This is a genomic window from Lentzea sp. NPDC060358 (assembly GCF_042725365.1).
Taxonomy (GTDB): Bacteria; Actinomycetota; Actinomycetes; order Mycobacteriales; family Pseudonocardiaceae; genus Lentzea.
Window position 1 is genome coordinate 1 of record NZ_JBHXCW010000021.1, and the last position, 56,148, is coordinate 56,148.

General features: G+C 71.5%; 52 protein-coding genes and 1 pseudogene (1 of these 53 only partly in view). 17 read left to right on the forward strand and 36 right to left on the reverse strand.

Going from position 1 to position 56,148, the window contains the following annotated elements; translation table 11 throughout:
* The first annotated feature begins 165 nt into the window (after window positions 1–165).
* Window positions 166–1,149 (forward strand): LacI family DNA-binding transcriptional regulator, encoded by a 984-nt coding sequence (locus ACFWGZ_RS06970; RefSeq protein WP_382450537.1) that lies wholly within the window; start codon window positions 166–168, stop codon window positions 1,147–1,149.
* A 177-nt stretch (window positions 1,150–1,326) separates the two neighbouring features.
* Here the strand turns inward: ACFWGZ_RS06970 and ACFWGZ_RS06975 are convergent, their stop codons facing one another.
* On the reverse strand, window positions 1,327–3,108 hold the full coding sequence (locus ACFWGZ_RS06975) for an AMP-dependent synthetase/ligase (RefSeq protein WP_382450538.1): 1,782 nt from the start codon (window positions 3,106–3,108) through the stop codon (window positions 1,327–1,329).
* Between the two features lie 27 nt (window positions 3,109–3,135).
* Window positions 3,136–5,274, reverse strand: coding sequence for a molybdopterin-dependent oxidoreductase (locus ACFWGZ_RS06980; protein ID WP_382450539.1), 2,139 nt, complete (start codon window positions 5,272–5,274; stop codon window positions 3,136–3,138).
* Window positions 5,275–5,443: 169 nt separating this feature from the next.
* Between ACFWGZ_RS06980 and ACFWGZ_RS06985 the strand changes: the two genes are divergently transcribed.
* Window positions 5,444–6,403: an MASE1 domain-containing protein gene (locus ACFWGZ_RS06985; protein ID WP_382450540.1), complete on the forward strand. Its 960-nt coding sequence runs from the start codon at window positions 5,444–5,446 to the stop codon at window positions 6,401–6,403.
* Window positions 6,404–6,432: 29 nt separating this feature from the next.
* Here ACFWGZ_RS06985 and ACFWGZ_RS06990 read toward each other — a convergent pair whose 3' ends face one another.
* Complete coding sequence (locus ACFWGZ_RS06990) at window positions 6,433–8,007, reverse strand: alpha/beta fold hydrolase (RefSeq protein ID WP_382450541.1); 1,575 nt, start codon at window positions 8,005–8,007, stop codon at window positions 6,433–6,435.
* Window positions 8,008–8,152: 145 nt separating this feature from the next.
* Between ACFWGZ_RS06990 and ACFWGZ_RS06995 the strand changes: the two genes are divergently transcribed.
* Entirely contained in the window at window positions 8,153–9,139 is a 987-nt protein-coding gene (locus ACFWGZ_RS06995; protein WP_382450542.1) for a PHP domain-containing protein, read from the forward strand.
* On the opposite strand, the gene ACFWGZ_RS07000 is transcribed toward ACFWGZ_RS06995, so the two are convergent.
* On the reverse strand, window positions 9,102–9,680 hold the full coding sequence (locus ACFWGZ_RS07000; protein ID WP_382450543.1) for a hypothetical protein: 579 nt from the start codon (window positions 9,678–9,680) through the stop codon (window positions 9,102–9,104). The two genes, ACFWGZ_RS06995 and ACFWGZ_RS07000, sit on opposite strands and share 38 nt — an antisense overlap.
* A 226-nt stretch (window positions 9,681–9,906) precedes the next feature.
* On the opposite strand from ACFWGZ_RS07000, the gene ACFWGZ_RS07005 reads away from it, so the two are divergent.
* The 3 genes from ACFWGZ_RS07005 to ACFWGZ_RS07015 all read left to right on the forward strand — a co-directional run bounded on the left by ACFWGZ_RS07005 (window position 9,907) and on the right by ACFWGZ_RS07015 (window position 11,897).
* Entirely contained in the window at window positions 9,907–10,548 is a 642-nt protein-coding gene (locus ACFWGZ_RS07005) for a sensor histidine kinase (protein WP_382450544.1), read from the forward strand.
* A complete protein-coding gene (locus tag ACFWGZ_RS07010; RefSeq protein ID WP_382450545.1) occupies window positions 10,545–11,177 on the forward strand; it encodes a response regulator in 633 nt (210 codons plus the stop codon). Before ACFWGZ_RS07005 ends, ACFWGZ_RS07010 begins: the two co-directional genes overlap by 4 nt.
* 93 nt (window positions 11,178–11,270) lie before the next feature.
* On the forward strand, window positions 11,271–11,897 hold the full coding sequence (locus ACFWGZ_RS07015; RefSeq protein ID WP_382450546.1) for a response regulator transcription factor: 627 nt from the start codon (window positions 11,271–11,273) through the stop codon (window positions 11,895–11,897).
* Window positions 11,898–11,962: 65 nt separating this feature from the next.
* Here the strand turns inward: ACFWGZ_RS07015 and ACFWGZ_RS07020 are convergent, their stop codons facing one another.
* The 15 genes and pseudogenes from ACFWGZ_RS07020 to ACFWGZ_RS07090 form a co-directional block, all read right to left on the reverse strand.
* A complete protein-coding gene (locus ACFWGZ_RS07020) occupies window positions 11,963–13,261 on the reverse strand; it encodes a hypothetical protein (RefSeq protein WP_382450547.1) in 1,299 nt (432 codons plus the stop codon).
* Window positions 13,262–13,349: 88 nt separating this feature from the next.
* Window positions 13,350–16,295, reverse strand: a complete 2,946-nt coding sequence (locus tag ACFWGZ_RS07025; protein ID WP_382450548.1) for a VWA domain-containing protein — start codon at window positions 16,293–16,295, stop codon at window positions 13,350–13,352.
* A gap of 2 nt (window positions 16,296–16,297) precedes the next feature.
* Entirely contained in the window at window positions 16,298–17,236 is a 939-nt protein-coding gene (locus tag ACFWGZ_RS07030; RefSeq protein ID WP_382450549.1) for an NADase-type glycan-binding domain-containing protein, read from the reverse strand.
* Window positions 17,233–17,769, reverse strand: a complete 537-nt coding sequence (locus ACFWGZ_RS07035; RefSeq protein WP_382450550.1) for a phage tail protein — start codon at window positions 17,767–17,769, stop codon at window positions 17,233–17,235. Before ACFWGZ_RS07035 ends, ACFWGZ_RS07030 begins: the two co-directional genes overlap by 4 nt.
* 1 nt (window position 17,770) lies before the next feature.
* Entirely contained in the window at window positions 17,771–19,696 is a 1,926-nt protein-coding gene (locus ACFWGZ_RS07040; protein ID WP_382450551.1) for a putative baseplate assembly protein, read from the reverse strand.
* Window positions 19,696–20,097: a GPW/gp25 family protein gene (locus tag ACFWGZ_RS07045; RefSeq protein WP_382450552.1), complete on the reverse strand. Its 402-nt coding sequence runs from the start codon at window positions 20,095–20,097 to the stop codon at window positions 19,696–19,698. The genes ACFWGZ_RS07040 and ACFWGZ_RS07045 overlap by 1 nt, the downstream gene beginning before the upstream one ends.
* Before the next feature lie 3 nt (window positions 20,098–20,100).
* Window positions 20,101–20,385: a PAAR domain-containing protein gene (locus tag ACFWGZ_RS07050; protein ID WP_382450553.1), complete on the reverse strand. Its 285-nt coding sequence runs from the start codon at window positions 20,383–20,385 to the stop codon at window positions 20,101–20,103.
* A gap of 15 nt (window positions 20,386–20,400) precedes the next feature.
* Window positions 20,401–22,170 (reverse strand): VgrG-related protein, encoded by a 1,770-nt coding sequence (locus ACFWGZ_RS07055; protein WP_382450554.1) that lies wholly within the window; start codon window positions 22,168–22,170, stop codon window positions 20,401–20,403.
* Complete coding sequence (locus ACFWGZ_RS07060) at window positions 22,163–22,897, reverse strand: peptidase M23 (RefSeq protein ID WP_382450555.1); 735 nt, start codon at window positions 22,895–22,897, stop codon at window positions 22,163–22,165. The genes ACFWGZ_RS07055 and ACFWGZ_RS07060 overlap by 8 nt, the downstream gene beginning before the upstream one ends.
* Window positions 22,894–23,322 (reverse strand): phage tail protein, encoded by a 429-nt coding sequence (locus ACFWGZ_RS07065; RefSeq protein ID WP_382450556.1) that lies wholly within the window; start codon window positions 23,320–23,322, stop codon window positions 22,894–22,896. The genes ACFWGZ_RS07060 and ACFWGZ_RS07065 overlap by 4 nt, the downstream gene beginning before the upstream one ends.
* Before the next feature lie 9 nt (window positions 23,323–23,331).
* The gene (locus tag ACFWGZ_RS07070) at window positions 23,332–25,071 is read right to left on the reverse strand and encodes a hypothetical protein (RefSeq protein ID WP_382450557.1); all 1,740 of its coding nucleotides are present in this window, start codon (window positions 25,069–25,071) and stop codon (window positions 23,332–23,334) included.
* Between the two features lie 909 nt (window positions 25,072–25,980).
* Window positions 25,981–26,127, reverse strand: a pseudogene (locus ACFWGZ_RS07075) (DUF6760 family protein); the annotation flags it as partial.
* A complete protein-coding gene (locus ACFWGZ_RS07080; RefSeq protein WP_382450589.1) occupies window positions 26,124–26,492 on the reverse strand; it encodes a hypothetical protein in 369 nt (122 codons plus the stop codon). The pseudogene ACFWGZ_RS07075 and the gene ACFWGZ_RS07080, both read right to left, overlap by 4 nt.
* 38 nt (window positions 26,493–26,530) lie before the next feature.
* A complete protein-coding gene (locus ACFWGZ_RS07085) occupies window positions 26,531–26,974 on the reverse strand; it encodes a phage tail protein (protein WP_330852354.1) in 444 nt (147 codons plus the stop codon).
* A gap of 15 nt (window positions 26,975–26,989) precedes the next feature.
* Window positions 26,990–28,504: a phage tail sheath family protein gene (locus tag ACFWGZ_RS07090; RefSeq protein WP_382450558.1), complete on the reverse strand. Its 1,515-nt coding sequence runs from the start codon at window positions 28,502–28,504 to the stop codon at window positions 26,990–26,992.
* A 239-nt stretch (window positions 28,505–28,743) separates the two neighbouring features.
* On the opposite strand from ACFWGZ_RS07090, the gene ACFWGZ_RS07095 reads away from it, so the two are divergent.
* From ACFWGZ_RS07095 to ACFWGZ_RS07105, 3 genes are read left to right on the forward strand one after another with little or no spacing between them, the layout of a single operon-like run.
* The gene (locus ACFWGZ_RS07095; protein WP_382450559.1) at window positions 28,744–30,102 is read left to right on the forward strand and encodes a DNRLRE domain-containing protein; all 1,359 of its coding nucleotides are present in this window, start codon (window positions 28,744–28,746) and stop codon (window positions 30,100–30,102) included.
* 37 nt (window positions 30,103–30,139) lie between these two features.
* The gene (locus ACFWGZ_RS07100) at window positions 30,140–31,342 is read left to right on the forward strand and encodes an MFS transporter (protein ID WP_382450590.1); all 1,203 of its coding nucleotides are present in this window, start codon (window positions 30,140–30,142) and stop codon (window positions 31,340–31,342) included.
* Window positions 31,339–32,286 (forward strand): TolB family protein, encoded by a 948-nt coding sequence (locus tag ACFWGZ_RS07105; protein ID WP_382450560.1) that lies wholly within the window; start codon window positions 31,339–31,341, stop codon window positions 32,284–32,286. Before ACFWGZ_RS07100 ends, ACFWGZ_RS07105 begins: the two co-directional genes overlap by 4 nt.
* A 3-nt stretch (window positions 32,287–32,289) precedes the next feature.
* On the opposite strand, the gene ACFWGZ_RS07110 is transcribed toward ACFWGZ_RS07105, so the two are convergent.
* The 10 genes from ACFWGZ_RS07110 to ACFWGZ_RS07155 form a co-directional block, all read right to left on the reverse strand.
* Window positions 32,290–32,967: a DUF4157 domain-containing protein gene (locus tag ACFWGZ_RS07110; protein WP_382450561.1), complete on the reverse strand. Its 678-nt coding sequence runs from the start codon at window positions 32,965–32,967 to the stop codon at window positions 32,290–32,292.
* Window positions 32,948–34,930: an ATP-binding protein gene (locus ACFWGZ_RS07115; RefSeq protein WP_382450562.1), complete on the reverse strand. Its 1,983-nt coding sequence runs from the start codon at window positions 34,928–34,930 to the stop codon at window positions 32,948–32,950. Before ACFWGZ_RS07115 ends, ACFWGZ_RS07110 begins: the two co-directional genes overlap by 20 nt.
* Window positions 34,927–35,553: a DUF4255 domain-containing protein gene (locus tag ACFWGZ_RS07120; RefSeq protein ID WP_382450563.1), complete on the reverse strand. Its 627-nt coding sequence runs from the start codon at window positions 35,551–35,553 to the stop codon at window positions 34,927–34,929. Before ACFWGZ_RS07120 ends, ACFWGZ_RS07115 begins: the two co-directional genes overlap by 4 nt.
* A gap of 410 nt (window positions 35,554–35,963) precedes the next feature.
* A complete protein-coding gene (locus ACFWGZ_RS07125) occupies window positions 35,964–36,227 on the reverse strand; it encodes a hypothetical protein (protein WP_382450564.1) in 264 nt (87 codons plus the stop codon).
* Between the two features lie 126 nt (window positions 36,228–36,353).
* Complete coding sequence (locus ACFWGZ_RS07130) at window positions 36,354–37,643, reverse strand: ABC transporter substrate-binding protein (protein WP_382450565.1); 1,290 nt, start codon at window positions 37,641–37,643, stop codon at window positions 36,354–36,356.
* A gap of 13 nt (window positions 37,644–37,656) precedes the next feature.
* Complete coding sequence (locus ACFWGZ_RS07135) at window positions 37,657–38,775, reverse strand: branched-chain amino acid ABC transporter permease (protein ID WP_382450566.1); 1,119 nt, start codon at window positions 38,773–38,775, stop codon at window positions 37,657–37,659.
* On the reverse strand, window positions 38,772–39,659 hold the full coding sequence (locus ACFWGZ_RS07140) for a branched-chain amino acid ABC transporter permease (RefSeq protein WP_382450567.1): 888 nt from the start codon (window positions 39,657–39,659) through the stop codon (window positions 38,772–38,774). Before ACFWGZ_RS07140 ends, ACFWGZ_RS07135 begins: the two co-directional genes overlap by 4 nt.
* Window positions 39,652–41,502 (reverse strand): AMP-dependent synthetase/ligase, encoded by a 1,851-nt coding sequence (locus ACFWGZ_RS07145; RefSeq protein ID WP_382450568.1) that lies wholly within the window; start codon window positions 41,500–41,502, stop codon window positions 39,652–39,654. Before ACFWGZ_RS07145 ends, ACFWGZ_RS07140 begins: the two co-directional genes overlap by 8 nt.
* Complete coding sequence (locus ACFWGZ_RS07150) at window positions 41,499–42,287, reverse strand: ABC transporter ATP-binding protein (protein WP_382450569.1); 789 nt, start codon at window positions 42,285–42,287, stop codon at window positions 41,499–41,501. Before ACFWGZ_RS07150 ends, ACFWGZ_RS07145 begins: the two co-directional genes overlap by 4 nt.
* Window positions 42,275–43,051 (reverse strand): ABC transporter ATP-binding protein, encoded by a 777-nt coding sequence (locus tag ACFWGZ_RS07155; RefSeq protein ID WP_382450591.1) that lies wholly within the window; start codon window positions 43,049–43,051, stop codon window positions 42,275–42,277. Before ACFWGZ_RS07155 ends, ACFWGZ_RS07150 begins: the two co-directional genes overlap by 13 nt.
* Before the next feature lie 209 nt (window positions 43,052–43,260).
* Between ACFWGZ_RS07155 and ACFWGZ_RS07160 the strand changes: the two genes are divergently transcribed.
* From ACFWGZ_RS07160 to ACFWGZ_RS07170, 3 genes are read left to right on the forward strand one after another with little or no spacing between them, the layout of a single operon-like run.
* Entirely contained in the window at window positions 43,261–43,725 is a 465-nt protein-coding gene (locus tag ACFWGZ_RS07160; RefSeq protein ID WP_382450570.1) for an SRPBCC family protein, read from the forward strand.
* A 12-nt stretch (window positions 43,726–43,737) separates the two neighbouring features.
* A complete protein-coding gene (locus tag ACFWGZ_RS07165; RefSeq protein WP_382450571.1) occupies window positions 43,738–44,457 on the forward strand; it encodes a SigB/SigF/SigG family RNA polymerase sigma factor in 720 nt (239 codons plus the stop codon).
* A gap of 42 nt (window positions 44,458–44,499) precedes the next feature.
* Window positions 44,500–44,925, forward strand: coding sequence for a DUF4383 domain-containing protein (locus tag ACFWGZ_RS07170; protein WP_382450572.1), 426 nt, complete (start codon window positions 44,500–44,502; stop codon window positions 44,923–44,925).
* Here ACFWGZ_RS07170 and ACFWGZ_RS07175 read toward each other — a convergent pair.
* The gene (locus tag ACFWGZ_RS07175) at window positions 44,912–45,835 is read right to left on the reverse strand and encodes a DNA topoisomerase IB (RefSeq protein WP_382450573.1); all 924 of its coding nucleotides are present in this window, start codon (window positions 45,833–45,835) and stop codon (window positions 44,912–44,914) included. The genes ACFWGZ_RS07170 and ACFWGZ_RS07175 overlap by 14 nt on opposite strands.
* 49 nt (window positions 45,836–45,884) lie before the next feature.
* On the opposite strand from ACFWGZ_RS07175, the gene ACFWGZ_RS07180 reads away from it, so the two are divergent.
* From ACFWGZ_RS07180 to ACFWGZ_RS07190, 3 genes are read left to right on the forward strand one after another with little or no spacing between them, the layout of a single operon-like run.
* On the forward strand, window positions 45,885–46,427 hold the full coding sequence (locus ACFWGZ_RS07180) for a hypothetical protein (RefSeq protein ID WP_382450574.1): 543 nt from the start codon (window positions 45,885–45,887) through the stop codon (window positions 46,425–46,427).
* On the forward strand, window positions 46,427–47,197 hold the full coding sequence (locus ACFWGZ_RS07185) for an iron-containing redox enzyme family protein (protein WP_382450575.1): 771 nt from the start codon (window positions 46,427–46,429) through the stop codon (window positions 47,195–47,197). Before ACFWGZ_RS07180 ends, ACFWGZ_RS07185 begins: the two co-directional genes overlap by 1 nt.
* A gap of 19 nt (window positions 47,198–47,216) precedes the next feature.
* Complete coding sequence (locus ACFWGZ_RS07190) at window positions 47,217–47,579, forward strand: STAS domain-containing protein (protein WP_382450576.1); 363 nt, start codon at window positions 47,217–47,219, stop codon at window positions 47,577–47,579.
* Between the two features lie 60 nt (window positions 47,580–47,639).
* Here the strand turns inward: ACFWGZ_RS07190 and ACFWGZ_RS07195 are convergent, their stop codons facing one another.
* The 3 genes from ACFWGZ_RS07195 to ACFWGZ_RS07205 all read right to left on the reverse strand — a co-directional run bounded on the left by ACFWGZ_RS07195 (window position 47,640) and on the right by ACFWGZ_RS07205 (window position 50,927).
* Window positions 47,640–48,086 carry a nucleoside deaminase gene (locus tag ACFWGZ_RS07195; protein WP_382450577.1) on the reverse strand — a complete coding sequence of 149 codons (447 nt, stop codon included), beginning with the start codon at window positions 48,084–48,086 and terminating at the stop codon, window positions 47,640–47,642.
* Between the two features lie 9 nt (window positions 48,087–48,095).
* The gene (locus ACFWGZ_RS07200; RefSeq protein ID WP_382450578.1) at window positions 48,096–50,420 is read right to left on the reverse strand and encodes an immune inhibitor A domain-containing protein; all 2,325 of its coding nucleotides are present in this window, start codon (window positions 50,418–50,420) and stop codon (window positions 48,096–48,098) included.
* Window positions 50,421–50,597: 177 nt separating this feature from the next.
* Entirely contained in the window at window positions 50,598–50,927 is a 330-nt protein-coding gene (locus tag ACFWGZ_RS07205; RefSeq protein ID WP_382450579.1) for a TfoX/Sxy family protein, read from the reverse strand.
* An 84-nt stretch (window positions 50,928–51,011) separates the two neighbouring features.
* On the opposite strand from ACFWGZ_RS07205, the gene ACFWGZ_RS07210 reads away from it, so the two are divergent.
* Complete coding sequence (locus tag ACFWGZ_RS07210; RefSeq protein ID WP_382450580.1) at window positions 51,012–51,284, forward strand: YggT family protein; 273 nt, start codon at window positions 51,012–51,014, stop codon at window positions 51,282–51,284.
* Here the strand turns inward: ACFWGZ_RS07210 and ACFWGZ_RS07215 are convergent.
* Genes ACFWGZ_RS07215 through ACFWGZ_RS07225 form a run of 3 tightly spaced genes read right to left on the reverse strand, consistent with a single transcriptional unit; the run spans window position 51,247 to window position 55,808 of the window.
* Window positions 51,247–52,764 (reverse strand): FAD-binding oxidoreductase, encoded by a 1,518-nt coding sequence (locus ACFWGZ_RS07215; protein ID WP_382450581.1) that lies wholly within the window; start codon window positions 52,762–52,764, stop codon window positions 51,247–51,249. The genes ACFWGZ_RS07210 and ACFWGZ_RS07215 overlap by 38 nt on opposite strands.
* Window positions 52,765–52,803: 39 nt before the next feature.
* Window positions 52,804–55,389, reverse strand: coding sequence for a CHAT domain-containing protein (locus tag ACFWGZ_RS07220; protein ID WP_382450582.1), 2,586 nt, complete (start codon window positions 55,387–55,389; stop codon window positions 52,804–52,806).
* Complete coding sequence (locus tag ACFWGZ_RS07225) at window positions 55,386–55,808, reverse strand: hypothetical protein (protein WP_382450583.1); 423 nt, start codon at window positions 55,806–55,808, stop codon at window positions 55,386–55,388. The genes ACFWGZ_RS07220 and ACFWGZ_RS07225 overlap by 4 nt, the downstream gene beginning before the upstream one ends.
* Between ACFWGZ_RS07225 and ACFWGZ_RS07230 the strand changes: the two genes are divergently transcribed.
* Window positions 55,779–56,148: the start of a S8 family serine peptidase gene (locus ACFWGZ_RS07230; protein WP_382450584.1), read on the forward strand. 515 nt of this gene lie beyond the right edge of the window; the window shows 370 of its 885 coding nt (coding positions 1–370); the start codon lies at window positions 55,779–55,781; its stop codon lies off the right edge, out of view. The genes ACFWGZ_RS07225 and ACFWGZ_RS07230 overlap by 30 nt on opposite strands.

A 56,148-nucleotide genomic window follows, 5' to 3' on the forward strand; every position in this document is an offset into this window, starting at 1 on the left:
AGATGTCGCAATCCACACCGAACCCGGAGGCCCTCCCTCAATCCAAGATCATCCGATCACGTGTCGGACCGTTCCTAACCTCTCAGGTCAGTACAACTAGTCCGCGACCCGGCACCCGACGCGTCATGATTGTTTTCGACCGGAGGACCGAAGGATGAGGTACCAGTGGCAGTCACCATCCGCGACGTGGCTCGCAGGGCGCACGTGTCGGTGGCCACCGTTTCGCGCGCGCTGACATCGCCGGAGCTCGTGCGGCCGGAGACGAGGACGCGGGTGCTGGCCGCGGCGAGCGAGCTCGGCTACCAGCCCAACCGGGCGGCGCGCGGGCTGATCACCGGCAGGACCGGCAACATCGGCATCGTCGTGCCGGACCTCGACAACCCGTTCTTCACCGGTGTGCTCAAGGCCGTGCAGGCGCGGGCGGTGCAGGCCGACTACGCGGTGTTCGTGGCGGACAGCGACGAGGACCCCGTCGCCGAGGCCAAGCTCGTCCACGCGATGGCGAAACAGGTCGACGGCGTCGTGCTCTGCGCGCCGGGACTGGAGGACTCGCAGGTCCACGAGGTGGCCGCGGCGACGTCGCTCGTGCTGCTCAACCGCAAGCTGCCCGGCGTGCCCGCGGCGTTGATGGACTCGGCGGGCGGGATGCAGGCCGTCGTCGACCACCTGGTCGCATTGGGACACCGGCGGATCGCTTACCTCAACGGGCCTCGCACGTCGTGGTCCAACCAGGAGCGTCGCCGCGGGCTGATGACCGCGGTCGCCCGGCACGGCGCCGACCTGGTCGACCTCGGCCCGTTCGCGCCGCGCTACGAGGGCGGCCTGCAGGCGGCCGACCTGGCGGTGGCGGCGGACGTCACGGCCGTCATGGCCTACAACGACATCATGGCGCTCGGCGTGCTGGCGCGGTTGCGGGACCGCGGGATCTCCGTTCCCGGCGACCTGTCGGTGACCGGGTTCGACGACCTCACCTACGCGTCGTTGTGCTCGCCCGCCCTGACGACGGTGGCGATGCCGGTGGCGCAGGCGGGCCGCACGGCCGTGAACCTGTTGCTGGACCGGCTCGACTCCGACCACGACGAGGTGCCGCAGGTGGTGGCGGACACGCAGCTCGTCGTGCGCGGGACGACGGCGCCGCCGCGCGGGTGAGCGAACAAGGCGGCCCCGGCTGGGCGTCTGGGGGGAGTACGCCGTGAGCCGGGGCCGCGAAGCGGCTGGGCCCGAGGGGGGAGGGGGCCTGGCGCCGCTTGGTGTCCCACTCTGCCCTGAGCGAGCCGAATCCGCCAGGGTGGATGTACCTGTTTTTCGATTTCTCCTCCGTGCGGGTTACTCGTAGAGACCTTCGTACAACCGGGAGTGAAGGCGGTGCACCACGTTCCGCTTGACCTTCAACGTCGGCGTGAGCTCACCTTCCTCCTGGGACAGATCCCTGGTGAGCAGCACGAACTTCTTCACCTGGGAAACACTGGCGAAGTGCGAGTTCGCTTCGTCAACAACTCCCTGCACCAGTGCGATCACGTCCGGGTGACCCGCGAGTGATTCGAGGTCGGACGGCACATCCCGTTCCGCGGCCCACGACCCGATCTCGTCAGCGTCCAGTGTGATCAGTGCCACGCAGTACGGCCTGCGATCGCCGAACATCACCGCGTGCGAGATCCAGCGCGACTGGCGCAGCACGTTCTCGACGTTGGCCGGCGCGATGTTCTTGCCCCCCGCGGTGATGATGATGTCCTTCTTGCGGCCGGTGATCGTGACGAACCCGTCCGCGTCGATCTCGCCGAGGTCGCCGGTGTGCAGCCAGCCGTCCCGGATCGCGGCGGCGGTCGCCCCGGGGTTGTTCCAGTAGCCCGCGAAGACGTGCGGGCCGCGCATCAGCAGTTCACCGTCCTGCGCGGTCTTCATCTCCAGACCCGCGATGCCGGACGCGCCGACGGAGCCGAGCTTGAAGCTCTGCAAGGTGTTCAGGGTGCCGACGGCGGTGGACTCGGTCATGCCGTAGCCCTCCAGCACGGGCACGCCCGCGGCGTGGAAGAACCGCAGCACCTCGCGGGAGATCGGTGCCGCGCCGGACAGCGCCTGCTCGAGCCGGCCGCCGAACACCCCGCGCACCTTGGCGAACAACGCGTCGACCTGCTCGAACGCCGCCGCCATCTCGGCGGGGACGGGTTCGCCCACGGCACGGCGGCGCCGCACCTCGAGGCCCAGCGCGACGGCCTGGCCGAGCTGCTCCGGCGGCACGGCGGCGGTGACGAACGTGTAGATCTTCTCGAAGATCCGCGGCACCGACGGCAGGAACGTCGGCCGCACCTCGGCGAGCTCCGGCACGATCGCCGCCATGTCGCCGCCGAAGTACGCGAGCTCGCCACCGCGGTACATCGTGCTGAACATGACGATCTGCGCGAAGACGTGGGCCATCGGCAGGAACAGGTAGACGGTGCCGGTCATCGCGTCGATCCGCGCCTGTTCCGCGAGGCGGCACAACGCGATCCAGTTCGCGTTGGTCAGCACGCAACCCTTGGGCGGGCCGGTCGTGCCGGAGGTGTAGATGATCAGGCTCGGGTCGTCCGGCCGGATCGCGGCACGGCGGGCGTCGAGCTCGTCCGCGAGCGGCGACGTGCGGCCGGTGTCCTGCACCGACGCCACGGTGGGGCGGATGCCGGCGGGCTCGATCGTGACCACGGTGCGCAGGCCGGGGAGCTGCTCGGCGACGGCCTCGACCTTGGCGCACTGCGCCTCGTCCTCGGCCACCACGACCACCGCGCCGGAGTCGCCGACCACCCAGGCGATCTCCTCCGGCGTGCTCGACGGGTAGATCGGCACGACGATCCCGCCCGCCGCGAGCACGGCCAGCTCGACGGCCGTCCACTCCGGACGGGTCCGCGCGAGCACGCAGACCCGCTCGCCCGGCTGGAGTCCGGCGTGGACGAAGCCCGACGCGAGGTCGAGCACCTGCTCCGACACCTCGGCGAAGGTCTGCCGGTGCCACTCACCGTCCCGGGTGAACCGCCACGCCACCGCGTCGCCCCAGGACTGCTCCGCGAGGAACGGCAGGTCGGCGATGCGGCGGACGGTCTGCACCGCGGCCGAGCTGGTGACTCCGGCGGTCATGGCTGCTCCTCGGTGCGTCGGGGGTTCTCAGGCGGGGACGACCTGCACGCGGGTGCCGTTCAGCACGGCGGTGCCCGAGAGCGGGTCGATGCGCAGGTCGTCGGTGAGGAGGTTGACGTTCACGCCGGCGTGCTCCCCGGCGACGCCCAGCCGCGTGCCGGGCTGGTCGTGGCCCCAGCCGTGCGGCATCGAGACGACACCCGGCGCGATGTCGGCGGTGACCTCGACCAGCACCTCGACCTCGCCGACGCGCGAGGTGACCTGGGCGGTGGCACCATCGGCGAGACCGATCCGGGCAGCGTCGTCGGGGTGCACGAGCAGCGTGCACAACGGCTTGCCCTTCACCAGCGCGGGCACGTTGTGCATCCAGGAGTTGTTGGTGCGCAGGTGCCGGCGGCCGACCAGCACCAGCCCGGTCTCGGGCGTCCCGAGCGCGGCGAGCACGCGCGGCAGGTCGTCGACGATCGGCTGCGGGGTCAGCTCGACCTTGCCGGACGGCGTGCGCAGGACCTCCGGCAGCCGCGGGGTGAGCGGGCCGAGGTCGACGCCGTGCGGGTGGTCGAGCAGGTGCCGCAACGAGATCCCGTAGGCGCCGGTGCGCAGCTTCAGGTCCAGCAGGCGTTCCTCGCGCGTCTCGCCCTCGGGCTCGAAGTCGACGCCGAGCTCACCGCACAGGTCCGCGAGCTGGGCCGCGGCGATGGCGTCGAGGTCGGCGGACGGGCCGAGGCCGCCGAAGATCGTGGCGAGCCGCAGGAAGATGTCCGCCTCGTCGACCCTGCCCTCCTCCAACGGGATCGCGGCGCGCGAGTACTTCGCGACGTTGCGCACCGAGTTGTTCAGGAACGCGATGTCGTAGTGGGCACGGCGCGATGGTGGTGGCGGCGGCAGGATGACGTCGGCGTGCCGGGTGGTCTCGTTCAGGTACGGGTCGACGCTGACCATGAAGTCCAGGCAGGACAGTGCCGCGGTGACGCGGGCCGAGTTCGGCAGCGACAGCGCGGGGTTGCCGCCGATCGTGACCAGCGCCCGCACCTGCCCCTCGCCGGGCGTCTCGATCTCGTCGACCATCGTGACGGCCGGGAACTCCCCCATCACCTCGGGGTGGCCCTGCACGCGGCTGTGCCAGCGGCCGGTCGTGAACCCCCGGCCCCGTCCCGTTCCGCGCCTGCTGTGCGCGGGCAGCGGCCACATCGCGCCGCCCGGCCGGTCCAGGTTGCCGGTCAGCACGTTCAGCACGTCCACCGCCCACGACGCGACGGTGCCGAACTCGACGGTCGTCGTGCCGATCCGCCCGTAGACGGCCGCGCGGTCGGCCTCGGCCAGCTGCCGCGCGATCGAGCGGATCGTCGCCGCATCGACGCCGGTCCGCTCGGCGACGGCGTCCGGGCCGAACGGCTCGACGTGCGCGCGGATCGCCGTGTGGTCGGTGACGTGCCCGGCGAGGTCCCCGAGGTCGACCAGGTCCTGCGCGAACAGCTCGTGGACCAGCGCCAGCAGCAGGAACACGTCCGTGCCCGGCCGGATCGCGACGTGCTGGTCGGCCGCCTGCGCGGTCCGGCTGCGGCGCGGGTCGACGACGACGAACCTCCCGCCGCGCTTCTGCAGCTCCTTGAACCGGCCGGGCGCGTCCGGGACCGTCCACAGGCTCCCGTTGGACGAGAACGGGTCGGCGCCGAGCACCAGCATGAAGTCGGTGCGGTCGATGTCGGGCACGGGGATCGAGAAGATGCCGCCGAACACGTACCCGACCTGCACGTGCTTGGGCATCTGGTCGACGGTGCTCGCGGTGAAGACGTTGCGGCTGCCCAGCGCCTTGCGCAGCGGCCCGGCGTAGAGGCCGCCGGCGAGCGAGTGCACGACCGGGTTGCCGAGGTACATCCCGATCGAGTCGCGGTCGGGGAAGTCCTTCAGGCGTTCGTCGACGTGGCGGAACGCCTCGTCCCAGGTGACCTCGCGGAACTCGCCGTCGCGCCGGACGAGCGGCGCGGTGAGCCGGTCCGGGTCGGCGTCGAGCGCGCCGAGGGAGGCGCCCTTGGGGCACAGGAAGCCCCTGCTGAACTCGTCCTCGCGGTCGCCGCGCACCTTCGTGATGCGGTCGCCCTCGACCGTCAGCTCCAGCCCGCACGTCGCCTCGCAGAGCGGGCAGGTCGTGAACACGGTCCTCATGCGTCTCCGATCACCGGCTTGTTGCCAACGGGTACCCCTCCACGGCCACCGGGCGCAAGCACCCGGCCGAAGTCGGGCCGGGCTCGCCGTCACCCACGGGGTGAGTCCAGCCGGGTACGGCCGGTCGCGAGCTCTGGCGGTCGTGTGTGCACAGGTGCAGCATGTTCCGGTGAACGCCGCACCCCGCACCGCCGTCACGATCGCCGCGGTCGCGCTCGCCTACTACGCGACCGCTCAGGTCGGCCTGGTCCTGGCCCTGGTGGAGGGCCAGGTCACCCCGCTGTGGCTGCCGACCGGAATCTCCGTGGCCGCGCTGCTGCTGCGGGGCCGCGGGATCTGGCCCGGCATCGCCCTGGGCGCGTTCGCCACGAACATGACGCTGGGCGCCGGGGTCTGGCCGGCCCTGGTGATCACGGCCGGCAACACCGCCGCGCCGCTGGTGGCCTGGTACCTGCTGAACCGGTTCGGCTTCCGCCCCGCGATCGACCGGCTCAAGGACGCTCTGCTTCTGGTCTTCCTCGGCGCGCTGGGGGCGATGCTGGTCAGCGCCGCGGTCGGGGCGGTGGCGCTGCGGCTCGGCGGCGTGATCGGGTGGCACGACTTCCCCGCGGTGGTGTCGGTGTGGTGGACCGGGGACGCGATGGGCGTGCTGGTGTTCACGCCGCTGCTGCTCACGCTGCCCCGCCGGTGGACGGCGGCGCCGCGCCGGCTCGTCGAGGGCGGGGTGCTGCTGCTCGTCACGGCGGGGCTCGCGTCGGTCGTGACGGTGTCCGGGTCGCGGTTGCTGTTCCTGGTGTTCCCGATGCTGATCTGGGCGGCGCTGCGGTTCCAGCACGCGCTCGCCGCGCCGTGCGCCGTGATCATCTCCGTGGCCGCGGTGATGGCGGCGGCCGGCGGTCACTTCTCCACGGAGGCCCTGCCCGCCACGATGATCGTGCTGCAGGCGTTCAACGGCACGGTGGCGCTGACCGGGCTGATCCTGAGCGCGATCACCAGCGAGCGCAACCAGGCGCGGCAGGCGATCGAGCGCGCGTGCGAGCAGCTGGCCGAGACCGTGGCGCGCTACCAGGAGGAAGGCGTGCGCACGCGGCTCGGCAGGGTGGTTCCGCCCGGTTCGCCCGCTTCCTAGAGCCGCGGGCGGAACCCCCTGCCGTGGCGTCAGAACGGCTTGGGCTGCGCCGCGATGTGCGCGAGGACCTCGCTCAGCGGCCGCGTCTGCCGCATCGCCTCCAGCGACGTCATGGCGCCCGGCGGCACCGCCTCCGCGACGTCCGTGCCGGCGCAGGTGACCCGGGACGCCGGCAGGACACCGGACACCAGGTACTTGGTGACCAGCGCGTCGACGCAGGCGTTGCCGCGCAACGCGTAGTGGCCGTGCTGGCCGTCGTTCGCGACGCTGATCAGCGGCACGCCGAGGTGCTCGGCCATGACCCTGCCGTTGGCGAGCGGGGTCTGGGTGTCGCCGTCGGAGTTGACCACGACGCCGGCCGGGTAGGTGCGCGTGATGGCGGGGATCGTCTCCGGTCGTTCGAACGCGCGGAACGTGCAGTTGGTCGGCGCCATGTAGTCGACGGTGCCGCCGTAGGGGTTGGTGTCCCGCCAGCGCTTCATGTCGTTGTAGTAGGTGTTGACGTCGGTGAACCAGTTCCACTCGCACGTGACGGCCTGGTAGGTGCCGGGCGAGGTCGGTTCGACGTCCCCCTTCTTCAGCGCCGCGATGATCGCGGACACCTCGGCGGGGTCGGCGGCGCCTGCCTTGATCGAGGCGATGTGCCGGGAGAAGGCCGCCCAGGAGCTGCGGTAGCGGGTGGCGCCGACGGTGTAGTCGAACGACGACAGGTCCTCGTAGCCGCCGTACGGGCCGCGCCGGAGGAGTTCGGCGATCTTGTCGAGCTCACCGCGCACGGCCGCCGGCGTGGTGCCGAGGCCGTAGGTGCCGTTGCGGGCGGCCGTCCACTCCGTCCACTTCCTCAGGTTGTCGGTGATGGCGTCCACCACGTCGACGTCCTGCTCGTGCCACGTCTTCAGCGGGTCGAGCGCCGAGTCGAGCACGCTGCGGTCGAGCGACTTCGGGAACATCGAGCCGAAGACGGCGCCGAGCTGCGTGCCGTAGGAGTAGCCGACGTAGGAGATCTTCTTCTCCCCCATCGCCCCGCGGACGACGTCCATGTCGCGGGCGGTGTTCATCGTCGAGACGAAGCGGCGCATCTCGCCGCCGCCGCGCTGGCAGTTGGCCTCGACCGAGCGGTAGTACTCGGTCCAGTTCGACAGCTGCGCGTCCGTGGGGCGCGACGGGAACTCGTCGTCGGTCTGCGTCGTGATGCACCGCAGCTGCGTGGACCGGCCGACGCCGCGCGGGTCCATGCCGATGACGTCGTAGGTCTTCAGCACCTCGGTCTGGCCGTCGAACCAGTGCACGGCGCCCAGCCCGGACCCGCCGGGGCCGCCGGGGTTGGTGAGCAGCACGCCCCTGCGGCGCGCGGGGTCCGCGGCCTTCCTGCGCGAGAGGGCGATCTCGAGGTTGCCGTTGTCCGGGTTGCGGTAGTCCATCGGCACGATCACCGTGGCGCACTCGACCCCCGCCGAGGGCGTGACCCACCCGGCGGGGCACTCGGCCCAGGCCACCGTCTGGTGGTAGTACTCGTACAGCGGTCCCGGCACCGCCTGGGCGGTTCCCGCCAGCGACATCAGCAGCGGGGCTGCCAGAGCCACCGCCCCCCAACGCTTCTTCACGCGCTCCCCCTCCGGTTCGTCGGTCGACTGCGCCACGCTTCCGCAGTCGCGGGCCCGGACGACACCTCCAAAGGTCGCAAACACCTGCCCGCGCGTCTCATCCGGCCCGGACGCGCGGGGTGGGCGCATGGGGTAGGAAAGGGGCATGGACCCGGTCAAGGCGTTGAAGCAGGTGGCCTTCCAGCTCGAACGGGCGGGTGAGCCCACCTACCGCGTCCAGGCGTTCCGCAACGCCGCCGGCGTGCTCGCCGACCTCGACCCGGCCGAGGTGGAGAAGCGGTCGAGGCTCGGCACGCTGACCGACCTCAAGGGCGTCGGCAAGTCGACGGCCGGGGTGGTCGCGGACGCGCTGGCGAACCGCGAGCCGGCCTACCTCGCGAAGCTGCGGCACGTCGACCTCTCCGGCGGCGAGGAGATGCGGGCGCTGCTGAAGGGCGACTGCCACGTCCACTCCGACTGGTCCGACGGCGGCAGCCCGATCAGGGACATGGCGGAGGCGGCGCGCGACCTGGGCCACGAGTTCATGGTGCTGACCGACCACTCGCCGCGGCTGACCGTCGCGAACGGACTGTCGCGGGAACGGCTGGAGAAGCAGCTGGAGGTCGTGGCGGAGCTCAACGCGGAGCTGGCGCCGTTCACCGTCCTCACCGGGATCGAGGTCGACATCCTCGACGACGGCTCGCTCGACCAGGACGAGGACCTGCTGGCACGGCTCGACGTCGTGGTCGCGAGCGTCCACTCGAAACTCAAGATGCCGCGCGCCGAGATGACCAGGCGGATGGTCGCCGCGGTCCGCAACCCGCACGTCGACGTCCTCGGCCACTGCACCGGCCGCCTGGTCGTGGGCAAGGGCCGGCCCGAGTCGCAGTTCGACGCGGAGCGGGTCTTCGAGGCGTGCGCCGAGCACGGCACCGCGGTCGAGATCAACTCACGGCCGGAGCGGCTCGACCCCCCGCTCCGGCTGCTGAGCCTCGCCGTCGACGCCGGGTGCACGTTCTCGATCGACAGCGACGCGCACGCCCCCGGCCAGCTCGACTGGCTGAACCACGGCTGCGCGCGGGCGCAGGAGTGCGGGGTCCCGGCGGACCGCGTGATCAACACCCGGCCCGCGGCCCGGCTGCTGTCCGGGTGAGGTGCTCGTACCAGGACACGAGCGGGCCGGTGTCGGCCAGCGCCCTGGTGAGCGCGACCCGGCACAGGTCGCGGACCGGTTCGGGGTCCCACGCCCCGACGAGGTCGTCGAACGACCCCAGCTCGCCCAGCGCGTACCGCTCGAGGCCCGCGCAGATGGGCACGACCGTGCCGTCCCGCTTCACCACCAGCGGGTCGGCCCGCACGAACGCCGAGGGGTCCGCTCGCAGCAGCGTCGCGGAGGTCACGTCGAACTGGACCTCCACGGCGTCGTCCTCGGCGACCCGGTTCAGCTCCACGGCCGCGTAGACGAGGTCGACCCGGTCGACCCCGTGCGGGCGCACGCGAACCTTGCGCGCGCCTTCGCCCACGGCCTCGGCGGCCATCTCCCGGATGAACGTCACGGTGCGCGGCACGAGGTCGAGCAGCACCGTGACCCGGTGGCCGGCGGCGGCGCACTCCCCCACTTCCTCCAGTCCGACCACGAGCTCGGCTCCCGGCACCGCGGCGAGCCAGCGAGGGTCGTGGACCTCGACTCCCATGGCATTCAAGAGCCGCCATTCGGCGGAGAAATACCTCCGTCTTGGTCAACAGACGACTGTGAATTCAGGACCGTCCGCATCAACGCGCTGATCGCATTCATCGGAGGGCGAATGATTGCGCTGTGCAGCGGCGATAGCCCAATCGAGGGACTTGCAGTAACACAATCGGGAATGGCGGAAACGAGCGCGGAAGTGCGAGCGAAGTCATGGTTGGGAGGGAGCCAGCATGCGCCGCCAGTTCATCGTGCCAGCGGAGGCCTGCGCCAGAAGTGCGGCTGAAGCTCGCCGCACGGTGCTACGTGACCTCCACGACGGGATAGGTCCTTCGCTCGCCGCCGTCGCCCTCGGACTGCGGTCGGCGCGGAGGCTGCTCGCGTCCGATCCGGCGGCCGCGGCGCGGTTGCTCGCGACGCTCGAGGACGAGGTGCACTCGGCGATCGGCGACATCAGGACGCTCGTGGCCAACGAGAGCCCGTCGACGGTCTCGCGGCTCGGACTCGTCGGCGCGGTCGAGCAGTTCGTGGCCGACCTGCGGTCCCGGCTGCACATCGCGATCGACGTGGCGGTGCTCGGTGAGATCCCGCCGCTGCCCGACGCGGTCGGCGTCGCGGCGTACAAGATCATCCGCGAGGCCCTGACCAACGTTGTCACCCACGCCGACGCCCGCACCTGCCTGGTACGGCTGTGGTTCGACGCCGAGCTGCACGTCGAGGTGGTCGACGACGGCGTGGGCGCCGCGGCGGGCGTGTCGGCCGGGGTGGGGCTGGCGTCGATGCGGCAGCGGGCGAGCGACCTCGGCGGCAACTGCCACGTGGAGCGCGGCACCGACGGCGGCACGAGGCTCGCGGCAGCGCTGCCCGTCTCATGACCCTGCGCGCCCTGGTCGTGGACGACCACCCCCTGTTCCGGCGTGGCGTGATGGAGGCACTGGTCGACGGCGGCATCGACGTGGTCGGCGAGGCCTCCGGCGGCACCGCGGCGGTGGAGCTGGCCGCCCGGCTGCGGCCGGACGTGGTCGTGATGGACATCAACATGCCCGACCTCGGCGGCATCGAGGCCACCCAGCGGATCGTCGGCGCCCAGCCCGCCGCCAGGGTGCTGGTGCTGACCATGTTCGAGGACGACGAGTCGCTGTTCGCCGCGATGCGCGCCGGCGCCCGCGGCTACCTGGTGAAGTCCTCGCGCCCGCAGCAGATCGTCGACGCCGTCCGCGCGGTCGGCGAGGGCGAGGCGATCTTCAGCCCGGCCGTGGCGACCCGGTTGCTCGCGTTCTTCGCCACGGCGCCGCAGCCGAGCACGCTCCCGGAGCTCACCGGGCGCGAACGGGAGATCGCGCACCTGATGGCGGAGGGCAAGGGCAACGCGGCGATCGCACGGGAGTTGTTCCTCAGCACCAAGACCGTGCGCAACCACGTCTCGAACATCCTGCGCAAGCTCCAGGTGGCCGATCGCGCGCAGGCCGTCCACCGGGCGCGGCAGGCGGGATGGGGCACCTAAACCTGTTCCGGGACAGGTCGGGACAGGTGCCCATGTCGACCGGGACGTTTCCCGCAGGATGATGGAGGAGCCGACGTCAGAAGGGGAGAGCTGATGATCGCCGAACCGGTCGCCGTAGTCCTGCACGCCACCGACTCCATCACCCGCGCGGGCGTCACCGTCTCACTGCGGTCCCGCCCCGAGATCCGCCTCGTCGAACCGGAGACCGCGGAGGGCTGCGTGGCCCTGGTCGTCGCGGAGCGCCTCGACGAGAACGTGTTGCAACTGCTGAGAAAGCTGCAGTGCCGGCCCAACCCCGGGATCGTGCTGATCACGGGCGACGTGGCGGACTCCGAGCTGCTCGACGTGGTCGGCAGCGGCGTGTCCGCGGTGCTGCGCCGGGCCGACGCGACCCCGGACACGCTGGTCCGGCTGATCCGCGCGGCCCACGCCGGCGAGGGCTCGCTGCCCGCGGACCTGCTCGGCCGGTTGCTGGGACGCGTGTCCCAGTTGCAGCGCAACGTGTTGCGCCCGCACGGCCTCAACCTCGCCGGGATGTCCAGCCGGGAGACCGAGGTGCTGCGGATGATCGCCGACGGCCTGGAGACGCGGGAGATCGCGGAGAAGCTGTGCTACTCGCAGCGGACCGTGAAGTCGATCCTGCACGACATCACCAACCGGTTCCAGCTGCGCAACCGGGCGCACGCGGTGGCCTTCGCGTTGCGGGAGGGCCTGATCTGAGGCGGTGATCCGATCCGGTGGCACGGATGTCGTCCGTGCCACCGCTTCGTGCGTGCCGGGCCCGCTCACTCCGCCCGCCCGTTCAGCACGACCGACGGCGTGCACGCGCCCTTCGGCTGCGGGTTCTGGCAGCTCACCCGGAACACGATCTTCTCGCCGGGCTGGAACCGCAGCGGTTCCTGGAAGTGCTCGTCGCGGTCCCGGAAGTTCCCGAGCCCGATCACGCGGATCACGCTGCGCGTCCCGCCCGCGTCCCGGACGAGCTGGGCGGTGCCCGTGTCGCCCTTGGCGTTCTCGAAGAAGATGTCCTTGATGAGCAGCGTCTTCTTGTCGTCCGGCGGGGTGAACGTCACCTCGGTGAACGTGCCGGCGTTCGCCACGATCGCGGAGGTCGAGTCGATCCGGAACGTCACCGGCGTGCCCTCGGCGGCCTGGGGCTTGGGCAGGGTCGGGGTCGCGGAGGTGTCGCCCGGCTTGATGCCCAGCGCGTCCAGGGCCTGACCGGCGTTCGCGGCGGCCTGCTTCGACTCGTCCTTGGCCGCGCCCGCCGCGCTCGCCGCCTCGTCGGCCTTCTCCTGGATCTGCTGGGTCTCCTGCTGCATCACCTCGCGCGCCGCGGACTTCACGGCCGGGGCGAGCACCGAGAACCACAGGGCCGCCAGCGCCGCCGCGATGAGCAGCAGCGCGACCAGCGCGGGCACCAGCCACTTCGGCAGCAGCTGGCGCTGGACCATCGTGCCCTGGGCGAGCAGCGCATCGCCGTGCTCCGGCGTGATCTCGACCCGGAACGGGAGCCGCTTCGGCTCGCCGCGCAGGTAGGTCCGGCGAGGCCGGGCCTGCAGGCGCACGAACGTCGTGGTGCCCGGCGGGAGCGCGACCTCGGTGCGGTCCAGGCGGAAGTCGAGCTCGTCCTCGGGGTCGACGGCCCGCAGCCGCAGCAGGGCGGGAGCGTTGCCCACGTTGTCGACCGCGACCTCGAACTTGGCCCGGCGGGAGCCCTCGGCCTTGGGGGGCACCAGTTCCGCGGCCACGTCGGTGAACGCGCCGACCACGACGACGCCCTCCTCGACGACCGAGCCGTGCGGGTCCTCGCGGGAGATGACCCGGACGCCGAACGGCACCGCGCCCGCGTACACGCCCGCCTCCCGCGGCGGCGCGAACCGCACGAGCACCGGCGCGGACTCGCCGGGGTTGAGGTTCACCACGGGTGGTTCGGCACGGCTCCACGGCGCGGCGTCACCGACGACGTCGATCGTGAACTGGTCCACCAGCTCACCCGCGTTGCGCACCACGACCTGGCAGGTGACGTCGCCACCCGGCGCGACCGACAGGTCCGAGGTGGACAGCGTCGCAGTTGCTCCCATGTCGAGAAGTCTCCTCGTTCGGCTGCCCCGGGGGCAGCGGCGGTGAAGGCGTGGGCGGGTGCGCCGTTCGCTGCCCGTTGGGGCAGGCTCACCCGCGGCCGATGAAGTCCGACGGCTGCCCGGTGCTCGGCACCGCGAGGAAGTCGCCGGACCTCACCTCGCCGAACCTCGTGCCCTCGACAGCGGTCGCCGTGGCCTGCCGCACGCCCTCGGTGTCGTTGTGGAAGACCAGCATCTGCGTGGCGAACGTCCCGTCGGCGGTGGTGAGCTCGCCCGGTGTCTCGGCGATGCCGGGACTCCAGCCGAGCCTGACCTTGGCGCCGGGCGGGAAGTCCTTGCCCTGCACCGAGACCACGCCGCCGAGCGGTCCCGCCTGCTGGTCGAGTGTGAGCGTCGGTTGCTTGACGACCACCTTTGTGGCCGCGACGTTGTCGAGCGAGTCCTCGTCCGGGCCGGTGGCGACCACGACGCCGACCAGTTCGCGGTCGACGGCCTCGGTCGCCGGGATCCTGAGCTCGACCTCCGCGTCGCCGTCCGGGCCGAGCGTGCCGACCGGGCACTCCGGCAGGCAGCCGAACGCCGAGGCGATGACGCGGACGTCGGTGAGCGTCGAGCCGGAGCTGTTGAACAGCGCGAACTTCACGACCACGTCGTCACCGCCGACGAACGACGGCTGCGGGCTCGCGGACACCTTCAGCGACAGCGAACCGGTGCGTTCCAGGACCTTCACGGTGGCGCGCGACGTGACGGCGCCGACCGCGGCGGTCACCGCGTGCTCGCCCGTCGTGATGCCCGTGGCCTCGCCGCTCACGACCTTCCGCTGTCCCGGTGCGATCGAGCCGAGGTCGGCGCCGGCCGGTCCGCCCCGCAAGCCGTCCGGGACGGTCACGGTGAGCACGGCGGGCGAGGGCGCGAAGCCCGTGTTCGCGACGGCGACCTCGATCGTCGTCTCGCCGTTGAACGGGATCTCGGCCGGTGTGGCCGTGATGCCCACCGTGAGCCGCGGAAGTCGTTGCACCGCGGGCTGAGCGGCGTTGCGGGCGAAGAGCTGCGGAGCACCGCTGCCGCGCGCCGTCCACAGCTCCGGTGGCGCCTCGAAGTCCCCCGCCTCGAAGACGATCCCGCCGCCGTCCGGCAACCATGCCGGGCTGCGCGGGCGGAGGAGGTCTTCGCCGCCCTGGACGAGCATGCGGGAGGCGGTCCCGTCTGCGCTGATCTCGCAGATGCGGTCGATCTGCCGGATCGCGAGGTTCTTGCCGTCCGGCGACCACGCGGGGTCCTCGCTGCGCTGACCGCCGCACGGGTCGCCGAAGCGCGCCGAGAGGTCGAGCTGGCTCGTGCCGTCCGGGGTGACGAGCCAGATGCCGGGCCCCTCGGAGAGCGCGCCGGTGATCGTGACGACGGCGGTGTCGGTGCCGGTGTTGCCCAGGGCGTCGGTGGCCGTGCAGGTCACGGTGGTGACGCCGATCGGGAACCTGGTGCCGGACGGCGGTGCGCAGACCGGTACGAGCGGGCGGTTCTGGCCGTCGGTCGCACTCGCCTGGTAGGTGACCGTCGCGCCGGTGGCGTCCTGCGCGACTGTTCGCACGCCGTCCAGGCGCACCAGCGGTGTCACGGCGTCGGCGACCTGGATCTGGACGTCCTGCACGTAACCGGGGCGGGCCTGCTGCTCGTTGTTGAGCCGGAACTCGACGGTGCAGCGCAGGGTGGTGCCGGGGGCGGCGGCCGGCGCGACCGTGAAGCGCTCGGTGACCGCGGCGTCCTGGCCGCCCGGCACGACCGCCTCGGCCGGGGTGAAGGCCACGCCGAGCCCGTCGTCGCACCGGGGCACCGGCGTGACCTTCACGTCGAGGTCGCGGATGCCGGCGAGGATGGCGGTGCTGATCTCCTCCGGCTTGGTCTGGTCGTAGGTCTGCAACGAGCCGTTGGTGGCCGAGACGAACCGGGTCGCCTGGCCGAACTGGTCGAGCCCGCCGCTGTCGATGCCGACGAACCGGATGTTCTCGGCCCGCAGCGCCTCGACCGCGTTCGCCACGGTGTCCTGGCCGCCCGGCATGAGCCCCTCGGCCGTGCCCTCGTCGCCGATGACCACGACGACGCGGCTCGAGTCGGGCCGGAAGCCGAACGCGCCCGCGGCGGTCTGGATCAGCGCGTGCGCCCACACCTCGGTCGAGCCCTCGTCGGTGATGATGTTCACCTCGTCCTGCCAGTCGCCGACGTCCTCGGTGAGCCGGCGGTGGACGGTGAAGGTCCGGCCGGTGTTCTCCGGTCCGGCGTAGGAGCCGATGCCGAAGCGGGTCTCCGGCTGCTGGGCGCGGATCTCGCCGATGATCCCGTCCAGCGTCCGCTTGACGCTGCCGAGCTCCTCGCTCATCGACCCGCTGATGTCGATGAGGACCACGACGTCGGGCTTCGGCGGCACCCGCGGGGTGTGCACCACCTCGGCGATGTCGAACGTGCTGCTCACCCGCGCCGGGCGGTCGGTCTCCGGTTCGCTGATCTGCGGTGCCGGAACGGTGACCGCACTGGCGCGGCGGGTGATCGCGATGGTCCTGCCGTCCGGCGACCAGTCCGGCTGGGTGTCGTCGGCGACGAGGTGCGCCGGGATCGGGATCTCGCCGGTGCGCACGCCGTCGGCGACGCGGTAGGTCCGCACGACGGCGTCGGAGCCCTCGCCGTTCGGGACCCACGTGACGAGGGCGATCGACGTGCCGTCCGGCGACCACGCCGGTTCGGTCTGGTCGAACACCTCGGTGTTGAGACGCCGGGAGTTGCTGCCGTCGGCGTTGGCGACCATGACGTGCCCGTCGTCGACGTAGGCGAGCCTGGTGCCGTCGAGCGAGAACGCCGGGTCCTGCTGGTTGCGCGGTCCGGCGGTGAGGTTCGTGCGCGCACCGCCGGAGCTGTCGGTCCGGAAGACGTCCTCGTCGCTGGTGAAGCCGATGTTGAACGGTTCCGGCGCCGGCGGCTGGGCGCGCGCCGCCGGCACCGGTACCGCGAGCAGGGCGACCAGCAGCAGCGGAAGTGCGCGCACGGTCAGTTCACCTGCTTCTCGAACAGCTCGATCTCGCTGATCACCGTGTCGGTGCTCTCGGCGGACGGGTAGACGCCCGCGACGAGGACCTGGACCTGCGTGACGCCGTCACCGTTGGCGATGGCGTGCTCCTGCTGGTCCGGCTGGTCGGTGAGCGTGACGTCGTGGGTCTTGCCGGTGTCGAACACCAGCGTGAGGCGTTGCGGCCGTTGGGAACCGAGGTACTTCTTGGGGTCACCGCTGTAGACGATCATCCGGCGCAGGTCGGTGGCGTGGTCGAACCGGATCGTGAGCGCCGCGGTCTTCGGGTCGGTCGGCGCGGCCCAGAACGTGCCCTTGTCGTTGTCCATCGCGAGCGCGGCCGGGTGCTCGGGGCGTTCCTGCGCGGCCGCGATCGAGCTCTGCCGCACGGGCACCCAGTCCTCGACGAAGATGCCGGCGACCGCGTCCTTGGCCGCGACCGCCTGCGTGTTCACGGTGCTGCGGAACGGTTGCGAGAGCGCGTAGAGACCGCCGAACAGCAGCAGCACCACGACCAGCGTCCAGCGCACGGCCCTGCCGACGCCCTGCCGCACCCTCCTGGCCCGGCGCGGGCGGCTGCCGTGCTCGCGGATCCTCGGGCCCTTCGCGGGCAGCCACCGCTTCCACCACGGTTGCTCCTGCTTGACCGCGTCCACGAGCGTGTGGCCGCAGACGCCGCAGAACCGGCGGGTGTCCGGGTTGCCCGACCCGCACATGCCGCAGATCAGGTCGCCGGGCTGCGGCTCGCGCTTGAGCGTCTGCTGTGGACGGTGGTGGGCCTGGGGTTGCGCCCGGGCCGCGTCGGGCCGGACCGCCCCGGTCTGCGCGGGGGCGCCGGTCCACTGCAGGAAGTCGCCGCAGTTGCCGCAGAACTCCGTGTTCTGCGCGTTGTGCTCACCGCAGCTCTGACAGACGATCATGTGGTCACCTCGGTGGTCGTGGCGACGTGGGCGGGCACCATCCGACGCACGGCCGCGGTGACCCGAGCCCTGTCGACGGCGTCCGGGTCCGCCACCCGGATCCGGATCAGCACGTGGGCGGGTGATGTGCCCGGCAGGGGTCCGCCCGGGGTCGCGGAGGTGGCCGTGCCACCGCTGTCCACGACCTCGACCCGGCCGCCGGTGAGCAGCTCGACGTGGTCCGCGATGCCCCTGTTGGTGCCGCGGAGCCGGTGCAGGTGCACGGCCCGCGCGACGAGCTCGCGGCGCTGGCCGGTGGACCAGCTCTCGTCGAGGTCGAGCGCCACCCAGCCCGCCAACCAGTCGACGAAGTCCGCCGGGGCGAGGCGGGGGTCCAGGTAGGAGGAGAAGCAGTCGAGGACGGTGAAGACGGGCGCCAGGACCTCGTCGAGGGCCGTGGTGAAGCGCTGGGTGAAGTCGTCGTCGGTGTAGACCGCGGGCATGCGCTCGCCCAGCGGGTGCGGGGAGACGAGGTCGTCGACGGCACTGCGCATGTCAGCTCCTCGCCACCCGCACCTGGTGCCCGTAGGAGAACGCCAGCCCGTTGGGCGGCAGGTCGACCCGTTGCACCGACTGCCCGCGCTCCCCCGTCAGCAGGTTCGCCGCGAACAGCTTCACGTCCTCCACCAGCTCCACCCCCGCGATCCGTTGCAGCACCGCGTACACCTCCCCCGAGTGCACCGGCCGGCCGAACGGCCACCCGGTCCCCTCCGCACCGCCGCGGATCGGGTCGAGGTAGTCGCCCAGCGCGTCCATCGCCCGTGCGCGCACCGCCTCCGTCGGCGTCCCGGCGCGGGCCTTCAGGTCCGCCACGACCGTGACGCCCTGGTAGAACGGCGGTTCCACGCTCACCCGAGCGCCGACGCACCGGCGTGCGTCGAGGTGGCGCGCGATCCGGTCGAGGGTCTCCTGGTCCACCTGGAACGCCGCGAAGTTCGGCTCCTCGTGCGCCGCGACCGCCGGGACGACCAGCACGCGCACGCCGTCCTCGCCCGGCGCGCACCGCACCCGGGCCACCTCGGGCGCCGCCTCCCGCGCGAGGACCTCGTAGTCCTCCGCCGTCACGGCGCGGTCGCGGGTCCGCAGCGACAACGGGCCGCGCAGGGCCGCGTCCTGCACCGACTCGCCCGAGACGCCGCCCCTGCCGGGCTTGCGGTTGGTGATGTCGCTGACGAACGGCACCGGGTCCCGTTGCACCGTCACGAGGTTGCGCGCGACGTTGCCCCTGGTGCCGCCGCCCGTGCGGTACTCGGGCACGCGGATCGCCGCCGACTTCGCCGGCACCGCGCCGTAGTGCCGCAGGCTGCCGTCCTGCCCGCGGACCGCGGGACCGAAGATGATCTGGCCCTCGGTGTTGTCCACCAGGAAGTGCCGGTCGTCCGGGCCGGACTCGGTGAACGCGGGCACCTCGGTCCAGGTGTCCCAGCCGTCGGTGGTCGCGACCTCGACGGTGATCGGGGCGCCCGCGACGACCGGCGTGCGGGCGAGCGGGAACCGCTGTCCCGCCACGCCTTCCGAGACGCCGACGGTCTCGCCGCGCACCACGTCGGCGTGCACGGCCTCGGTGGTGCCGCCCATCGTGACGGCGCTGACTTCGCGCAGCCGCGGCGAGCGCTGGTAGAACGGCTGGCCCTGCCACAGCTCGGCGGCCCGGCAGCGCAGCCAGCCGGCGCGGTTGCGGGTCAGCACGGACGTGGTGTGGCCGGCCGGGACGTGCACGACGACGTCGCCCGCGGAGTTGAAGCCGCCGTTGGTGAAGCTGTCGACCTCGCAGGCGGTCCAGCCCTCGTCGGTCCAGGCCTCCCACGCCCACGGCGGGTCGGCCGGGTTGATGCCTGACCCCATCGCGTCGCAGTCGAACCTGAGCAGCACCGCGCAGCCGGGCACGGCGTCGGACAGGCCGAACAGCACGGCGTCGCCCGGCTGGGGCTGCTCGCCGAACGCGGCCGGTTCCTTCAGCCCCCTGAGGTCGTCGGTGCGGTCCACGGGCTGGCCCTGGGCCGTCGCCGTCGCCAGGTGCGCGAGCTCGCACGGCACGATCGTGAGCGGCCGGTCGACCGTGAAGACGACCGGTTCCTCGACGCCCTTGCGCTGGGTCGCGACCTGGGTGCCCCTGGGCACCTCGACGGGCGCCGGTTGCGGAGCGGAGAGCCAGTAGGTGACGTCCACGCGGGCGGCGGTGGGGGCGAACAGCTCCACGCCGATGAGGTCGAGGAACTTGAGGTAGTGCAGCTCGGGCACGCGGTTGAGCCGGTACACCAGCTCGTCGACCATGTGCGCGAACGCCTCGATCAGCGTCACGCCGGGGTCGGAGACGTTGTGGTCCGTCCACTCGGGACAGCGCTGCTGGACGCGGCGCTTGGCCTCGTCCACGAGCTGCTGGAAGCGGCGGTCGTCGAGGTTGGGCAGGGGAAGCGGCATCACGCACCGTCCTCGTGGGGCGGAATGACGTAGAACGGGAAGACGAGGTTGCGGGGGTCGTTCGTACCGCGCAGGGCGTAGCGGATGTCGATCAGCAACGTGCCGTGCGCGACCTCGGCGAAGTCGACGACCACGTCCACCAGGTCGATGCGCGGTTCCCAGCGTTCGAGCGACTGGCGCACCTCGTAGGCGATCTGGCCCGCCGTCGTGGAGTCGGCGGGCGCGAACACCAGGTCGTGGATCGCGCACCCGAACTCGGGCCGCATCGGCCGTTCGCCGGGTGCGGTCGCGAGGATCAGCCGGATGCTCTCGACGATCTCGCGGTCGCCGTCGACGAGCGCCAGCGACCCGGTCGCGTCGGTGCGGACGGGGAAGCTGACGCCCCTGCCGATGAAGTCCACCGCTCACCCTCCGATCAGGACGGTCGGGGCGCCGGGCGGCAGGATCGCCGCGCCGCAGCCGCTCATGTCGCCGACGCGCGCCGCTGGTTTGCCGCCGATCAGCACGGTCGGGCAGCCGGGCGGGACGACCGGTGTCGGCGGGTGCACGGCGGGAGGCGGGAACGAGCACGTGTGCAGGTCCCCTACCGTGGCGGCGGGCTTGCCGCCGATGAGCACGGTGAGCACTCCCGGTCCGGTGATGACGCCGGGATGTCCTGTCAGGTCGCCGATCCTGGCCGCGGGTGGCATCGCGTCCCGTCCCCCTCAGTTGATCTTCACGATGGCGCCCTTGACGGTGAGCGGGCCACCGGCCGAGACCTCCGCCTGCGCCTGGCCGGCGATCTTGACCTGCGCGCCCTCCGCCGTGAGCTCGGTCTGCGCCTTCACGGACACCTTCTGGCCCTTGAGCTCCAGCGGCCCGGTGCCCGCGTCGACGGTGATGCCGCTGCGGGCCTTGACCGTGATGGTCTTGCCGCTGGTGATCTCGACGGTCTGCGCCTTCTGGTCGAGCCGGACGACGAACTTCCCGTCACCGCTGGAGATCAGGATTCCGTCGTCCTCGGCGAACTCGACCCGGTGGCCCTTGCGGCTCACGAACCCGCGCACCGCGATCTCGCCCTTGCCGCTGTCGACCGCCGGTTTGCCGAGCTTCGGCGGCTGGTCCTTGCCGTTGTAGAGGCCGCCGAGCACGTACGGGGCGTCGAAGTCGCCGTGCTCGAAGCCGACGAGCACCTCGTCACCGACCTCGGGCAGCACCAGCGCGCCGCGGTTCGCGCCGGCGCCCTGCTGCACGGTCCTCGCCCACACGCTCGTCAGCTCGCCGGAGAGCCAGGGGAACTTGACCTGGACGCGGCCGATCTGCATCGGGTCCTTGGCGTTGGTGACGATGGCGGGCACGAGTCCGTTGAGCGGCTTGCTCTTCGTGCCGTGCACGAGCCCGTAGAGCGAGCGCTCCTGCTTGCCGGAGACGGTGAACTCGGTGGTGTAGCCGGTGTGCTCGGCGAACAGGTGCCGGGTGCCGGTCAGCGTGTACTTGCCCTGGAACTGGTCGCCGACGTTGGTCAGCGCCACCGCGGTGCCCGCCTTGAGCTCGGGGTTCCCCCTCGCCACGCCGGTGAGCTCCGCGCAGGACCCGCCGAGCTGCGCCGCGAGCGCCTCCGCCGCGGTCTTGGCCTCGGCGTGCGTCCGGTAGGGCAGGCCGGCCTCGAGGTGCGGCGGTGCGCCGAACCGGGTCGCGAGCTCCTTCGGCTTCGCCTGCGCCACCTCGACCCCCGCCGTGGTCGGGACGGCGGTGGCGAGGACCTCCTGCTTGTTCTCGAAGTCCCAGCCCCGCACCTGCACCTCGGGCACCTGGCCGGCGGTCGTGATGCCGGCCCTGAGCGCGACGAGCGTGCTGTGCAGCTCGAGCACGAGCGGGTTCGACTTGGCCTTGGCGCCCTGCTGCGGTGCCTTCGCGGGCGCTTCGGGCAGCTTGAAGTCGAGCTTGCCGTCCTTCACCGCGATCTGCGCGCCGGTGGTGCGCGCGAGGCGGCTGAGGAACTCCCAGTCGCTGACGTTGTCCTGGGTGAGCTGCGTGTCCGGCCGCCCGCCGAAGCCGGGCACGGTGTCGATCGTCCCGGCCTTGAGGCCCGCGCGCCCGGCGACCTTGCGGACGACGTCGGCGACCGTCATGTTCGGGTAGACCGCGATCCGCGTGCCGCGGAACAGCCGGTGCGCCTCGTCGTACCCGCGGACCTCGGTGAAGGTGCCCTGCGCGTCCAGCTCGACGCCGACGGCGGTGATCTCCCCGCTCATCAACGGCTTCGGCGCGCCGGGATCGGCCGTCTGCACCTTGAGCGCGGCCTTCGCGCCGATCTTGAAGCCCGCCTTGGCGAGCACCACGTGGCCGGGGTCGCGGAACCGCAGCACGAACATGTCCGGCAGGTTCCGGCTGTCGTCGACGTAGGCGTAGGTGAGCAGCAGCTTGACGTCCGCGGGCAACGGCTTCCCGTCGACCTCGACGACGAGGTTGTTGGCGAAGCTCTCGTTAGCCATGCTGGATCTCCTCCAACGCCGGAACGAGGACGGTCGAGCCGAGCCGGAGCCGCATCGGGTCGTCGATGCCGTTGGCCTCGGCGATGTGCCGCCACAGCTCCGCGTTGCCGTAGGCCTGGTAGGCGAGGCTCTGCAGGCTGTCGCCCGCCGTGAGCGTGCGCGCGTCCCGTGCCGCCAGCGCCCCGCTGGTCGGGTTCTGCCCGCCGGGTTCGCCGCTGACCTCCTCGAGGTTGACCGTGCACACGGCCCTGACCGGCATGCCGCCGGGCGTGAAGAGCGTGTACTTGGCCGTGACGCTCGCGACGTAGCTCGGGAAGCCGGTCGTGGTGCCCCACTTGAAGATGACCCACGGCGGACTGCCCTTGCCGTTCTGCCGCGAGTCCTTCGTGGGCACCGTGAGGGCGAAGAGCTGCTCGACCTTCTTGACGGTCGCGTCGCCCATGGTGTCGGTGGAGTCGAGGAAGATCTCGAGCGCCAGCTTGGCCGGCTCGGCCCCCTTGAACTCCGGCACGCCCGCCTTGGGCGCGTTGGGCTGCGTCTGCCGGTCCCACTTGGCGTTCTTGGCGAGCGACAGCTCCCGCGGGTTGAACTGGAACCTGATCTCGTCGATCTGCGCCCCCGGCTTCTGCAGCCCGCCGGGCTTGGGCGGCTCGTGCACCGTGAGCGTCGCGTGCTCCATCTTCGTGGACGTGGTCGCCGACCCCGCGCTCGTGAACGTGACGGTCATCGCGCGTCCAGGAACCCGTGGTGCGCCAACTCGAGCGTCTCGGTGGCGACCTTGGTCTGCTCGGCGCTGAGCTGCGGCCCCGTCCACCGCACGGGGACCACCTCCGACAGCGACCAGCTGGCGATGGTCTTCCCCTCGAGCGTCTTGGCCTCGATGACCGCGGTCCGCCGCTTGATCCCCGCCGCCATCCCGGCGATCCAGCGGGTGATCTTCTGGCTGTCCCGGGTGACCGGCCTGCTGAGCTTCACGTTGGGGTACTTGATGCGCGTGGGCAGCTGCCACACCATCCCGTTGTTGCCGCCCTCTTCCCGCTGCTCGATGACGAACTCGCACCCGAGCCCCTCACAGCTGTTGAAGGACCCGAGGTCGTCCTTGTCGACCGACACGCTGAAGCAGACGGCGACGGCTTCCTCTGGAGCGGTCATGACATGTCCTCACAGGTCGGTGAGCGCACCACGACGCTCGCGGTCGAGCCACAGGTCGGCCTTGAGCCGGCGCAGCAGGGGGTCGTAGAGCTTGCGGAGCAGCTCGTCGGCGTTCTGGGTGGCCGGCGGCTCTGGGGCCTGGGGGGCCGCGGGTGGTTCCGCGGGTGGTGCTGGTGCCTCCACGCGTTGGACGACCTCCCGGTGGATCACCGGGGTGGGTTCCGGGTCGGGGGTGCGGGCTACCACCACCGGGAGCGGGGCCTGGTGGGCTGTGTGGGTTTGGTGGACCGGGTGCGGTGTGGCTGTTCGCTGGGCCACCGGGGTTGGCGGGGTGGGAGCGGCCGAAGGCGCCGATCTCGGCAGGTCGGGTTCGAAGACCCGGTGCACCAGAGGTGCTGCCGTCCCTGCCAGTGGTGCGGTGGGCAGGTTCGGGGTGTTCGTCTCGGACGGGGTGCGCTGTGCGACGGGGCGAGGCGGTGTCGGCGCGGCTGTGGTGGTGTGGCTTGCGGGGGCTGCTGCTACGTCCAGGTCGGTGGGTGGAGGGGACTGCCCGGCTGTGGTGGGCTCGGGGGCCCGCTGCACGACCGGTTCGGCGCGGGCGGCCAGGACTTCCCTCTGCACCAGCGGCTCCGAGTGGGCGGCCAGCACTTCGCGCTGGACGAGACGCTGTACGGGCGGTTCGGCGTGAGTGGTCTGCACCTCACGCTGTACCAACGGCTGGGAGTGGCTGGCCTGCACTTCGCGCTTCACCAGCAGCTCGGCGTGGGCGGTCAGCACCTCGCGCTGCACGAGCGGCTCGGAGTGGGCGGGTGACATCTCACGCTGGACCGGCGGCTCGAGGTGGCTGGCCTGCACCAGCGGTTCGGCGTGGGCGGTCGAGACCTCACGCTGCACCAGCGGTTCTGAAGGGCTGGTCGACACCTCGCGCTGCACGAGCGGTTCGGTTCGGGTGTGGGGCACCTGATGTTGCGCCACTGGCTGCGGGTGGTCCTTCGGCGCTACCGGCCGCACGGCGGGCTCGACCTGGCCGGGTGTCGAGTCCCGCTGCACCAGCGGCTGCGCGTGGGCCGCCGACACCTCCCTCTGCACCACCGGCACGACGGGTCCGGCGGACACCTCCCGCTGGATCACCGACTCGGCGTGCCCCTCTGACACCTCACGCTGCACCACCGGCGCGGGTGGCGCCGATGACGTCTCGCGCTGCACCACCGGTGCGGGTGGTGCCGCTGACGTCTCGCGCTGCACCACCGGCCCGACACGGTCAGCCGACACTTCCCGCTGCACCAACGGCTCGACGTGACCCGCCGACGCCTCCGGCTGGCTTGCCGGTCCGGCTGCCTGGTGCTGCACCGCGGGCTCTACCTGGCTGGTCAGCACTCGCTGCTGGACCACCGGCTCCACTCGGCCCACCGACACCTCGCGCTGGACCACCGGCTCGATCTGTCGGACCGGTGCCCCCCGCTGCGCCACCGGTCCGACATCCCTCGCGGACGTCTCCCGTTGCACCACAGGCTCGGTACGGCCTGCCGACACTTGCCGCTGCACGAGCGGCTGCACCTGGTCCGTCGACACTTCCCGCTGCGCGACCGGCTCGACGTGCCCCGGCACCATCTCCCGTTGTGCCACCTCCCGTTGCACCAGCGACTCCGCTCGGCTGGGCAACACCTCCCGCTGCACCGGTGGCTCGACATCGCCGGTCGGCACGTCCCGCTGCACAAACGACTCGGCCTGGTCGGTCGGTATGTCCACCCACGTCGCAGGCTCCACCTGAGAGGCCGGCGGAGTGGCCTGGGGCAGCGGAGTCGCGTCTGCCGGTACCGGCGGCTTGGCCGGCGGCGGGTCGTGTGGGGTGGCGGCGCGTTGGAGGACCGGTGAGATCGGTTCGCCCAGTCCCAGCCTCCGCGGTCTCACGGCAGGTGGTACGGGCGCGGCATCCACCGCGGACCGCTGCAGCGACGGCGACGGCGACGGCGACGACGGTGATGGCGCCGGAGCCGAGGGAGGTGGATCCCCCGGCACGGCCTCCCCACCCACGAGAGCGGCGTCCGGTGACGGGCTCGCCGGCTCGGCGGCGACCAGGTCCGGCACGTCCGGCTCCGGCACATCCGGCTCCGGCGCTGCCACCTCAAACACCACCGGTTCTGGTGACACCACGACCGGCTGGTCGGGCACCGGCAAATCCGGCACCACCGGTGCCACCGGAGCCACCACCTCAGAAGTCACGACCCCCGCAGGACCAGACACCGCAGGGCCGGACACCGCAGGACCGGACACCGCAGGACCGGACACCGCAGGACCAGAAGCCACCCGCTGCACCGCCACCGCCCGCCGAGCCCCCTCGACCGACCGCGACACCACCGGCCCCTCCGCGACCACCGCCGGCGCCGCCACGTCCGAGATCGAGCCGGAAGGCTCCGACGGACTCACCAGGTGAGCGAGCGGCGACAAGAACGACGGGTTCTGCCACGAAGCCAGTCGCGAGGTGAAGCCCGACACCGGGTTCGTCAGCGGGTGCGGCGAGACCAGGCGTTGCAGGGGCGGCAGCGCTCGCCAGTCGGCCCGCACCACGGGCTGCGGGGCGCTACGCCGTCGAAAGGGCCACAAAGCGGTTCACCTCCCCAGAACAGAACCCAGAACCGAACCAGAACCGGACGAAGCCGAGATCCGCGTGTTGATCCGGCCGATCTCCTCCACGTAGCGCAACCGGTCCCCGTGCTCCAGGTCGAGGATCGAGTCGAGCGACCAGTGGAAGTGGTAGGCGACGTACGCGACCTCCGAGTGCAGCCGGTCCGGCGCGTACGTCACGATTCCCCCAGGCGCCCGCCCGCGATGTCGACCTCGAACCCGTGCCCGCACGAGGGGCACGCGACCGGTGCGCGCGTGTGGCCCTCGCTGTTGATGCGGCGGTACATGTCCTGCAGGAACGCGAGGTCCGAGGCGAACAGGTCCTCGATGACGCCGGCGTGCACGTCGGTCACCGACCCGATCCGCACCACCACCCTGCCCAGCAGCACGACGGTCAGGTAGGCGGCGTTCTCGCGGACCCGGTCGTCGCGCAGCGGGACCAGTTCGTCGCGGGCCGTCGCCAGCCTCATCACGCCGGAGCGGTGCAGGACGCCCGCGTCGTCGACGTAGCCGCGCGGGAGTTCGAAGGCGAACTCCGTGCGCATCTCCGGGCGCGTGTCCTGGGCTACGGCAGCAGAGCGCTTCACTCGACTTCCATCTCCTCGTACGTGACCGTCAGCTTCTCGGTCAGCACGGAGGTGTCGCCCGCCTTCAGCGTGCCGATCTCCAGCGCCTTGGGCCACGCGCGCATGATCTTGTAGCGCTTGATGGCCTGGCCCTCGTAGTCGTAGACGACGACCACGCCGTTCTTGCGGGCGCTGCCCATCTTGCCGAAGCGGGAGTCCTTCACCCACTTCTCGAACGAGTTGTCGGAGGTGAGGCCGCGGGTGAAGACGACCTCGCCGGCCTTCATGCGGCCGGGCAGCTTCTTCACGACGTATTTGCCGTCGGCCATGTTCTGCTTGAGCTCGATGACGTCCTGCTCCATCTTCAGGCCGGTCACCTCGGAGATCTGCTTGATCGTGATGCCGTCGACCTCCAGGCCGAACGAGTGGCCTACCGACGTGTCGAGATCGGGGAGTGCCATGTCGATGAACCGCCTTTACTCGTTGACCAGACTGGTGCCGCCCTGCATCTGGGCGAGCCGGAAGATGACGAACTCCGCGGGCTTGACCGGCGCGATGCCGACCTCGCAGACCACCTGGCCGAGGTCGATGCCCTCCGCCGGGTTGGTCTCGCGGTCGCACTTGACGTAGAACGCCTCGTCGGGCGTCAGGCCGAACAGGGCGCCCTTGCGCCACTCCATCACCAGGAACGCGGCGATCGTGCGGCGGATGCGGGCCCACAGGGCGTCGTCGTTCGGCTCGAACACGACCCACTGCGTTCCGTCCAGGATGGACTCCTCGAGGTAGTTGAAGAGCCGCCGGACGTTCAGGTAGCGCCAGGCCGGGTCGGACGACAGGGTGCGCGCGCCCCACACGCGGATGCCGCGGCCGGTGAACGAGCGGATGCAGTTGACGCCGATCGGGTTCAGCAGCTCCTGTTCGGCCTTGGTCAGCTGCGTCTGCAACGCCACGGCGCCGCGCACGGTCTCGTTCGCCGGCGCCTTGTGCACGCCGCGGGCCGCGTCGGTGCGCGCCCAGACGCCGGCCATGTGGCCCGACGGCGGCACGAAGACGTTGTCCGAAGTGGACGGGTCGTAGACCTTGATCCACGGGTAGTAGAGGGTCGCGTACTTCGAGTCGTAGCCCGCCTCGACCTGCGTCCAGTTCTTCACCTGGGCCGGCGAGAGGTCCGGCAGCGGGTCGAGGATCGCCATGCGGTCGCCCATGAGCTCGCAGTGCGCGATCATCGCGGCCTGCACGGTCTTCACGGCCTCGAGCGTGATCAGCCCGCGCTGGTAGGAGCTCATCAGGTCGGGCACCGACACCATGGTGATCTCGTCCACGGCCTCCAGGCCGCCGAAGCCGGTGCGGTCGGAGACGTCGCCCACGTAGTCGTCCGCCACGACCTTGCGCGGCACGGGTGCCGCGGCGGGGGCCTCGCGCAGCGCGGCCGAGGTCTTGTCGGGCTTCGCGAGCGTCGCCCCGGCGACCTCCTCGACCGTGATCAGCTTCGAGGCCGCGTTCACGACGGTGAGGACGTTCTCCTTGCCGCGCTTGGAGGTCACCTGGTGCGTCTCGACGACCTTGCCGTTGTCCTTGACCAGCAACGCGAAGCGGTCGTCCGGCGGGTTCTCGCCCGCGGGGTCGCCGACCTCGACGGACAGGCTGCCCGCGCCGAGCTCGCGCGCCGAGACGCGGTAGGCGCCCAGCACGGCCGACGGGCCGGCGGGCAGGGCCGGCGTGGACCGGTCGCCGCCGACGCGCACGACGTAGCAGTTGGTGCCGCCGTTGAGGAAGTAGCCGTAGACGGCCAGCGGCAGGTAGCAGCCTTCGGCGAAGTCGCCGAACTTCTCGGTGTACTGCGCCCAGTTCGACACGAGCGTGGGGGTGTTGTAGTCACCCTTGGCCGCGAACCCGACGAACGCGGCGACGGCGGTGCCGACGCCCTCGATCGGGCGGGCACCTGCCTCCACCTCCTCGACGTACACGCCCGGCGAGAGATAGGTGGGCATCGACGGCCTCCCAAGTCGTACGGAATGCTGTGCGACCCATGCTGCGACGATCACGGGGAAGCCGACACGACCTCGCGACGGTGCTGGAGGGAGCCCACGACTGCCCGAAAGGGCAGTCACCCCGGGGAGGGGTTTTCCGAGCGTTCACCCGACTGCCGCCGAACGATCATTGGTGGCCGAACCACCCCCGCCCTACGCTCGCCGACGGCCCTTGTCCGCCCACCACCCCGAGGACAGGCATGTCACGTCGCAGGGCTCCCCTGGCCGTGCTCTCCACGGTCATCGTCACGGCGGCCACGCTCACCGCCTCCACCGCCGCCCAGGCGGCCACCACCACCTTCACCCCGACGGCCGACACCTACGTCGACAACTCCGCCACCGGCACCAACTACGGCACCTCCGGGCAGCTCGGCACGGACGGCTCGCCGGTCAAGCGGTCGTTCCTCAAGTTCACGGTCTCGGGGATCGGCGGCACGGTCAGCAGCGCCAAGCTGCGCGTCCACACCGACGACGTCTCCGGCGCGGAAAGCCCCAGCGGCGGCACGTTCCGGGCCACGAGCAACGTCAGCTGGACCGAGACCGGCGTCACCTGGAACAACCAGCCCGCGGCCGACGGCGTCACGCTCGGCACGCTCGGGTCGGTCGCGCGCAACGCCTGGTACGAGGTCGACGTGACGGGCTACGTCACGGGCAACGGCACCTACAGCATCGCGATCACGTCCAGCAGCTCCGACGGCGCCGACTACGACTCCCGCGAGTCCGGCGCGACGGCGCCGCAGCTCGTCGTCACCGACGGCACGACGCAACCGCCCGGCGACCCGGTGTGGGTGGGCGCGGGCGACATCGCCGACTCCGGTTCCGGCGACACCGCCACGGCCGCGCTGCTGGACACCATCCAGGGCACCGTCTGGACGACCGGCGACAACGTCTACCCGGACGGCACCGCGTCGCAGTTCTCGACCTACTACGAGCCCACGTGGGGCCGGCACAAGGCGCGCACCAGGCCCTCCCCCGGCAACCACGACTACAACACCAGCGGCGCCACGGGGTACTACACCTACTTCGGCGCGCAGGCAGGTCCATCAGGGCTGGGGTACTACTCCTACGACCTCGGCGACTGGCACATCGTGTCGCTGAACTCCAACATCGGCATGGCTGCGGGCAGTGCACAGGAGCAGTGGCTGCGCGCGGACCTGGCGGCGAGCACGAAGCAGTGCACCGCGGCGTACTGGCACCACCCGCTGTTCACGAGCGGCGCCAACCACGCGCCCTCGGCGGCGACCAAGCCGTTGTTCCAGGCGCTGTACGACTACAACGCGGACGTCGTCGTCACCGGCCACAACCACCAGTACGAGCGGTTCGCCCCGCAGAACCCCAACGGCGGCTTGGACACCGCGCGCGGCATCCGGTCGTTCGTCGCGGGCATGGGCGGCGCGGGCGCGTACGGGTTCGGCACCATCAGGGCGAACAGCGAGGCGCGCAACACCGGCACCCGCGGCGTGCTGAAGCTGACGCTGCACAGCGGCAGCTTCGACTGGCAGTTCGTGCCGGAGGCGGGCAAGACCTACACCGACAGCGGCACCACGAACTGCCACTGACGCGTCCGCACGCCAGAACCGGGGTTGGGGGCCGATGATGTACCTGTCCACGATCGACAGACCCAGGACGGCGAACTGGAAGGGGCTGAGCGGCAACGTCTTCGCGCTCGGCACGGTCAGTCTCATCACCGACGTGTCGTCGGAGATGGTGGCCGCGGTCCTGCCGCTCTACCTGGTCATCGGCCTCCAGCTCAGCCCGGCCGCGTACGGGCTGGTCGACGGCGTCTACACCGGCGCCACCACCCTGCTCCGCCTCGCGGGCGGCTACCTCGCCGACCGCACCCGCCGGCGCAAGGCCGTGGCGGGCTTCGGGTACGGCCTCTCCGCGGTGGCGAAGCTCGGCCTGCTGGCCGCGGGAAACTCGGTGACCGCGCTCGGGTTCGTGATCACGGCGGACCGCGCGGGCAAGGGCCTGCGCACCGCGCCGCGCGACGCGCTGATCACCCTGTCCACGCCCAGTGGTGACCTGGGCCGGGCGTTCGGCGTGCACCGGGCGATGGACGGCATCGGCGCTTTCGCCGGGCCGCTGGTCGCGATGGCCGTGCTCGCGGCGTCGGCGCAGTCGTTCGACGCCGTGTTCGTCACCAGCGCCTGCATCGCCGCGTTCGGCGTGCTGGTGCTCGTGCTCTACGTACGTGACCGGTCGGAGCCGTTGCAGCGCAAGGAACCGCTCAAGCTCGCCGTGCTCAAGGAACCGGCGGTCCGCAGGATCGTGTTCGCCGCCTCCCTGCTCGGACTCGCCACGATCGGCGACGGGTTCGTGTACCTGGTGCTGCAGAAGCGCGAAGGGCTGGCGTTCGGCTGGTTCCCGTTGCTCGCCGTCGGCACCAGCCTCGTCTACCTGCTGCTCGCCGCACCGCTGGGCGCGCTCGCCGACCGGGTCGGCCGGCTCGGGGTCGTGCTCGCGGGCTACGGCGCGCTGACACTCGTCTACCTGCTGCTCTTCGGGCCGCTCGGCGGCTGGCCGCTGCTCGTGCTGGTCGTCCTGCTGTACGGCGTGTTCTACGCCTGCACGGACGGCGTGCTGATGGCGCTCGCGGGTCCGGTGCTGCCGGAACGCCTGCGCACCACCGGTCTCGCGCTGATCCAGAGCGGGCAGGCGCTCGCCTACCTCGGCTCGTCCGTGCTGTTCGGCCTCGCCTGGCAGTTCTGGAGCCCCGAGACCGCCACCCGGCTCGCCGCGGCCGCGGCGGTCCTCGCCCTCGTCACCACCGCCGCACTGCTGGGACGCCGCTCGTGACCAACCGCCTGCTGATCACCCTCACCGCCGCCGTCCTGCTCGGAGGCGTCGCCGTCGGCTACACCGCGCTCTCCGGTGCCGCGCCGGACGATCCCGTGCAGGCCGGTCCGGCGGGTGCCGGACCGCGGTTGATGGTCCTCAGCAACGGAAGGCTCTCCCGCACCGGCCCGGCCGGGTCCCGCGAGGTCACCGACCAGCTCTGCGACCGCGCCTACACCGCCGCGGGCACGACCTCCTGCCTGCGGCCGGCCGGTGCGCTGAAGGCCAGCGAACTGGCCGTGCTCACCGGCGACCTGCGGGAGTCCAGGACCGTCGCGCTGACCGGGTTCCCGAACCGGACGCGGGTCTCGGCCAGCGGGCGGATGGTCGCGTGGACCCTGTTCGTCGACGGGCACTCCTACGCGGCCAACGGGTTCTCCACCAGCACGGGCGTCCTCGACACGAAGACCGGCGCCCTGGTCATGACGCTGGAGGACTTCGCCGTCGAGGGCATGGCACAACGACCCGCCGACGCGAACTACTGGGGCGTCACGTTCACCGCCGACGACAACCGCTTCTACGCCACCATGTCCACCGGCGGTCACCGCTACCTGCTCGAGGGCGACTTCGCCGCGCGCAGGGTGCGGCCGCTGACCGACCTGGACGACGTCGAATGCCCGTCGCTGTCCCCCGACGGCACCCGCATCGCCTACAAGAAGGCGGTCGGCGGCGACCCGCGGCGGGGCTGGCGGGTGTCCGTGCTCGACCTGGCCACGCGGAGGATCACCGAGCTCGCCGAGACCCGCAGCGTCGACGACCAGCCGGCGTGGATCGACGACCGGACCGTCGCGTACGGGCTGCAGCGCGACGACGGCCTGAACGACGTGTGGTCCGTGCCCGCCGACGGCACCGGCACTCCCGCAGTCCTGGTCCCGGAGGCGAGCTCACCGGCGCCGCTCGGCTGACCGTCACTCGGCGGGAGCTTCCTCCTCTTCCTCCGCGCGCTGCACGAAGGTCTGGGCGGTCTCCTCCTCGGCGGGCGCCTCCTCGCGCTGCACGGCCATCTCCCCGCCGCCGTGGCCGCCGTGGTCCTCGCAGCGCTGCACGGGAGCGGGCGCCGACATGACGTGGTCGGCGTTGGCCACGGCCTCGCGCTCGAACCGGTCGGACGGGTCGCTGACCTTCACACCGCTGCCGTTGTCGGTGCCCTCGACCGGCCCGGACCGCTGCTGCACGACGTGCGTCAGCTCGTGCGCCAGCATGTGCTTGCCGGAGGCCGACGACGGGTCGTACTTGTCGCTCTGGAACACGATGTCCGACCCGACCGTGTAAGCCTGCGCGTTCACCGACTTCGCCGACTCGTGCGCCGCCGAGCCGGTGTGCACCCGGACATCGGAGAAGTCCTGCCCGAACCGGCCTTCCATGTCCTCGCGCACGCCCGCGTCCAGCGGTGATCCCGCGGACGAGACGACGTCGGTGACGCTCGCGTTGCCCACGGCGCGTTGCAGGCCGAGCACGCCGGACGGCCCGAGCACGTCGGTGCGCCCCGCCGCGGCGGCACGGCCCAGCAGACCCGTCTCCTCCTGCGGGAGCCGGTCGCCGTGGGGGCGCGCCGACTCCTCGTGCTCATGTTCGTGCCCGCGCATCACAACCTTCTCTCTCTGTGGCCAGGTCGAAGTAACGGCCGAACTCGCGCTGTCCGACCAGCCTGCCGAGCTTGCGGTACTCGCGGGCGACGGCGCCGATCAGCTCGACCATGCCGACGACGTGGCCCGCGGCGGCCGCGAGGTACGCCGCCGTCACCGCCGCCGAGCGGATGTGCCCGCCCGCCAGCTCGAACGACTCCGCGAGGAAGTCGAGGTCCACGTCCGCCGAGCGCGGCACCGCGGGGCCGAGGCAGCGGTCCCACAGCCCGCGCCGCAGGTCCGCGTCGGGCAGCGGGAAGTCGACGATCACGTCGAGGCGGCGGGTGAACGCGTCGTCGAGGTTGGCCCGCAGGTTCGTGGCCAGCACCGCGATGCCGTCGAACGACTCCATGCGCTGCAACAGGTACGCGCTCTCGATGTTGGCGTACCGGTCGTTCGCGTCGCGGACCTCGGAGCGCTTGCCGAAGATCGCGTCGGCCTCGTCGAACAGCAGCACGCCGTTCACGCCGGCGGCCTCGACGAAGATCCGTTCCAGGTTCTTCTCGGTCTCGCCGACGTACTTGTCCACCACCGTCGCGAGGTTGACCGTGTAGAGGTCGAGGCCGAGCGAGGCCGCGACCACCTCGGCGGACATCGTCTTGCCCGTGCCGGAGTCGCCCGCGAACAACGCCGTGACGCCCCGCCCGCGCCCGCCGCCGGGCCGCATCCGCCACTCGTCGATCACGCGGTCGCGGTGCTTCGCCCTGGCCGCGAGCTCCTGCAGCAGCGCCGTGATCGGCACGGGCAGCACCAGGTCACGCCACGCCACGGCAGGTTCGATGCGCCGCGCGAGCCGTTGCAGGCCACCGGCGTTCTGGCTGCGCGCCCCCGCCCGCAGGTGCGCGACGCCCACCAGCCCGTCGTCGGCGAGCGCCGAGACCGCGGCCGCGTTCGCCGCCCTGCTGATCTGGGTCGGCCCCAGCACGAAGTGCGCGGTCACCTCGGCGGGGTCGATGCCGGAGGCGAGCTTGCCGTCGAGCTCGCTGCGCCACATCGCCACCCGCACGTCGAACGGCACCTGCACGGCGTCGTGCTGCAACGGCGGCACCCGCGTCCAGCGCGGCTCCCACGCCCCGGACCCGTAGGCGATCACCGGGATCTCGTCGTGCAGCAACGGGTCCAGCGTGAACTGCGCGTCGACCGGCCCGACGACGATCCCGGCGCCGCGCAGCAACGCCTCCCGCGTCACCGCCAGCGGGTCCGCCAGCCGGGCGGCCTCGACCAGCAGCGCCGGGAAACCCGCCCGCGCCAGCGCCGCCACGGCCAGTTCCGCCGCGCCGCCACCGGGGTGCTCGCGCAGGTAGACGAGCCGCACCCCGCGGTCGATGCCGCGCGCCAGCCGGTCGTCGCCCGGCATCCGCACCGGGTTCCCCGGCAGCGTCACGAAGTCGGTGAGCAGCGGGTCCGGCCGGTCGTCGCCGAGCAGGTGCGCGGCGACCCGGTCCGGTACCCGCAACGACCGGCTGAGCAGCGGCCGTTCCGGGTCCTCGACCGTGACGAGCCCGCACCGCAGCAGCGGGCTGCCGGGGTCGAGCCGCGAACGGCCCCGCGGTGAGGCCTCGGCGAGCCCGCACAGCCGCAGGGCGAGCCCGACGGTGGCCCTGCGGCGCGTCACGTCGTCGTTGAGGTAGCCGTAGAACTGCTCGAACCGGCTGTCCACGTCCGGCGCCAGCGCCACGAGCAGCAGCTCGACGTCCACTTCGGACAGTTGGGCGCGGGCGGCCAGCCTGCCCAGCCGCCCGTCCGCGGCCGTCCCGGTGAACGGCGCGAACGGTTCCCGCCCGCTGTCCAGCAACGCCTCGATGACCTCGTCCGACAGGTAGAGCCCGCGGAACGGGTCGTCGGGGTTCGGGTCGGTCGCCCTGCGCGCGGCCACGGCGACGCGGATCCGCCGCTCCAGGCCCGCCATCCGCTCGAAGATCATGGGGCCACCTTGCGCATCGACACCCCGTCGGCGGTGACGTCGTGGCGCACCCGGTCCGAACCGGAACGCAGCTCGACGCCCTCGCGCACGGGCGGCCCGGCGGCGAACCTCCGGCCGGACGACACCGGTGCCGACACCACGACGTCCAGCGACGGCTTCAGCTCCCCGCCCAGCGCACTCCACACGTCCGCGAACGCCCGGTCCTCCGGCGGCGGCAGCGCCACCGTCATCGGCACGGGCAGCGCGAGCTCCGCCAGCGACCCGGCGAGCAGCCCCGGCGGCACGGCGTCGTAGCCGATGAACCCCATGAGCAGGTCCGACAGCAGCCGGTGCTCGTCCTCCGGCCGCTGGGTCCACGCCGTGACGAGGTACGACAGCTTCATGTGCCGCGGCGGCAGGTGCCGTGCCGCGACCTGCCCCTGCGCGTCGTACTCGTTGAGCAGCCCGCGCTGACGCCGCTTGATGTCCTCGCGGATGTCGTAGAGGTAGATGTTGACCGTGGGCGCGTTGCGCCGCGCCGCCCAGTCCTTGGTCGGCGCGTCGAACGCGACGTCCAGGTCCGAACCGCGCAACGCCTCGTCGCGGACCAGGCGGCGCAGAGCCTCGTCAACCTCGTGGATCACGCCGTCCACGATGGCGCGGCACGGCGGCGGGAACCATCAACGCACCGACGTTCCGGCGGGCACGAACGGCTGCCCCAACGGGCAGTCGCCGCGCGGGGGCGACGACTCGGCGCTCGTGCGGTCAGGGGCCGCATCCGGCTCGGCGCCACGCCGGCGAACTCGTCCACGGGCAGTCTTCGCGTGGGAGCGGCGACTCGGCGCTCATGCGGGCAAGGGCTCACCCGGCTCGGCGCCACGACGGCGAACTCGTCCGCGGGCAGTCGCCGCGCGGGGGCGACGACTCGGCGCCCGCGTGGGCAAGGCTCACCCAACCCGGCGCCACGCCGGCGAACTCGTCCGCGGGCAGTCACTACACGGGCGGGGGCTCACGCGGCAGAGGCCTACGCGGGCAAGGCTTGCGCAGGCAGGGCTTACGCGGGCAGGGGCCGCATCCGGTCCGGCATGTGCGCGCGCAAGGTGTCGTGCAACGCCGACACCTCGTCGGCGTCCAGGTGCACGGACCCGGTCTCGCACGCCAGCTCCGCCTCCCCGGTGCGCTGGTCCGGCACGTACCTCAGCTCGACGTCGGGCACCGAGCAGGACTCGGCCCGGCGGATCGCGGCCAGCAGCTCCGACACCCGTTCGTACCCCAGCCGCGCGCTCCAGCGCAGCGCGGCCGGGGGACGGACGAACAACCGGAGGCCTCCCGCGGATCGGCGAACTTCCACGCACGACAACACCGCAGCACCTCCTGGCGAACTTCTCGCAACGAGGTTAGTCAGAGGACAGTGGAGTCGGCGTGGAGTGTCACCCGTTCGGCCTCATTGGTAGCAGGGCTTCTCGAACTTGAAATCCTTGGCCGTCGGGCCCGTGAAGAACTCCTCCACCAGCGAAACCCCGGTCGGAGCGGCCTCGTCGGGCTTGTAGATGAGCGTCTGGCGGAAAGCCGCGTCCTGGGGCGAAGCGGAGAAATTGCCCGCACCCGAAGGGAGCATGCCCTCGTAGTCCACGGAGGTGAGCTGGCGCACGGCGTTCAGCACACCGGCTCGCGTCATGTCCTTGTTCGCCGCCGCCTTCTCCAGCGCCGCCTTCAACGGGTACGCCCACACCCAGCCCGCGGTGTAGCCGTCGTTCGGCGTCACGCCCGGCAGGCCGGCGCGCATCGCGGTGTGGCCCACGGTTTCGGTGGCCCACGCCTTCCACGGGGCGGACTGCAGGTACATCGCCTTGATCGCGGCCGCGGCCGGCGACTTCAGCAGGCCCTGGTTCCACGTCGGCGAGGTGCCGATGAACTTGCCCCTGTAGCCGCGGGCCGCGGCCTGGCCGATGACGACCGCCGTGTCGGTCGGGCCGGCGGTGATCACGACGAGGTCGGGCTTCTTGCTCACCACGGCGTCGATCGCGCCCGCCTGGTTGTCCTGGCCGGTCTGCGTGGTCACGCTCTCGAACGTCAGACCGCGCTTCTCGGCGGCGATCTTGGCTCCCGCCGCCGCGTCGTCGCCGTAGTCGCCCGCGAGGTGCACGGCCATCACGGACTTCGCGCCCAGCTTGTCCGCGGCGTAGTCGACGGTGTTCATGGACTCGACGCAGTAGTTCGCGCCGGACTCGAGCACGACCTCCTCGAAGCCCCACAACGAGGTCCACGACGCGGGCACCGACACCATCTGCGTGTTCTCGAGGTCCGGCAGGATCGCGGCGGTGGTCGGCGAGCCGAGGGTCTGGGTCAGGGCGAGGATGTTGCCCTTGATCTCCTGGTAGACCTGGTTGTGGATCTGCGGGTTGTACTTGTTGTCCTTGACGTACTTGGTGACGTCGACCTCGTAGCCGCCGATGCCGCCCTTGTCGTTGACCCGCTTCCAGAACGCCTTCTGCGAGTCGGTGATCGGCACGGCCAGCGTCTTGAACGGGCCCTCGGTGAGGTCGGAGATGGTGCCCAGGTAGATGCAGCCCTTGGCCTTGTCCACCGCCTGCGGGCACGGCTCCTTCGTCACGCCGAAGTCGACCTTGATGCCGCCCGCGCCCTCCTGCGGCGCGGCGCCGTCCCCGCCCCGGCAGGAGGCGAGAGCCAGCACTGCCACGGCTAATACCGCCGCGAATCTCTTACCGGACATGAGGATTCTCTCCCTAGTACGAGAACGGCCAGGTGCGCCAGTAGTTGCGGACGCGGACCCAGATGCCGAACAAACCGCGTGGCTCGACGATGAGGAACACGATGATGAGCACGCCGTAGAGCACGGCCTCCACCTGGAAGACCGTGATCGCGCCGGTCGCGTCACCGCTGATGAACGGCAGCACCGCGGGCAGTTCCCGAGTGATGCGTGGCAGCAGAGTGATGAAGAGAGCGCCCATGACCGCTCCCGAGATGGTGCCCGCGCCGCCGATGAGCACCATCGCGATGTACTGCACCGACAACAGCAAGTTGAACGAGCCGGGATCGAAGAACCCGTTCACCACGAACAACAACGCGCCCGCGACCCCCGCGTAGAACGACGACACCGCGAACGCCAGCACCTTGTACCGGGTGAGGTCCACGCCGATCACCGACGCGGCCAGGTCGCGGTCCCGCACCGCCGCGAACGCCCGACCGACGCGCGAGCGCACGAGGTTGCGCGCCAGCACGCCGAAGATCACCAGCAGCACGAACATGACGAGGTAGAGCTGCTGGGCCGCCGTGAACAGGGCGTTGTCCCGGTCGAGCCGCACGCCGAACAGCTCGGGCACCGCCGCCGGTCGCCCGACGCCCGGACCGCCGGTCAGCGACGTCCACTCCCGGAACACGTGCTCCCCCAGGAAGACCAGCCCCAGCGTCACTATCGCGAGGTAGAGACCGCGCAGCCGCACCGCCACCGGTGCCACCAGCACTCCGAAGAACGCGGCCACCAGACCCGAGGCCAGCAACCAGACCGGCAGCGACGTGATGCCGAACCCGATCACCCGCCCGGTCTCCGGGCCCGACAGCGCCGCACCCGTGTAGGCGCCGATCGCGAGGAAGAACGCGTGCCCCAGCGACACCTGGCCCGCGTACCCCGTGACGATGTTCAGCCCGATCGCGCCGATCGCCGCCACGAACCCCGTCGCGAGCAGTTGCAGCAGGTCGTCGGTGATGAGGAACGGGACCAGCAGGGCGAAGACGACCAGTCCGCCCGTCCACGCGCGCTTGGGCCGCGTGTTCAGGAACGCCATGTCCTGCGCGTAGGAGGTGTAGAGCTCCGGCCTGCCTTTGACGGTCCTGGGCCCCCTCACAGCCGTTCCACCTCTCGTTTGCCGAACAACCCGTACGGTCTGACCAGCAGGACGAGCAGCATCAGCGCGTACGGCGCGACCAGCCCGAAGTTCGGCCCGAGCCACGGCGCGAAATCGCCCTGGTAGGTGCCGAAGAGCGACTCGACGATCCCGACCGCGAGCCCGCCGGCCACCGCTCCGCCCAGAGATTCCAGGCCGCCGAGGATGATCGCGGGCAGCGCCTTGAGCGCCACGATCCAGAGCTGCTGGTCGACACCGGCGCCGGTCGCCACGAACACGCCCGCCAGCGCGGCGAGGCCGCCCGCGAGCGCCCACGACAGCGCGAACACCGACCCGACCGAGATCCCCTGTGCCAGCGCGACTTCCTGGTCGTGGGCGACCGCCCGCATCGCGAGCCCGATCCGCGAGTACCGGAAGAACACGAACAGCGCGGCCGTCACGACCGCGGTGGTCGCGATCATCACCAGGTACCGCTGCTGCACCTCGACCCCGAGGAAGGCGATCGTGTCCAGCCCCCACGGGTCGCCGACCTGCCGCACGTCGAGGCCGATGAACGCGTTGGTCACCACCCGCACCACGACGTCCACGCCGATGGTGATGATCGCGACGACGAACACCGGTTTGCCGACCATCGGCCGCAGCACCGTGCGCTCGACTCCCAGCGCCAGCACCGCGATCACCGCGGCGGCGACGAGCACCGCGCCGAAGAACGACACGGCGGGCGCGAGGTAGGAGACCAGCACCGCGCCCGCCAGCATGAACGCCGGCTGCGCGAAGCTGATCACCCGCGTCGACTTGTAGATGATCACGAAGCCGAGCGCGAGCAGCGCGTAGATCGACCCGGTGCCCAGACCCCGGACCAGCGACTGGAGGAACTCATCCACGCGGACCACCCCCGTACATGGAGTCCACGAGCTCCCCGAACATCTTGCCGAGCGCGGACCGCTTCACCTTCTGCGTCGCGGTGAGCTCGCCGTCGGTGTGGTCGAGCTCCTTGGGGAACATCCGGAACTTCTTGATCTGCTCCACCTGGGCGAACTTCGCGTTCACCTCGGTCACCAGGGTCTGCACCAGTTCCAGGACCTCCGCCTTCTCCGACAGGTCGCGGTAGGTGGTGTAGGTGATCCCGCGCTGCTGGGCCCAGTGCCCGACAGTCTCGTACTCGATGCCGATCAACGCCACCAGGTACGCCCGCTGGTCGCCGATCACCACGGCTTCCTTGATGTACGGGGAGGTCTTCAGCGCGTTCTCGAGCTCGGACGGCGCGATGTTCTTGCCGCCGGCGGTGATGATGATGTCCTTCATCCGGTCGGTGATCTTCACGTGCGTGCCGTCGACCCACTCGCCGACGTCGCCGGTGCGCAGCCAGCCGTCGGTGAGCACCCGCGCCGTGGCGTCGGGATCGCGCCAGTAGCCGGAGAACGTGCCGCCGTGCCGGGTGAGGATCTCGCCGGTCTCGTCGTCGATCCGCAGCTCGGTGCCGGGCTGCGGTTCGCCGACCGTGCCGACCTTGACCCGGCCCGGCCGGTTCCCCGTGGCCACGGCGGTGTTCTCGGTCATGCCGTAGACCTCGTGCATCGGCACCCCGATGCCCATGAAGAACTTCAGCACGTCCGGCGCGATGGGAGCGGCACCGGACGCGGCGTAGCGGACGTGCCGCATGCCGATCCTGGCCTTGAGCGCGCGGAAGCAGACCAGCCAGCCCAGCGCGTACAGCGCCCGGCTCCGCCCGGTGTGCTCGCCGCCGGTGCGCACGAGCGTCTCGCCGATCTTCTCCGCCTGCCGCAACCAGAACCGGGTGACCGTGCGCTTGAGCCACCCGGCGCCGGAGACGCTGATCATGACGCCCGCCAGCACCTTCTCCCAGATCCGGGGGACGCCGAACAGGATCGTGGGCTGCACGTCGCGCAGGTTCGCCTGCACGGTCTCGATCGACTCGGCGAAGTGCACCTGCACGCCGCTGGCCGCGCTGAACCACGTCGTGAAGATGCGCTCGGCGACGTGGCACAGCGGCAGGTAGGACAGCGTGACGTCGGCGGAGGACGGCGGTGGCGAAGTGAAACCGCCGCCCTCCACCAGCACGTGGACGGCGAACTCGACGTTCGCCACGGTGAGCATCGCCCCCTTGGGCGGCCCGGTGGTGCCGGAGGTGTAGATCAACGTCATGACGTCGCCGGGCGTCGTCTCCGCCATCCGCGCGGCCAGTTCGCCGCCGCACGTGTCGCGGTGGCGCGCGCCCAGCGCCAGGAAGTCGTCCCAGGACATCAGCTTCGGGTGGTCGTACCGCCCTTGGATGCCGCGGGGTTCGACGTGGACGATCCACTCCAGGTCGGGCGCGTCCTCCAGCACCGCGAGCGCCTTGTCCACCTGTTCCTGGTCCTCGGCGATCAGGATGCGCGCACCCGAGTGGGACAGCAGGTAGGCGACCTCCGACGGCGGGTTCGTCGGGTACAGCCCGACCGTGGTCCCGCGCGCCGCGACGATCCCGAGGTCGGCGTAGAGCCACTCGCGCCGGTTCTCCGAGTGGATCGCCACCCGGTCGCCGGGGTTCAGCCCCAGCGCGAGCAGCGCGTTGCCGACCAGCTCGACGTTCGACCAGTACGCCGCCCAGCCGACCTCCTGCCAGATGCCGAAGTCCTTGGCGCGCAACGCGACCTGGTCGGGCGTGGCGGCGGCTCTGTCCCGCACGCGGGTGACGACGGTGGTGGTCTCCGGTGGCGCTGTCACGAGGTCACGCTCCGGTGCTGCTCGCCGAGGTAGGCACGGATGACGTCCGGGTCCTGCTGGACCTCGGCCGGTGTGCCGGTGCGGACGGGGCGGCCGAAGTCCATGACCATCACGCGGTCCGCGAGGTCCATGACCAGGCCCATGTCGTGCTCCACCATGATCATCGGGATGTTCAGCTCCTCGCGGACGTCGAGGACGAACCGCGCCATGTCCTCGGTCTCCTCGACGTTCATGCCGGCGACCGGCTCGTCGAGCAGCAGCAGCTTCGGCTCCATCGCGAGCGCCCTGCCCAGCTCGACGCGCTTCTGCACGCCGTAGGGCAGCAGGCCGACGGGGAACCGGCGCCACTGCTCCAGTTCGAGGAAGTCGATGACCTCCTCCACCGCCGCCCGGTTCGCGAGCTCCTCGCGCCGGGCCCGGCCGAGCCAGAGGAACGCCGACAGCGCGCCGTGGCCCATGTGGTTGTGGCGGCCCAGCATCAGGTTGTCGACGACGGTGAGGTGGGAGAACAGCTCGATGTTCTGGAACGTGCGGGCCATGCCCCGCGCGGCGATCCGGTGCGGCCGCAGGCCGGCCAGGTCCTCGCCGCGGAACCGCACGGTGCCCTGCTGCGGCCGGTAGACGCCGCTCAGGACGTTGAAGACGGACGTCTTGCCCGCGCCGTTCGGGCCGATGACGGCGAACAGCTCGCCCGCCTCGACGCTGAACGACACCCCGTCGACGGCCACCACGCCGTCGAACGCGAGCCGGACGTCGGTGACCTCGAGAACGCTCAAGACAGCCACCGCTTCCTGCGCTTGTAGTGCTTGACCGCACGGAACGAGGAGGTGCCGAGACCGAGGTAGAACTCGCGGATGTCGTCGTCGGCGAGAAGTTCCCGCGCCGGCTTGTCCATGACGACCTTGCCGGTCTCGAGGACGTAGCCGTGGTCGGCGATGGACAGCGCCATGCCGGCGTTCTGCTCGACCAGCAGGACCGTGGTGCCCTGTTCGTTGATCTTCACGACGAGGTCGCGGATCTGCTGCACCAGCAACGGCGCGAGACCGAGGCTGGGTTCGTCGAGCAGCAGGTAGGAGGGTTCGGACATGAGCGCCCTGCCGATCGACAGCATCTGCTGCTCGCCGCCGGACAGGTAGCCGGCGCTCTGTCTTCGCCGTTCCAGCAGGCGCGGGAAGAGCTCGTAGCAGCGGTCGAGGTTGGCCCGCAGACCCTTCGGCCGGCAATGGCCGCCCACCTTCAGGTTCTCCTCGACGGTCAGCTCGGAGAGGATCCGGCGGCCCTCGAGCGCCTGTTTCACGCCCCGCTCGGCGATCCGCGCCGGTGGGAGGCGGTGGATCGGTTCACCGTCCAGGGTGATGGAGCCCCTGGTGACCTTGCCGTCGTGCACGTCGAGGAGCCCGCTGAAGGCCCTCATCAGGGTGGTCTTGCCGGCACCGTTGGCACCGAGCAGGGCGACGACCTTTCCCTTCGGGACCTGCAGGCTCACGCCCCTGAGCACCAGCATCACGTCGTCGTAGACCACCTCAAGGTTGTTCGCCTCGAGCACCAGCGCCTCCTCAGGCCAGCGACATACCGAGCAGTATGCCGCTCATGAGACGTGGATCACAGAGCGATTTGCGCACCGTGGGCGATTTCGTGATGCGCGGATGGCGAGTGGTACACCACTCTCCGTGACCGTCCTGAATGGACAGATGACGCAGGTGTAACAGCGCGTGACGCGGGTACTCCGTTTCCAACACCAAATTTGGAGGAGGTTTCGTGACCACCATTGAGAAGACGGTGGACGTCCAGGTGCCCGTGAGCACGGCGTACAACCAGTGGACCCAGTTCGAATCCTTCCCGGCGTTCATGGACGGCGTCGAGAAGATCGACCAGCTCACGCCGACGAGGACCCACTGGACCACGAAGATCGGCGGGGTCGTCCGCGAGTTCGACGCCGAGATCACCGAGCAGCACCCCGACGAGCGGGTCGCGTGGACCACGGTCGAAGGTCCGCCGCAGGGCGGCGTGGTCACCTTCCACCGCCTCGACAACGACACGACCAGGGTTCACCTCCAGATGGAGTACGAGCCCGAGACCCTCACCGAGAAGGCGGGTGCCGCGCTGGGCGTGGTCGGCCACCGGATCGAGGGCGATCTCAAGCGGTTCAAGGAGTTCATCGAGAACCGCGGCACCGAGACCGGCGCGTGGCGTGGCGACGTGACGCCGCCACCCCAGGTCTGATCGCGGTGCACGTTGACGCCGGACCAGCACGCGGCGTTCGAGCTCCTCTCGCGCACCGGCCGTGACACGCAGCACTACTACGTGCTGCGCGATCGGCTGGTGCGCGAGTACCTCCCTCTCGCCCGGCACATCGCCCGCCGCTTCAGCGAACGCGGCGAGCCCATGGAGGACATCGCGCAGGTGGCGGCGGTCGGACTGATCAACGCCATCGACCGGTTCGACGTGGGCCGGCAGACGGACTTCCTGTCCTATGCCGTGCCCACGATCACCGGCGAGGTGCGGCGCCACTTCCGGGACCAGTGCTGGGCCGTGCGCGTGCCCCGCAGGCTGAAGGAGCTGTGCGACTCGATCGACGGCGCCACCGCCGAGCTGTCGCACCGGACCGGGCGGTCCCCCACCCCCTCCGAGATCGCCCGGCACCTCGGGGTGTCGCTCACCGACGTCTACGAGGGACTGCGCGTCGAGAAGAACGTCTCCTTCGCACCGCTGGACGCCCTCGAGACGTCCACGGTCGACGACCCCGCGCTGGAGGGGGTCGAGATCCACGAGGCCCTGCAGCCGATGCTGCGGGGCCTTCCCCGGCGCGAGCGGACCATCGTGGTCCTGCGGTTCTTCGGCCGGCTGACCCAGACGGAGATCGCCCGGCGCGTCGGGATCTCCCAGATGCACGTGTCGCGGCTGCTCACCAAGTCGCTGGAGCAACTCCGCCACGACCTGCTGGCGGAGGAGTGACGTGGGCGAGCGGGAACGCCCGGCCCTGGTGATACTGAACGCATGACCCGGTTGCGGTGGCCCCAGAAGCTCGCGATCGTCCTCGGCGCGCTGCTCGTCGCCTGGGGGGTCGCCGGATTCCTCGCAACCGGGTTCTCCGGCTTCGCGGGCCAGGCCGGCACAGCGGTGCTCGGCCTGCGCGTGAACCCGTTGCAGAACACGTTGCACGTCGTGTTCGGCCTGGCGCTGCTGCTCGCGTTCCGGCGGCTGAAGGCGTTGAGCGGCACCGGTCTGCTGGTGGCGGTGGCGTGCCTCGTGACGTTCGGGTTCGGCATGGCCCGCTACGACGACCAGGTGGTCAACTTCCTGAACGTCAACCCGGGCAGCAACGCGCTGCACCTCGTCGCGGGGTTCGCGGCACTGGCGGCGGCCCAGGGCGCCGCCTGGTGCCGCCAGTGCGACCGCGCCGCGGTCGTCAAGTCCGCCTGAGGAACCTCAGCACCGCCCGCTCCGGGTCGCCGCCGCCGATGACCTCGCCCTTCTCGAAGGCGTCGACCAGCCGCGGGTCCACGTAGGACTTCCGCGCGACCGCCGGCGTGTTGCCCAGGTGCTCGGACACCTCCTTCATCACCGCGCTGACCGCCCGCTTCGACGGCTTGCCGCGCTCCCGCAGGGTGTGCGCGAACGCCTCGGCGGCACGGACCGTGGCGTGCCAGGTGCGCAGGTCCTTCACGCTGAACTGGTCGCCGACCAGCTCCCGGAACCGCTCGTTCACGTCGTCGGCGGTGATGTCGAAGACGCGGCAGTCCGGCGTGCGGTCCTTGAGCAACGACTTCACGGCCCGCGCGAGCTGCGGGTCGGTGAGCTCCTCGTCCACCTCGACGCCGTGCTTGGCCGGGAAGCGGAACCGGACCCTGTCACCGCGCACGCTGAGGTGCTCGCACAGCAGGGTCGCGACGCCGTGGCTGCCGTTGTCCTCGGTGTACTGCTCGTGGCCGACGCGGAAGACACCGAGGTCGAGCATGCGCAGCGCGATGGCGAGCAACCGCCGGCGGCCGCGCGTCCTCATGTCCGCGACGATCTGCTCGCGGAACTTGCCGAGCTTCGGCGCGAGCTTCAGGACGCGGTCGAACTTCTCCGCGTCCCGGTCCGTGCGCCACTTGTCGTGGTAGAGGTACTGACGTCGGCCCGCGTCGTCGTACCCGACGGCCTGGATGTGGCCGTTCGGGTGCGGCGAGATCCAGACCTCGCGCCACGCGGGTGGGATGACCAGTGCTTTCACCCTGGTGATGTCGTCCGCGGTGAGGGTCTGGCCCTGCGCGGTGAGGTAGCGGAAGCCCTTGCCCTGGCGGCGTCGGGTCCAGCCCGGTCCGGCCGGGTCGCTGCGGCGCAGTCTCATGTGGTCGCTCCGAGATTGATCAGCTTGGCGTCCGGGTACCCCCAAATCGATGAACGACTACACGGTCGGGGTCGAGCGGGAGTTCCTGCTGGTGGACCCCGGCACGAGACGCCCCGTGCCGCTCGCGGCGCAGGCGCGTTCCGTCGTCGACCCCGCCGGGTGCCGTCGCCAGGACACCGGGTGCGCGAGTCGGCGGCGGACGGTGTGGTCGCGCCGGCCGGTGAGCGGGCCGCCGCCGCACCGGCACTCCCCCGAGCATTACGACGGCACCGCTGATGCGTTCGTCCACTCGCAGGCGCTGATCGGCCGGGCGATGGCCTGCCGGGACGTGCGCCCGTCCGCGGAGCGCCCGATCGCCGCGGTCCGCGTCGCCGATCCGCACACCGGCGAGCTCTCCCGCACGTTCGGCCGGGCGGTGGTCCCCGTGGACCACACCGGGGCGGTTCTGCGCGAGCGCGGCACACTGTCTACTGTGGAGCGGCAGATCGACCGGTTGCGCCACAACGGCTGCGTTGCCGCCCGCCCGCGACGCCACCCGGACCCCCAGTCCCTTGTGGACGACCTGATCGCCCGAACGCGTGAGGAAACCTGATGCGCCTGCCCGCTCCCCGCGGCCACACGAGCTCCGCTCTGGTCGCAGCCCTGCGCGAGCCCCCGCTGCCGCACCCCGCCCTGCTCGTGGGCGGCGGCACCAGGGACGTCTGGGAGGACGACGACCTGCAGCTGTCGCTGTGGATCTGCTACGAGCTGCGGATGCGCGGTTTCGACGACGTGGCCGACGGCTGGCAGGGCCACCCGGCCCTGGCCCAGTTCCACGCGGCGATGGAAGCGCGCTGGGAGTCCGGCCTGCGTTCGATGACCGAGACGACCTCGCCCGCGGTGCTGTCCCCCGAGGGCACCGCCGAGCTGCGCCGCCACCACGCGTTCTGGCAGCCGCGCCGCGAGATGCGCTCGGCGCTGCGCGACATCCACGGCGACGCCTACGGCACCCGTTCCTCCGAGCGCACACATTCGGTGCTGTTCACGGTGACGCTGCGCGACCTCGACCCGGCCGTCGCCGTCGACGAGATGCCCGGCCCGACGCTGGCGCTCGCGAACGCGCTGTCGCTGTTCGGCTTCCACCGCCGCCTGGTCGGGGCCCTCGTCGGGTTCCTGACCGCCGTGGACACCATCGGCGGTGACCCGTTCGCGCAGCTGCTGCCCGTGCAGTGCCCGCCGGACGACGTCCGCCTCGGCTTCACCGTGTGCCACGAGCTGCACGCACGCCTGACCCAGCACGTCCACGCGTCCCTGCAGGCAGGCCGCACCTCGCTGAGGGGCCGTTGGCCGGCCTCGCACGGCCGTATTAACGTGGGGTGTTGACCTCTTGAAGGGAGAGAGCGTGCACGACCCCTCCGCTCTGGCGTCCGTCGTCGCCGACCGGCTCACGCCCGATGTCGTCGTGCTGCGCGTGTCCGGCGAGCTCGACACCACGAGCAGCAGTCAGCTGACCGGCCCCCTGGAGAGCCACCTGGTGGAGGCGAACCGCGCGGTCGTCGTCGACCTCGGCGGCGTTCGCTTCCTGGGCTCGGCGGGCCTCGAGGCCCTGGTCCTGGGCCAGCAGCGCGCGTCCCGCGTCGGCGTGGACTTCGTGGTGGTGGCGTCGGCCCGTGCGGCGCTGCGCCCGATCGAGGCGACCGGGCTCGACGCGGTGTTCACGATCATGGGTTCGGTGGACCAGGCCGCGGAGCGCTACGCGCGGTAGCGACCCGCCCGGCCAGGTCGGTGCCGTCCGCCCGGCGCCCGTCCTGGCCGGTACCCGGTGTCAGTCCTGGCCGATGTCCTCGTACCAGAGCTCCGGGCGCTCGGCGATGAACGTCGTCATCAGCTCGACCAGCGCCGGATCCTCGACCACGGTGATGCCGACGCCGTGCTCCGCCAGCCAGTCGTGGCCGCCGTGGAACGTCGTGGCCTCGCCGATCAGCACGTTCGAGATGCCGAACTGGCGCACCAGGCCGCTGCAGTACCAGCACGGCGACAGCGTCGTGACCATCGTCGTGCCGCGGTAGCCGCGCTGCCGTCCGGCGTTGCGGAAGGCCGAGGTCTCCGCGTGCATGGACGCGTCGCCGTCCTGCACGCGCCGGTTGCGGCCCCGGCCCAGCAGAGCGCCGTCGCCGTCGAAGAGGGCGGCACCGATCGGGATCCCGCCCTCGGCGAGCCCCGCCCGTGCCTCTTCGACGGCGACGGCGAGCATGTCCTCAGCAGAAGTCATGCGGAAAAGTTACTTCGTCTTGAACAACTTCACCGTCATCGACGTGCCGCTCTGGCGCAGGACCTTCAGGCCGACACCGGCCGCCGGCAGCTTCACGCCCGCTCCCGGCTGCTCCGCGAACCAGAACTGCCGGGTGTCGTCGAACGTCGGCTGGGCCGCCGCGCCGCGGACGTAGGACGCCTTGCCGTTGACGCGCAACGTGAAGGAGTCCGACTTCTGCAGCCCGAACGGCGCGTCGTAGCCGCTGACGGTCACCGACCAGCGCTGGCCCTCCAGGTTGTAGAGCGGCGCCGGGTTGGCGTCGATCGGCAGGATCAGGCCCTCGCCGGGGTGCTCGCTCGTGTTGTTGTCGAGGAAGCTCGTGTTCCACAGCGAGACGAGCAGGCCGTCCTGGTACGGGAAGTGCTCCACGAAGTCGGGCTTGTCCGGGAAGCTGTAGCGGTACGGGCCCGTCTGGTTGTACTTGCCGTACGACTCGTAGGTGCGGTTCGACGCGACGTAGAACTGGTCGAACGTCTTCGTCTCCTTGCCCGCGGTCGCGCGGAAGCCACGGGTGGCCCACGGACCGGTGGTCTCGGCGCCGTCCGTCAGCACCGGCACACCGTCGGCGGTCACGGTGATCTGGTCGGCGAAGAAGCCGTCCGGCACGTAGGCGCCGTCGGTCCGGTACGCCAGGCGCAGCTTCGTGCTCTTGCCCGCGTACGCGTCCAGGTCGACGCTCAGGTCGACCCACTGGCCGCCCGAGGACGAGCTGAGCGCCGGCGCGTCGGCCGAGTCGCGCTGGAACGGCTGCCCGTTCGCGACGCCGTCGAGCTGCGTCCAGCTGCCGTCGGAGTTGGCCGCCTCGACGTACAGGTAGTCGTAGTCGGCCTCGATGTCGTAGCGGGCCTTCATCGTGAGCGACGCCGACGTCCTGCCGCGCAGGTCGAGCGGCGCGGTCATGGAGTTGTCGAGGTCGTTGCCCTTCTCGCTCCACCACATCTTCGTCCCCGCGAACGGAGCGCCGTAGTCGAACGACTTGGAGACGTCGGGCAGCACCACGACGAGCCCCTGGGCCTTGGCCGAGTTGTACTCGTGCGGGCCGAGCTCGAAGACCTTCTCCTGACCGGCGACGCCGATCTCGTAGTCGAGCCAGCCGAGCTGCAGCTTGTCCCACGCGGAGAACTCGTTGGCGCGCTCGCCGGGAGCCTCGCCCGGCGCGTTCACCCGGTTCTGCGCCATGATCGACCACCAGTTGACGCCGTTCGTGCCGCCGTTGGTGTCGTAGTGGTCGGGCAGGCCGAGGTCGTGCCCGAACTCGTGCGCGAAGACGCTGACGCCGCCGTTCTCGGGCTGCACGGTGTAGTCGCCGACCCAGATGCCGGTGTCACCGATCTGCGCGCCGCCGAGCTTGTTGGTGCCGGGACCGGTCGAGTAGTTCTTGAACGCGTAGCCGCGGTGGCTCCACAGCGCGTCCTCGCCCTGCACCGGGTCCCCGTCGGCCTGGTCGCCGCCGGCGTGCACGATCTGGAAGTGGTCGACGTAGCCGTCGGGCTCGTTGAAGTCGCCGTCGGCGTCGTGGTCGTAGCGGTCCCACTGGTCGTACTCGGCCAGTGAGGCCTTGATCTGCGCGGTGGTCCTGCCGGCGGCCTGCTGGTCCGCGACCCACTGCGTGACGGCGTCCTTGATCAGCTCACGCGAGTTGGTGCAGATGTTGTCGTTGCACGGGTAGCCGTTGCTGCGGCCGTAGCGCGCCTCGTTGTACTTGACCTTCACCCAGTCCGTGACCGTGCCGGCGACGGTGTAGCGGCCGCTCGACTGCCTGTCGTAGAAGTTCGCGACGGAGTTGGCGTCCTTCTCGCGGGAGAAGTACAGGTCCTGGAAGTACTGGCGGCTGAAGTCCGGGTGCCAGATCGTGGTGTTGTCCTTCGCCCGGTCGGGCTCGGGGATCTGGTTGTGCACCGGCCCGTCGAACCGCTGCGGCCCCGGCGTGCCCGGGCTCGTGTCGCGGTCCGGGTAGTCGGGGTGCCGCTCGTCGCCGAACTCCGCGAGGACCACGAAGATCTTGTCGGTCTTCTCCCGCTTCAGCTCGACGTACTGGTCCCTGCTCTGCTTCCTGCCGACCTTCGCGACGGTGCTGCTGCCGCGCTTCTCGGTCTTCCTGGCACCGGTCAGCACGTCGGCCAGCGCCTGCTGCCGGAGCGCGCGGCGCTTGACCTCCAGCTCGTGCGGCTGCTCGTCGGACTGCCGCGCCTGCTGCTCCTCGGGCTGCGCGGGCGGTGTCGCGGTGGCCGGTGTGGCCAGGCCGGTGGTGATGAGCGCCAATGCCGCCGCTCCCGCCAGAACTCTTCGCACTGTCGTCCCCTCTCGGAAATACCGGGGGGAGGCTACGGAGCCGGGTTGCGGCTCGACACGTCCGAAAGTCTGGTCTCGGGCCGGGTTCCGGCGTGGCCGGTTTGCCTTGGGCCGTACGGGTTCCGGCGTGGTCGTGCGCCTCAGCCGAAGTGCGGGTGGCGTTCGCGTCGCGGCCGCTCACTTCGGCGGCAGCGCCTCCACGAACTCCCGGCACCGCGCGATCCAGTCCGCCAGCGCCTCGTCCTCCGACACCGCCGCGCCGTCCACCACCACCCAGCCCCTCATCGGGCGGCCCGTGAAGTCGAAGACGCGGGTGCCCGGCTGCGCCAGCGCGTCGGACTGGGCCTCCGGGCCCACCCGTGCCAGCAGGTCCGGGCCCAGGACGCCCGCCAGCATGTTCCCGTTCCACAGGAACACCAGGCTGCCGAACATCTTCCTCGTGCCGATGCCGGGGAGCGGGGTCAGCGCGTCGCCCAGGCGGTGGGCCAGGCCCTCGTCGTACGCCACGGGCTGAATCATGTCTCAGCGAGTTGCCAGGCGCCTCTCAGGTTCGTGTGGCTTGATGGACATACGGGACATAAGGAGGCCATCGTGTTCGGGGTAGTCGGCTGGGTGCTCGGTTGGCTCTTGACGCTGTTCATCATCGTGATGATCGGCCGGATGATCGTGGACTGGGCCGTTACCTTCCAGGCGCGCGGTGCCTGGGTGTGGAAGGTGCAGCGGGTCACGCACGGTGTCACCGAGCCGGTGTTGTCGCCGGTGCGCAGGCTGTTGCCGCCGGTGCGGTTCGGCGGGTTCGGGTTGGACCTCGCGTTCACGGTCGTGTTCATCGCGGCGTTGGTCCTGCGGTCGATCGTGTGGTGAGGACGCCCGGGTTGAGCACGTTCCGGGGGTCCAGCGCGGCCTTGGCCCCGGTCAGGGCCGCAGCGAAGACGTCAGGACGCTGACGGGCGTACCAGGGCAGGTGGTCGCGGCCGACCGCGTGGTGGTGGGTGATGGTGCCGCCCGCGGTGATCAGGGCTTCCGAGACGGCGGCCTTGATCTCGTCCCACTGCGAGGTGAGGCTGCCCCAGCGGCCGGGCGCGCAGACGCCGTAGTACGGCGCGGGGCCGTCCGGGTAGACGTGGGTGAAGCGGCACGTGACGATGCCGGTGCCGCACACCTCGCGCAGGGCCGGGAAGCTGTCCCAGGTGCAGGCCGTCTCGAACGTCTCGGTGATCATCGCGTGCTGCGCCATCGCGTCGCGCTGGTAGGGCATGCGCAGGAACGAGCGGCGCCAGCGGGCCGCGGCGCCCTCCACGACCTCGCCGTCCGCGCAGAGTTGCAGGGCGCGGGCCAGCAGCGCGTCGACCGGGTGGTCGGCCGACTCGAAGGCCAGCACCAGCACCGACTGCGGCGAGCCCGCGTTGAGCAACGCCTCCGCCGGGTCGAGCAGGCGGCAGTTCGCCGGGTGCAGGCCCGACTGCGCGATCAGGCGCGTCGCCTCGACGGCCCGGTCCCACGACGCGAACCGCACCGACGCGCCCGCGCGGTGGACCGGCGGTGACTGCAGGCGCATCCACGCCTCCGTGATCACGCCCAGGGTTCCCTCCGAGCCCAGGAAGAGGCGGTCCGGGGACGGGCCCGCGCCCGAGCCGGGCAGGCGGCGCGACTCGGAGATGCCCGCGGGGGTGACCACGCGCAGCGACTCGGTCAGGTCGTCGACATGGGTGTGGAGCGTGGCGTAGTGGCCGCCCGCGCGGGTCGCGAGCCAGCCGCCCAGCGTCGAGAACTCGAACGACTGCGGGAAGTGCCGCAGGGTCAGCGAGTGCTCCTTCAGCTGCGCCTCGAGCGACGGGCCGAGCACGCCGGCCTGGATGCGCGCCGCCCGGCTCGTCGGGTCCACCTCGAGCACCTGGTCCAGCCGCGTCAGGTCCAGCGTCACCACGCGGTCGAGGTCGCGCGGCTCGACCCCGCCGACGACAGAGGTGCCGCCACCGAACGGGATCACGGCGACGTCGTTCGACGAGCACCAGTCGAGCACGTCGACCACGTCCTGCTCGGTGCGCGGGCGGGCGACGGCGTCGGGCAGCGGGCCGACGTCGCCCGCGAGGTTGCGGGTGACGTCGCGGTAGGCCTGGCCGCGGGCGTGCGCGAGGCGGTCGACGGGATCGGCCGACCACAGGTCACCCGGCGGCACGACCCGGGACGCCGGGAGGTCGAGCGACGACGGGTCCGGCGGTTCGTGCAACGTCAGGTCCGCGTCCGGCAGCACGGCGCGGACCCGGTCGACCAGCGCACGGCGTTCCTCCGGGGTGACGGCGTCCTCGACGGTGCCCCAGCCCCACCACGACCTCGTTGTCATGGCGAGCAACCTATTCGAGACGAGATCGTTCCGTGAGAGCTAACCGGCCCCGAAGCACACGAACCCGACCGCGGCGGCGTAGGCGGCGTCGTCGGCCGACCGCTGCACCGACGCCAGCGCCTCGGCCGGGGCCTTCCCCGCCGCGAGCTCCCGGTGCAGCTGCACCATCACCGGCGCCGTCCCGTCGGTCGGCACCGGCACGACGGGCGCGATCAACGTCCGGGTGCCCAGGCCCAGCAGCGCGGCGGTGAACCCCATCAGCTCGTCGCCCGGCCGGACCGCGGACTGCCCGGTGTCGCAGGCCGACAGCACCACCCGCGTCGGCGGGCGGCGCAGGCGTTCGATGTCGTAGACCGTCAGCGGGCCGTCGGCCAGTTCCAGGGCCGAGAACAGCGGGTTGTCGACGCGGAACGAGCCGTGCGCGGCGATGTGGGCCAGCGCCGCACCGTCCATCGCGGACGCCACGGCGCTCACCGTCGCCTCCGCGTCGACGAGGACCCTGCCCGGCACGTGCGCGCTGACGGCCTTGATCTCGGCGGGCGCCGCGGCCATCCGCGGACCGGCCGCCAGCACCGCCTCCCCGGACGCGTCGGCCACCGAGCACGCGCGCAGCCACACCGAGGCCGACGGCGCCACCGTCACCTGGCGGTTGAACACTCCCCACGGCAGGCCGTTGAGCGCACCGGCCGGCACCACGACCAGCGGGCGGCCGTCGATCCGCGCCGCCAGCGGGTCGAGCAGGCGCCGGGCCAGCAGCGCCGCCGCGTGCGTGGCGGACGACCGGGCCACGGCGAGGTTCGGCAGCTGGGGCGGCAGGGTCACGAGCCGGTGCAGGGCGAAGCGCAGCAACCGGATCTCGCGGACCACGCCCTCCACCGGGCCCAGCGGGTGCAGCGACGCACGGCCGCCGGCCAGCACCACGGCCATCAGCGCGCCGTCGTACTCCACGAACTCGATCAGGGCCGACGACCCCAGCGCGGCGCCCAGCGCCGGCACCGCGGGCGGCTTGAAGACCGACACCTCGCCCGACACCTGCCGGGTCAGGTCGCGCACGCGCTGCTCCGCGCGCACCAGCTGGACCCGCAGCGCCCCGGCGGGTTTCCCGGCCAGCACGGCGGACTCGACGTCGGCGGACACCGCGCGCAACGACGCCAGCGCGTCCTCCAGCCGGGGGTCGTCCGGCGGCGACACGGACTTCATCCGCAACGCGCCGGCCCGCCAGCTCTCGGTCCACGACAGCACCCGCGCCGCGTTGCCCGAGGCGACGGCCAGCCGCAGTCCCTCCAGTGCCAGCGCCTGGCCCTGCACCCCGGCCGACGCCCGCAGCTCGGCGGCGCCCAGCGACACCCGGTACTCGTCCAGCAGCCCGATCCCCCGCCGCAGCGCGGACGACGTGCCGCGGACGTCACCGGAAAGCTTGCGCCGCAACGCCTCCGCGTACCAGCCGCGCACGCGCAACCCGGCGGGACCGCGCAGCCGGGCGGACGCGGCGAGCGACAGCTCCGCCACGGCACGGGCGCGGTGCCCGAGGTCGGCGGCGACCAGACCGGCGTCGATCCGCGCCTCCAGGGCGGGCAGCCGCCAGTCCATCGCGTCGAGCTCCGCGGCCACCTTCGACAACGCGAGCCGCAGCGGCCGCGACCGGTCCCCGCGCAGCACGGCGGCGTGCAGCTCCAGGTACCGCGCGCCCGCCGCCCACAGCAGCCGCTGCTCGCGGCGGAACCGGCGGCGGGCCTCGGCGGCGAAGCCGTTCGCCGCGTCCGGGTCGTCGTCCAGCAGGGCGATCCGCGCGCGGAAGTACAGCGCCTCCGACACGCCCAGCGGGTTCTTCAGCGCCTTGAGCTCGACGATCGCCCGGTCGGCGGCGGCGCGCGCCTCGTCCAGCAGCGGCACGGAGACGAGCAGCTCCAGGCGGTTCACCAGCAGCACCGGGCGCATCACGTCGAGGCGGCGGTACACCTCCTCCGCCTTGTCGAAGAGCGTCAGGGCGGCGGGCACGTCACCGCCGCGGGTCGCCATGATGCCGGCGTTCCAGTGCACGTCGGCGACGCCGAGCTCCTGCCCCAGCTCCCCCAGCAGCGCGGCCGCCAGGGCGAAGTCCGCCGACGCCTCCCGCGTGTTGCCCACGTACGCGCTCGCGAGGCCGCGGTTGTTCAACGCCCGTGCCTCCACGAGCTTGTCACCGACACGCCGGGCACCGGCGATGGCGGCGGTGTAGTCGCGCTGGGCGTCGTCGTGCCGCGTCAGGTAGTGGAAGACGACGCCGCGCTGCATCAACGCGGCCACCGCGTCGGCGCCGGTGAGTTCCGGCATCGCGTCGTCGAGCGCCTTCAACGCCTGCTTGTGCTTGCCGGTGTAGACGAGCACCCACGCCAGGCTCATCCGCGCCAGCGCGGACAGCCGGGGCAGCGCGGCGTCGACCGCGATCCTGATCGAGCGGCGCAGGTGCCGCGCCGCACCGGGGAAGTCGTGCATCTCGCGCAGCGCGAGACCGATCGCGCGCTCGGCGATCGACCATTCCGCACGATCTTCCGTCGCGCGCAGGACCGCACGGGCCATCTCGACGGCCGCGCGCGGGTTGCGCTGCCTGGCCTCCAGCGCGTCCTCCGCGGAAAAATCGGTCACGGCATCACTTTATCGGCTGTGGTAGCTTGATCAAGCTCGGTCGGGGTGCCCGTCAACGCTGCTTTAGTGAGGCCGTGGTGTCGAAAACGCCAGAAAGCGCGGAGCTTTACCAAAGAGCTTTCCTGCAGCTCATCGCCGAGGACAAGACCATCAGCTTCCACGCCGAACGCGGGCGTGAATTCCTTTATCGACCCGGCCAGCTGCTCGTCGGGTCCGAGGATCAACAACGGGTCGTCGAAAAGCTCCGGGAAAACGACATCGTCTCCCGGCCCGGCGAACCATTCGCCGGAATGGCCCGTTTGACGTTGCCGAACAACGCGGAGGACATTCCGCGGATCGTCCGGTTGTTGCGCGACCAGCGCACCTGGCCGAACCAGCGCGTGCCGCTCGTGCAGCCGCACCACGTGGTCGTCGGCCACGGCGGCCTCATCATGGGCAACCCCGGCGACCGGCCCTACCCGAGCGACCCGCTGGACGCGCCGAAGTACGACGCGCGCCTGAAGGAGGTCCGCGTCGGCGTCATCGACACCGGCATCTCCGCCGGTGCCTCCAGCGAGCACTCCGACTGGTTCGGCGGCCGCTACGCCGAGGAGGGCGACGACGTCGACCCCGCCTACAGCAGCGGTGACGTCTTCGCGCTGCAGGGCGGGCACGGCACGTTCGTCGCGGGCGTGATCCAGAACGCGGCGCCCGGCGTCACGTTCGACCCGGAGGTCGGCCTCGACCACAACGGCTTCGGCGACGAGGAGAGGATCTGCC

Excerpts from the sequence above, each read along its gene's own strand:
- ACFWGZ_RS06975 (WP_382450538.1), bottom strand. The coding sequence starts at position 3,108 with ATGACCGCCGGAGTCACCAGCTCGGCCGCGGTGCAGACCGTCCGCCGC.
- ACFWGZ_RS06980 (WP_382450539.1), bottom strand. The coding sequence starts at position 5,274 with ATGAGGACCGTGTTCACGACCTGCCCGCTCTGCGAGGCGACGTGCGGG.
- ACFWGZ_RS06995 (WP_382450542.1), top strand. The coding sequence starts at position 8,153 with ATGGACCCGGTCAAGGCGTTGAAGCAGGTGGCCTTCCAGCTCGAACGG.
- ACFWGZ_RS07000 (WP_382450543.1), bottom strand. The coding sequence starts at position 9,680 with ATGGGAGTCGAGGTCCACGACCCTCGCTGGCTCGCCGCGGTGCCGGGA.
- ACFWGZ_RS07005 (WP_382450544.1), top strand. The coding sequence starts at position 9,907 with ATGCGCCGCCAGTTCATCGTGCCAGCGGAGGCCTGCGCCAGAAGTGCG.
- ACFWGZ_RS07010 (WP_382450545.1), top strand. The coding sequence starts at position 10,545 with ATGACCCTGCGCGCCCTGGTCGTGGACGACCACCCCCTGTTCCGGCGT.
- ACFWGZ_RS07015 (WP_382450546.1), top strand. The coding sequence starts at position 11,271 with ATGATCGCCGAACCGGTCGCCGTAGTCCTGCACGCCACCGACTCCATC.
- ACFWGZ_RS07020 (WP_382450547.1), bottom strand. The coding sequence starts at position 13,261 with ATGGGAGCAACTGCGACGCTGTCCACCTCGGACCTGTCGGTCGCGCCG.
- ACFWGZ_RS07030 (WP_382450549.1), bottom strand. The coding sequence starts at position 17,236 with ATGATCGTCTGTCAGAGCTGCGGTGAGCACAACGCGCAGAACACGGAG.
- ACFWGZ_RS07035 (WP_382450550.1), bottom strand. The coding sequence starts at position 17,769 with ATGCGCAGTGCCGTCGACGACCTCGTCTCCCCGCACCCGCTGGGCGAG.
- ACFWGZ_RS07040 (WP_382450551.1), bottom strand. The coding sequence starts at position 19,696 with ATGCCGCTTCCCCTGCCCAACCTCGACGACCGCCGCTTCCAGCAGCTC.
- ACFWGZ_RS07050 (WP_382450553.1), bottom strand. The coding sequence starts at position 20,385 with ATGCCACCCGCGGCCAGGATCGGCGACCTGACAGGACATCCCGGCGTC.
- ACFWGZ_RS07055 (WP_382450554.1), bottom strand. The coding sequence starts at position 22,170 with ATGGCTAACGAGAGCTTCGCCAACAACCTCGTCGTCGAGGTCGACGGG.
- ACFWGZ_RS07060 (WP_382450555.1), bottom strand. The coding sequence starts at position 22,897 with ATGACCGTCACGTTCACGAGCGCGGGGTCGGCGACCACGTCCACGAAG.
- ACFWGZ_RS07065 (WP_382450556.1), bottom strand. The coding sequence starts at position 23,322 with ATGACCGCTCCAGAGGAAGCCGTCGCCGTCTGCTTCAGCGTGTCGGTC.
- ACFWGZ_RS07080 (WP_382450589.1), bottom strand. The coding sequence starts at position 26,492 with ATGCGCACGGAGTTCGCCTTCGAACTCCCGCGCGGCTACGTCGACGAC.
- ACFWGZ_RS07085 (WP_330852354.1), bottom strand. The coding sequence starts at position 26,974 with ATGGCACTCCCCGATCTCGACACGTCGGTAGGCCACTCGTTCGGCCTG.
- ACFWGZ_RS07090 (WP_382450558.1), bottom strand. The coding sequence starts at position 28,504 with ATGCCCACCTATCTCTCGCCGGGCGTGTACGTCGAGGAGGTGGAGGCA.
- ACFWGZ_RS07095 (WP_382450559.1), top strand. The coding sequence starts at position 28,744 with ATGTCACGTCGCAGGGCTCCCCTGGCCGTGCTCTCCACGGTCATCGTC.
- ACFWGZ_RS07100 (WP_382450590.1), top strand. The coding sequence starts at position 30,140 with ATGTACCTGTCCACGATCGACAGACCCAGGACGGCGAACTGGAAGGGG.
- ACFWGZ_RS07110 (WP_382450561.1), bottom strand. The coding sequence starts at position 32,967 with ATGCGCGGGCACGAACATGAGCACGAGGAGTCGGCGCGCCCCCACGGC.
- ACFWGZ_RS07115 (WP_382450562.1), bottom strand. The coding sequence starts at position 34,930 with ATGATCTTCGAGCGGATGGCGGGCCTGGAGCGGCGGATCCGCGTCGCC.
- ACFWGZ_RS07130 (WP_382450565.1), bottom strand. The coding sequence starts at position 37,643 with ATGTCCGGTAAGAGATTCGCGGCGGTATTAGCCGTGGCAGTGCTGGCT.
- ACFWGZ_RS07170 (WP_382450572.1), top strand. The coding sequence starts at position 44,500 with ATGACCCGGTTGCGGTGGCCCCAGAAGCTCGCGATCGTCCTCGGCGCG.
- ACFWGZ_RS07175 (WP_382450573.1), bottom strand. The coding sequence starts at position 45,835 with ATGAGACTGCGCCGCAGCGACCCGGCCGGACCGGGCTGGACCCGACGC.
- ACFWGZ_RS07180 (WP_382450574.1), top strand. The coding sequence starts at position 45,885 with ATGAACGACTACACGGTCGGGGTCGAGCGGGAGTTCCTGCTGGTGGAC.
- ACFWGZ_RS07185 (WP_382450575.1), top strand. The coding sequence starts at position 46,427 with ATGCGCCTGCCCGCTCCCCGCGGCCACACGAGCTCCGCTCTGGTCGCA.
- ACFWGZ_RS07195 (WP_382450577.1), bottom strand. The coding sequence starts at position 48,086 with ATGACTTCTGCTGAGGACATGCTCGCCGTCGCCGTCGAAGAGGCACGG.
- ACFWGZ_RS07215 (WP_382450581.1), bottom strand. The coding sequence starts at position 52,764 with ATGACAACGAGGTCGTGGTGGGGCTGGGGCACCGTCGAGGACGCCGTC.